Origin of the sequence: [Mycobacterium] stephanolepidis (assembly GCF_002356335.1) — a bacterium.
GTDB lineage: Bacteria > Actinomycetota > Actinomycetes > Mycobacteriales > Mycobacteriaceae > Mycobacterium > Mycobacterium stephanolepidis.
This window is the reverse complement of sequence record NZ_AP018165.1, coordinates 341,906-398,831: the sequence shown is the minus strand read 5'-3', so window position 1 is coordinate 398,831 and position 56,926 is coordinate 341,906. Positions and strand designations below refer to the sequence as shown.

The 56,926-nt window shown below is 63.7% G+C and carries 59 protein-coding genes, 1 tRNA gene and 1 pseudogene (2 of these 61 cut by a window edge); 25 read left to right on the top strand and 36 right to left on the bottom strand.

Annotated features, from left to right (window positions below; genetic code table 11):
- The 3 genes in view from MSTE_RS02070 to MSTE_RS02060 are tightly spaced (each overlapping or abutting the next) and all read right to left on the bottom strand, a layout consistent with a single transcriptional unit that may run on beyond the window.
- Positions 1–2,478 carry the 5' portion of an MMPL family transporter gene (locus MSTE_RS02070; RefSeq protein ID WP_408645842.1) on the bottom strand. Its footprint begins 618 nt before the window's first position, so only the first 2,478 of its 3,096 coding nucleotides appear in the window; its start codon is at positions 2,476–2,478; its stop codon lies off the left edge, out of view.
- A complete protein-coding gene (locus tag MSTE_RS02065) occupies positions 2,442–3,761 on the bottom strand; it encodes a cytochrome P450 (protein WP_096498579.1) in 1,320 nt (439 codons plus the stop codon). Before MSTE_RS02065 ends, MSTE_RS02070 begins: the two co-directional genes overlap by 37 nt.
- Positions 3,758–4,180 carry a hypothetical protein gene (locus MSTE_RS02060; RefSeq protein WP_096498577.1) on the bottom strand — a complete coding sequence of 141 codons (423 nt, stop codon included), beginning with the start codon at positions 4,178–4,180 and terminating at the stop codon, positions 3,758–3,760. Before MSTE_RS02060 ends, MSTE_RS02065 begins: the two co-directional genes overlap by 4 nt.
- Positions 4,181–4,246: 66 nt before the next feature.
- Between MSTE_RS02060 and MSTE_RS02055 the strand changes: the two genes are divergently transcribed.
- Positions 4,247–4,852, top strand: coding sequence for a TetR/AcrR family transcriptional regulator (locus MSTE_RS02055; protein WP_096498575.1), 606 nt, complete (start codon positions 4,247–4,249; stop codon positions 4,850–4,852).
- A 28-nt stretch (positions 4,853–4,880) separates the two neighbouring features.
- Here the strand turns inward: MSTE_RS02055 and mddA are convergent, their stop codons facing one another.
- A complete protein-coding gene (gene mddA / locus MSTE_RS02050) occupies positions 4,881–5,651 on the bottom strand; it encodes a methanethiol S-methyltransferase (protein WP_096498573.1) in 771 nt (256 codons plus the stop codon).
- Between the two features lie 127 nt (positions 5,652–5,778).
- On the opposite strand from mddA, the gene MSTE_RS02045 reads away from it, so the two are divergent.
- Both MSTE_RS02045 and MSTE_RS02040 read left to right on the top strand, forming a co-directional pair.
- A complete protein-coding gene (locus tag MSTE_RS02045) occupies positions 5,779–6,453 on the top strand; it encodes an ArsR/SmtB family transcription factor (protein ID WP_231896970.1) in 675 nt (224 codons plus the stop codon).
- A 45-nt stretch (positions 6,454–6,498) separates the two neighbouring features.
- The gene (locus MSTE_RS02040) at positions 6,499–7,179 is read left to right on the top strand and encodes a class I SAM-dependent methyltransferase (RefSeq protein WP_096498569.1); all 681 of its coding nucleotides are present in this window, start codon (positions 6,499–6,501) and stop codon (positions 7,177–7,179) included.
- A 47-nt stretch (positions 7,180–7,226) separates the two neighbouring features.
- On the opposite strand, the gene MSTE_RS24875 is transcribed toward MSTE_RS02040, so the two are convergent.
- The 3 genes from MSTE_RS24875 to MSTE_RS02030 form a co-directional block, all read right to left on the bottom strand.
- Positions 7,227–7,364, bottom strand: coding sequence for a cupredoxin domain-containing protein (locus tag MSTE_RS24875; RefSeq protein ID WP_157997609.1), 138 nt, complete (start codon positions 7,362–7,364; stop codon positions 7,227–7,229).
- Between the two features lie 114 nt (positions 7,365–7,478).
- The gene (locus MSTE_RS02035) at positions 7,479–8,000 is read right to left on the bottom strand and encodes a DoxX family protein (RefSeq protein WP_096498567.1); all 522 of its coding nucleotides are present in this window, start codon (positions 7,998–8,000) and stop codon (positions 7,479–7,481) included.
- A gap of 19 nt (positions 8,001–8,019) precedes the next feature.
- Entirely contained in the window at positions 8,020–9,303 is a 1,284-nt protein-coding gene (locus tag MSTE_RS02030) for an APC family permease (protein ID WP_096498565.1), read from the bottom strand.
- Positions 9,304–9,377: 74 nt separating this feature from the next.
- Between MSTE_RS02030 and MSTE_RS02025 the strand changes: the two genes are divergently transcribed.
- On the top strand, positions 9,378–10,130 hold the full coding sequence (locus MSTE_RS02025) for an arsenate reductase/protein-tyrosine-phosphatase family protein (RefSeq protein ID WP_096498563.1): 753 nt from the start codon (positions 9,378–9,380) through the stop codon (positions 10,128–10,130).
- Between the two features lie 54 nt (positions 10,131–10,184).
- Here MSTE_RS02025 and MSTE_RS02020 read toward each other — a convergent pair whose 3' ends face one another.
- Entirely contained in the window at positions 10,185–10,664 is a 480-nt protein-coding gene (locus MSTE_RS02020; protein ID WP_162291346.1) for a DUF6119 family protein, read from the bottom strand.
- 48 nt (positions 10,665–10,712) lie between these two features.
- A complete protein-coding gene (locus tag MSTE_RS02015; RefSeq protein ID WP_096498559.1) occupies positions 10,713–10,970 on the bottom strand; it encodes a helix-turn-helix domain-containing protein in 258 nt (85 codons plus the stop codon).
- 62 nt (positions 10,971–11,032) lie between these two features.
- Between MSTE_RS02015 and MSTE_RS02010 the strand changes: the two genes are divergently transcribed.
- Positions 11,033–11,719 (top strand): hypothetical protein, encoded by a 687-nt coding sequence (locus tag MSTE_RS02010; protein ID WP_096498557.1) that lies wholly within the window; start codon positions 11,033–11,035, stop codon positions 11,717–11,719.
- A gap of 337 nt (positions 11,720–12,056) precedes the next feature.
- On the opposite strand, the gene MSTE_RS02005 is transcribed toward MSTE_RS02010, so the two are convergent.
- The 8 genes and pseudogenes from MSTE_RS02005 to ssd form a co-directional block, all read right to left on the bottom strand.
- Positions 12,057–12,608, bottom strand: coding sequence for a DUF6262 family protein (locus MSTE_RS02005; protein ID WP_096498556.1), 552 nt, complete (start codon positions 12,606–12,608; stop codon positions 12,057–12,059).
- Positions 12,601–15,171, bottom strand: a complete 2,571-nt coding sequence (locus MSTE_RS02000) for a tyrosine-type recombinase/integrase (RefSeq protein ID WP_157997608.1) — start codon at positions 15,169–15,171, stop codon at positions 12,601–12,603. The genes MSTE_RS02005 and MSTE_RS02000 overlap by 8 nt, the downstream gene beginning before the upstream one ends.
- Entirely contained in the window at positions 15,164–15,841 is a 678-nt protein-coding gene (locus tag MSTE_RS25395) for a tyrosine-type recombinase/integrase (RefSeq protein ID WP_157997607.1), read from the bottom strand. The genes MSTE_RS02000 and MSTE_RS25395 overlap by 8 nt, the downstream gene beginning before the upstream one ends.
- Positions 15,842–16,685: 844 nt before the next feature.
- Positions 16,686–16,814, bottom strand: a pseudogene (locus MSTE_RS01990) (DUF4244 domain-containing protein); the annotation flags it as partial.
- Positions 16,815–16,865: 51 nt separating this feature from the next.
- Entirely contained in the window at positions 16,866–17,450 is a 585-nt protein-coding gene (locus tag MSTE_RS01985) for a type II secretion system F family protein (RefSeq protein WP_096498552.1), read from the bottom strand.
- A complete protein-coding gene (locus MSTE_RS01980; RefSeq protein WP_096498551.1) occupies positions 17,447–18,220 on the bottom strand; it encodes a type II secretion system F family protein in 774 nt (257 codons plus the stop codon). The genes MSTE_RS01985 and MSTE_RS01980 overlap by 4 nt, the downstream gene beginning before the upstream one ends.
- On the bottom strand, positions 18,217–19,377 hold the full coding sequence (locus MSTE_RS01975; protein ID WP_096498550.1) for a TadA family conjugal transfer-associated ATPase: 1,161 nt from the start codon (positions 19,375–19,377) through the stop codon (positions 18,217–18,219). Before MSTE_RS01975 ends, MSTE_RS01980 begins: the two co-directional genes overlap by 4 nt.
- Complete coding sequence (ssd, locus tag MSTE_RS01970; protein WP_096505321.1) at positions 19,374–20,447, bottom strand: septum site-determining protein Ssd; 1,074 nt, start codon at positions 20,445–20,447, stop codon at positions 19,374–19,376. The genes MSTE_RS01975 and ssd overlap by 4 nt, the downstream gene beginning before the upstream one ends.
- Before the next feature lie 448 nt (positions 20,448–20,895).
- On the opposite strand from ssd, the gene MSTE_RS01965 reads away from it, so the two are divergent.
- Positions 20,896–21,714: an HAD-IB family hydrolase gene (locus MSTE_RS01965; RefSeq protein WP_331712911.1), complete on the top strand. Its 819-nt coding sequence runs from the start codon at positions 20,896–20,898 to the stop codon at positions 21,712–21,714.
- 411 nt (positions 21,715–22,125) lie between these two features.
- Here MSTE_RS01965 and MSTE_RS01960 read toward each other — a convergent pair whose 3' ends face one another.
- The 5 genes from MSTE_RS01960 to MSTE_RS01940 form a co-directional block, all read right to left on the bottom strand.
- Complete coding sequence (locus MSTE_RS01960; RefSeq protein WP_096498548.1) at positions 22,126–22,869, bottom strand: Fic family protein; 744 nt, start codon at positions 22,867–22,869, stop codon at positions 22,126–22,128.
- A gap of 40 nt (positions 22,870–22,909) precedes the next feature.
- Positions 22,910–24,535 carry an ABC transporter ATP-binding protein gene (locus tag MSTE_RS01955; RefSeq protein ID WP_162291534.1) on the bottom strand — a complete coding sequence of 542 codons (1,626 nt, stop codon included), beginning with the start codon at positions 24,533–24,535 and terminating at the stop codon, positions 22,910–22,912.
- An 18-nt stretch (positions 24,536–24,553) separates the two neighbouring features.
- Positions 24,554–25,468, bottom strand: coding sequence for an ABC transporter permease (locus MSTE_RS01950; RefSeq protein WP_096498546.1), 915 nt, complete (start codon positions 25,466–25,468; stop codon positions 24,554–24,556).
- Positions 25,461–26,420, bottom strand: a complete 960-nt coding sequence (locus MSTE_RS01945; protein WP_030095892.1) for an ABC transporter permease — start codon at positions 26,418–26,420, stop codon at positions 25,461–25,463. The genes MSTE_RS01950 and MSTE_RS01945 overlap by 8 nt, the downstream gene beginning before the upstream one ends.
- A gap of 89 nt (positions 26,421–26,509) precedes the next feature.
- Positions 26,510–28,129: a peptide ABC transporter substrate-binding protein gene (locus MSTE_RS01940; protein ID WP_096498544.1), complete on the bottom strand. Its 1,620-nt coding sequence runs from the start codon at positions 28,127–28,129 to the stop codon at positions 26,510–26,512.
- 184 nt (positions 28,130–28,313) lie between these two features.
- Here MSTE_RS01940 and acs point away from each other — a divergent pair, with 184 nt between their 5' ends.
- A complete protein-coding gene (acs, locus tag MSTE_RS01935; protein ID WP_096498543.1) occupies positions 28,314–30,260 on the top strand; it encodes an acetate--CoA ligase in 1,947 nt (648 codons plus the stop codon).
- A gap of 9 nt (positions 30,261–30,269) precedes the next feature.
- Here acs and MSTE_RS01930 read toward each other — a convergent pair whose 3' ends face one another.
- Entirely contained in the window at positions 30,270–30,965 is a 696-nt protein-coding gene (locus tag MSTE_RS01930; RefSeq protein WP_096498542.1) for a chymotrypsin family serine protease, read from the bottom strand.
- 237 nt (positions 30,966–31,202) lie between these two features.
- On the opposite strand from MSTE_RS01930, the gene MSTE_RS01925 reads away from it, so the two are divergent.
- Together MSTE_RS01925 and MSTE_RS01920 are read left to right on the top strand one after the other, a co-directional pair.
- A complete protein-coding gene (locus tag MSTE_RS01925) occupies positions 31,203–31,727 on the top strand; it encodes a phage holin family protein (protein WP_046252330.1) in 525 nt (174 codons plus the stop codon).
- A gap of 32 nt (positions 31,728–31,759) precedes the next feature.
- Positions 31,760–32,722, top strand: a complete 963-nt coding sequence (locus tag MSTE_RS01920; protein WP_096498541.1) for an alpha/beta fold hydrolase — start codon at positions 31,760–31,762, stop codon at positions 32,720–32,722.
- Here the strand turns inward: MSTE_RS01920 and marP are convergent.
- The 4 genes from marP to nth are packed head-to-tail and all read right to left on the bottom strand — an operon-like array spanning position 32,696 to position 36,127.
- Positions 32,696–33,958: an acid resistance serine protease MarP gene (gene marP / locus MSTE_RS01915; protein WP_096498540.1), complete on the bottom strand. Its 1,263-nt coding sequence runs from the start codon at positions 33,956–33,958 to the stop codon at positions 32,696–32,698. The genes MSTE_RS01920 and marP overlap by 27 nt on opposite strands.
- A complete protein-coding gene (locus tag MSTE_RS01910; RefSeq protein WP_096498539.1) occupies positions 33,955–34,719 on the bottom strand; it encodes an NUDIX hydrolase in 765 nt (254 codons plus the stop codon). Before MSTE_RS01910 ends, marP begins: the two co-directional genes overlap by 4 nt.
- Before the next feature lie 3 nt (positions 34,720–34,722).
- Positions 34,723–35,373: a TlpA family protein disulfide reductase gene (locus tag MSTE_RS01905; protein ID WP_096498538.1), complete on the bottom strand. Its 651-nt coding sequence runs from the start codon at positions 35,371–35,373 to the stop codon at positions 34,723–34,725.
- Between the two features lies 1 nt (position 35,374).
- Positions 35,375–36,127 carry an endonuclease III gene (gene nth / locus MSTE_RS01900; protein WP_193442070.1) on the bottom strand — a complete coding sequence of 251 codons (753 nt, stop codon included), beginning with the start codon at positions 36,125–36,127 and terminating at the stop codon, positions 35,375–35,377.
- A 211-nt stretch (positions 36,128–36,338) separates the two neighbouring features.
- Between nth and MSTE_RS01895 the strand changes: the two genes are divergently transcribed.
- The gene (locus tag MSTE_RS01895) at positions 36,339–36,677 is read left to right on the top strand and encodes a hypothetical protein (RefSeq protein ID WP_096505319.1); all 339 of its coding nucleotides are present in this window, start codon (positions 36,339–36,341) and stop codon (positions 36,675–36,677) included.
- Between the two features lie 91 nt (positions 36,678–36,768).
- Entirely contained in the window at positions 36,769–37,443 is a 675-nt protein-coding gene (gene crp / locus MSTE_RS01890; RefSeq protein WP_096498536.1) for a cAMP-activated global transcriptional regulator CRP, read from the top strand.
- A 12-nt stretch (positions 37,444–37,455) separates the two neighbouring features.
- Here crp and MSTE_RS01885 read toward each other — a convergent pair whose 3' ends face one another.
- From MSTE_RS01885 to MSTE_RS01870, 4 genes are read right to left on the bottom strand one after another with little or no spacing between them, the layout of a single operon-like run.
- Positions 37,456–38,301 (bottom strand): DMT family transporter, encoded by an 846-nt coding sequence (locus MSTE_RS01885; protein ID WP_096498535.1) that lies wholly within the window; start codon positions 38,299–38,301, stop codon positions 37,456–37,458.
- A 6-nt stretch (positions 38,302–38,307) separates the two neighbouring features.
- Positions 38,308–39,096, bottom strand: a complete 789-nt coding sequence (locus MSTE_RS01880) for an MBL fold metallo-hydrolase (RefSeq protein WP_096498534.1) — start codon at positions 39,094–39,096, stop codon at positions 38,308–38,310.
- Positions 39,096–39,569, bottom strand: a complete 474-nt coding sequence (locus MSTE_RS01875) for a RidA family protein (RefSeq protein ID WP_096498533.1) — start codon at positions 39,567–39,569, stop codon at positions 39,096–39,098. Before MSTE_RS01875 ends, MSTE_RS01880 begins: the two co-directional genes overlap by 1 nt.
- The gene (locus MSTE_RS01870) at positions 39,566–39,727 is read right to left on the bottom strand and encodes a DUF4177 domain-containing protein (RefSeq protein ID WP_096498532.1); all 162 of its coding nucleotides are present in this window, start codon (positions 39,725–39,727) and stop codon (positions 39,566–39,568) included. The genes MSTE_RS01875 and MSTE_RS01870 overlap by 4 nt, the downstream gene beginning before the upstream one ends.
- Before the next feature lie 133 nt (positions 39,728–39,860).
- On the opposite strand from MSTE_RS01870, the gene MSTE_RS01865 reads away from it, so the two are divergent.
- Positions 39,861–40,817: an ArsA-related P-loop ATPase gene (locus MSTE_RS01865; RefSeq protein WP_408645898.1), complete on the top strand. Its 957-nt coding sequence runs from the start codon at positions 39,861–39,863 to the stop codon at positions 40,815–40,817.
- Positions 40,814–41,935: an ArsA family ATPase gene (locus tag MSTE_RS01860; RefSeq protein ID WP_030095908.1), complete on the top strand. Its 1,122-nt coding sequence runs from the start codon at positions 40,814–40,816 to the stop codon at positions 41,933–41,935. Before MSTE_RS01865 ends, MSTE_RS01860 begins: the two co-directional genes overlap by 4 nt.
- A gap of 85 nt (positions 41,936–42,020) precedes the next feature.
- On the opposite strand, the gene MSTE_RS01855 is transcribed toward MSTE_RS01860, so the two are convergent.
- Entirely contained in the window at positions 42,021–42,338 is a 318-nt protein-coding gene (locus tag MSTE_RS01855) for a WhiB family transcriptional regulator (RefSeq protein WP_030095909.1), read from the bottom strand.
- Positions 42,339–42,596: 258 nt separating this feature from the next.
- Between MSTE_RS01855 and ponA2 the strand changes: the two genes are divergently transcribed.
- The 7 genes from ponA2 to MSTE_RS01825 all read left to right on the top strand — a co-directional run bounded on the left by ponA2 (position 42,597) and on the right by MSTE_RS01825 (position 49,184).
- The gene (gene ponA2 / locus MSTE_RS01850; protein ID WP_096498529.1) at positions 42,597–45,017 is read left to right on the top strand and encodes a transglycosylase/D,D-transpeptidase PonA2; all 2,421 of its coding nucleotides are present in this window, start codon (positions 42,597–42,599) and stop codon (positions 45,015–45,017) included.
- Between the two features lie 101 nt (positions 45,018–45,118).
- Positions 45,119–46,081, top strand: coding sequence for a metallophosphoesterase (locus MSTE_RS01845; RefSeq protein WP_096505317.1), 963 nt, complete (start codon positions 45,119–45,121; stop codon positions 46,079–46,081).
- 1 nt (position 46,082) lies between these two features.
- The gene (cds1, locus tag MSTE_RS01840; protein ID WP_096498528.1) at positions 46,083–47,153 is read left to right on the top strand and encodes an L-cysteine desulfhydrase Cds1; all 1,071 of its coding nucleotides are present in this window, start codon (positions 46,083–46,085) and stop codon (positions 47,151–47,153) included.
- Between the two features lie 102 nt (positions 47,154–47,255).
- A tRNA-Pro gene (locus tag MSTE_RS01835) sits at positions 47,256–47,329 on the top strand.
- A gap of 180 nt (positions 47,330–47,509) precedes the next feature.
- Entirely contained in the window at positions 47,510–47,653 is a 144-nt protein-coding gene (locus tag MSTE_RS25160) for a hypothetical protein (protein ID WP_046252311.1), read from the top strand.
- Between the two features lie 69 nt (positions 47,654–47,722).
- Positions 47,723–48,307, top strand: a complete 585-nt coding sequence (locus MSTE_RS01830) for a hypothetical protein (RefSeq protein ID WP_096498527.1) — start codon at positions 47,723–47,725, stop codon at positions 48,305–48,307.
- A 160-nt stretch (positions 48,308–48,467) separates the two neighbouring features.
- Entirely contained in the window at positions 48,468–49,184 is a 717-nt protein-coding gene (locus MSTE_RS01825) for a GNAT family N-acetyltransferase (RefSeq protein ID WP_096498526.1), read from the top strand.
- A gap of 7 nt (positions 49,185–49,191) precedes the next feature.
- Here MSTE_RS01825 and MSTE_RS01820 read toward each other — a convergent pair whose 3' ends face one another.
- The 3 genes from MSTE_RS01820 to MSTE_RS01810 form a co-directional block, all read right to left on the bottom strand.
- Entirely contained in the window at positions 49,192–49,674 is a 483-nt protein-coding gene (locus MSTE_RS01820) for a hypothetical protein (protein WP_096498525.1), read from the bottom strand.
- 15 nt (positions 49,675–49,689) lie between these two features.
- A complete protein-coding gene (locus MSTE_RS01815) occupies positions 49,690–50,382 on the bottom strand; it encodes an Rv0518 family GDSL lipase (RefSeq protein WP_096498524.1) in 693 nt (230 codons plus the stop codon).
- Between the two features lie 72 nt (positions 50,383–50,454).
- Positions 50,455–51,693: an acyltransferase family protein gene (locus MSTE_RS01810; RefSeq protein ID WP_096498523.1), complete on the bottom strand. Its 1,239-nt coding sequence runs from the start codon at positions 51,691–51,693 to the stop codon at positions 50,455–50,457.
- Positions 51,694–51,966: 273 nt separating this feature from the next.
- Between MSTE_RS01810 and MSTE_RS01805 the strand changes: the two genes are divergently transcribed.
- From MSTE_RS01805 to MSTE_RS01795, 3 genes are all read left to right on the top strand, one after another.
- The gene (locus tag MSTE_RS01805; protein WP_096498522.1) at positions 51,967–52,569 is read left to right on the top strand and encodes a hypothetical protein; all 603 of its coding nucleotides are present in this window, start codon (positions 51,967–51,969) and stop codon (positions 52,567–52,569) included.
- A 38-nt stretch (positions 52,570–52,607) separates the two neighbouring features.
- Positions 52,608–53,432 (top strand): DNA-3-methyladenine glycosylase family protein, encoded by an 825-nt coding sequence (locus tag MSTE_RS01800; protein WP_096498521.1) that lies wholly within the window; start codon positions 52,608–52,610, stop codon positions 53,430–53,432.
- Positions 53,433–53,524: 92 nt separating this feature from the next.
- Complete coding sequence (locus MSTE_RS01795) at positions 53,525–54,853, top strand: HNH endonuclease signature motif containing protein (protein ID WP_096498520.1); 1,329 nt, start codon at positions 53,525–53,527, stop codon at positions 54,851–54,853.
- Here the strand turns inward: MSTE_RS01795 and MSTE_RS01790 are convergent.
- The gene (locus MSTE_RS01790) at positions 54,850–55,548 is read right to left on the bottom strand and encodes a class I SAM-dependent methyltransferase (protein ID WP_096498519.1); all 699 of its coding nucleotides are present in this window, start codon (positions 55,546–55,548) and stop codon (positions 54,850–54,852) included. The two genes, MSTE_RS01795 and MSTE_RS01790, sit on opposite strands and share 4 nt — an antisense overlap.
- 317 nt (positions 55,549–55,865) lie before the next feature.
- Between MSTE_RS01790 and MSTE_RS01785 the strand changes: the two genes are divergently transcribed.
- Positions 55,866–56,894 (top strand): glycerophosphoryl diester phosphodiesterase membrane domain-containing protein, encoded by a 1,029-nt coding sequence (locus MSTE_RS01785; protein WP_162291531.1) that lies wholly within the window; start codon positions 55,866–55,868, stop codon positions 56,892–56,894.
- A protein-coding gene (locus tag MSTE_RS01780) for a DUF4129 domain-containing protein (RefSeq protein WP_096498517.1) crosses the window boundary here: on the top strand, positions 56,894–56,926 show its 5' portion. 615 nt of this gene lie beyond the right edge of the window; only the first 33 of its 648 coding nucleotides appear in the window; its start codon is at positions 56,894–56,896; its stop codon lies off the right edge, out of view. Before MSTE_RS01785 ends, MSTE_RS01780 begins: the two co-directional genes overlap by 1 nt.

Sequence of the window (56,926 nt, the reverse complement as noted above, 5' to 3'; positions counted from 1 at the left end):
GAGTGTGGCGGTTTTGACCAGTTGTACTGCGCCGTCGCGGGCTTGTGCGCTGTACGGGTTGACTTTCCAGACCACGACCATGCGGGCGACTTTCCCGTCGCCGGAGAACATCAGTTTTTGGCCGGCCTGGAAGTTCTTGTCGGAGAATCCTTGCGGCGGTAGGTAGTAGCCTGCTCCGGGTCCGCCGGAGGTGTGGGTGCTGACGGAGTCGAGGTAGTCCGATGCTTCCTTGAGCCCGTCCCCGAGGGTGCCTGTCTGGGTCGCCACTTGTTCGACGCCGGTCTTGACGCGGCCCAGGCCGGTGGCCAGTTGGGACATTCCGGTGGTGAGTTGTTCGGCGCCGTGCACGAGTTGGGTCAGCTGCGCGGAGGCCTGGGCTTGTGAGCGTCCGCCCAGTTGTGCTGACAACGCCTGCAGTTGAGTCAACGTGCTTTTGATCCCGGGCAGTGCGGCGCGCAGATTGTCGATGGCCTCTTGCGGGATCACGGTCAGTGTCTGCAGGTCACGCAGCGCGCGGGTTACTGCTCCGTTGGTGATGGCATCCAGGTCGGCAAGATCCGCGCGGCCCCGGGTGCACAGGGCATTGGAGTTACATTCGGGTGCCGGCTGTGGGGCCAGCATTGGGCCCAGAGCAGAGTTGACTGAATTGGCTGCGGCGGTGACGAGGTCGTTATTACTGAGGGCTTGAAGTGCGAGGTCCAGAAGGTTGACCGATGAGTTGAGGTCAGTGATAGCGCGTGGGGTATCGACACGGTCGTTGGTCGCGGTGGCCAGCGCGGTGCTTGCGGTGTCGTAACTGCTCAATACCCCCTTGGCTAGGGCTACGACCTGTTTGATTCCGGTGAGCAGTTGCGGCAGTTGGGTATTGGCCGAGGTGGCACCGTTGCGGAGCTGATCTAGCCCTGCGGTGAGGCGGTCCAGGTCGGGGTTGGATTGTTGGATCTGCTGCTGTGCCGCGGCGAGGCGATCACCAACGATGCCGACTTGATGGCCGATCGTGGTTTGTAGGAGAGGTTTTCCGTTGGGGCGGGTGATGGAGCGGACCACGGCGACTTCGGGGAGTTTGGCGAGGTTGGTGGCGATCATGTCGAGGGCGGCGAGGTCATTGGTGTTGCGCATGTCGTGGTCGGTTTTGATGATCAGGTATTCGGGGGCGGCTTCGTTGACGCCCCAGTGGGCGTACACCTTTTCGTATCCGCGGGTGCTTTCGGTGTTGCCGAGTTGCATCGAGTTTTCGTCGAAGTTCAGTCGCAGGGTTGCCAGAACGCTGGCTGCGGCGATTAGCAGCACCAGGGATGCTGTGGCTAGCAGCCCGGAGTGGCGGATGACCCGTGCGCCGGTGCGGCGCCAGCGGCGTTCGTTCAGGGCGCGTGGTTCGGCGTATCCGCGTTGCCCGGCAATCGACAGCAGGGCGTACGGCAAGGTGGTGGATACCGCCAGGGTGATGGCGACGCCGATAGTGATGGGCAGGCCGGAGGATTTGAACATGCCGATGCGGGCGAACACCATGGCAGAGGCCGCGGCGCCGATGGTGACCGCTGAGGCGATCAGGATCCCGGAAATCTTCTGCCCCGCACGCTGAAGGGCCGCCGGGACTGCGAGTTTGGCGCGGCGCCCTTCGTGATAGCTGGCCAGGATGAAGATCGCGTAGTCGGTGCCGATACCTAGCACCATCGCAGTCATCAGGGCGATGGTGAAGTTCGAGACCGTCAGTGTCCCGGTGATGCCTAGCAGCGACACAATGGGCCGGGCCACGCCGAGGGACACCCCGATGGTCAGCAGCGGGATGAAGGCCAGCACCAGTGAGCGGTAGACGGCAAGCAGCAGCATCGTGATCAGCAGGACTGAGACGCCGGTGATGATCACCAGCGAGCGGTCCATGGCGGTGAACAGGTCTGCCAGTGTCGGGGCGAACCCGGTGTAATAGATCTGCACCCCTTCGGGTTTGGGCAGGGAGGCGATCGTCTTGCGGATTTCGTTGACGTTGCGGTGAGCCTCGGTGGAGCCGACCTCACCGGTGGCGGTGACGAGCAGGTTGATGGCCTTGCCATCCGGACTGATAGCGATGTCGCGGAGCTGGTCGTTGCTGTAGGTGTCTAGGACGTAGGCGACGTTCTTGTGATCGGCGCGCAAGGCCTCGATGAGCTGGCGGCACAGCTCGTGGTCGGCGGCGCTCAGACCGTGCTCGTCGACCAGGACAATGCTGCCTACTGAGGCTGATTGCGGTACTCCGAAGTCGGTGGACATGTCGCGAAGGGTTTGTGCGGCAGCCAGGTTCGCGGGCATGAAGGGTGCCGAGTATTTCGACACGGTGAGTTCGAGCTGAGGTATGGCTGCGTTGAGCACGCCGAGCAGGATGATCCAGCCGCCGACGACCATCCATGCGCGGCGTGCGCTGAAGCTGCTGACCCGGCCGAAGGTTTTGTTGTCGGCGTGAGCCACTAAACGGACATCCTGTCGTGTAAGGGTGATAGCCACAGGCGTGCACCGTGTTTGGGTACGGTGGTGATGTTGCGGACCCATGGCGTTTCAGCGGTGTGGTGTTTGGCGGGGCTGATGGTGAAGTGCCGGAAGATCTCTTGCAAGATGACGGTGCCTTCGGCGAGGGCGAATCCTGCACCCAGACATCGGCGTACGCCGCCGCCGAACGGCAGCCAGGTGTTCGCGGCGACCGTGCCTTCCAGGAAGCGGGCGGGGCGGAATTCGGCTGGTTTGGGGTGGGATTCCTCGTTGGCGTGCGCCAGGACGATCGAGGTGTTCACCACCGTTCCCGCAGGCAGGCGCCAGCCGCCGATCTCGGTGTCGATGGTCAGTTTGCGTGCCGTGGACGCGATGACCGTGCGGCGGCGCATCCCTTCTTTGAGCACAGCTTCCAGGTAGTGCTCATCGCCGCGTGATGCCGCCGCGACAGCTTCAGCCTGGATCGCCGGGTTCTGGGCCAGCTCCCACAGCGTCCAGGACAGCGCTGCCGCGGTGGTTTCGTGCCCGGCCAATAGCAGGCTGATGAGCTGGTCGCGCAGTTCGGCATCGGTCAAGGGCGCTGCGGCGGGGTCCTTGCCCTGAAGCAGTCGCGAAAGCACGTCGCTGCGGGCGGGCAGGTCCGCAGATAGTCGGCGTGCAGCAATTTCTCGGTACAAGATGGCGTCGATCTTGTGCTGGTTGTCGTAGAAACCTTTCCAGGGCGGGAAACGCTTGAGGAACGGATACGGAAGCCCGGCGAAGATCGCGGGTTGGATGTTGATAATGGCTTGCAGCCGGGTGGATAACTCGGCCTTGGTTTTTGGATCGGCGACCCCAAAAACAACACGCAGGATGATGTCGAGAGTCAGAGCGTTCATGCGCTCTAGGGCGCTGATCTCTGCCCCGGCGGGCCACTGACTGATGTGTTCGGCCGCAACGGAGGCGATCATGGCGCGGTATCCGCGCAGTGCAGCCCCGGTGAAAGCGGGCATGAGCAGGGACCGCATCCGCGCGTGCTCGTCCTCATCAGTGATCAGTACCGAATGCTCGCCCATCGCAAATTTGAGGATCTGGTTGCCCTCACCGGCATGCAGGACCTTCGGGTCGGCGGCGAAGATCTCCCTGATGTGCTCGGGGCGCGTGAACACCACCAGGTTGTCCGCGTAGGGGGGTACCTGCAGCGAGAAGACATCGCCGTACTTGCGGCGCATCGCCGGCAGGAACCGTTCCCGGAACTTCAGGTACAGCACGCTTTGCACATATCGCGGCAGCCGCGGCCCCGCAGGCAATGCCGCACTCACCGCGCCGACTCGCCGAGCTCCGCCACATCAATCCCCGGCCACACCAAGTCCCTGTCCATGCACGCCTGACGCAGCGTTCGCACGAACGCGACCGCATCACCGGATGCCCCGGTGAAGTCTTCGGGCCCCATGACGACGTAGTCACCATCGGTGGTCTGGGCCACCACCGCGGGAGTCAGATCACCAGTGAGTCGCTCAATCTCGATGGACCGCTCATTGCGGTGCACCAGATCGATCGGCACTCCCAGGGTGCAGGCAAGGTCCTTCCATTCCGGGTTGGACCGGATCCCGCGATGGGTGATGTCGCACAGGGCGCACGAGGCGGTCCCGCGCAGCTTGCCCAGCACCCAGGCCAGCTCGCCGCGTACCCCGCCGTCGCCGTTGTACACGCCGACGAAACCCACAATCTCGTTTGCCATAACCGCTCCCAAATTGATGTTCAAACGTTTGTCACAAACGTTTGTTTAGCACGATAGTATGTGGGTATGCAAGATTCGGCCACCGTCCGCGAGAAGCTGGTGCAAGGTGCTCTTGATTGCCTGCAGGAACGGGGCTACGGCAACACCAGCTCACGCGACATCGCACGCGCCTCGGGAGCCAATCTCGCATCGATCAACTACCACTTCGGCAGCAAGGAAGCGCTGCTCAACGCCGCGCTGGGCCAGTGCTTCGCCACCTGGAACCAGCGTGTTCAGCAGGCGTTTGACCAGAGCGCGGCCGCCAGTCCATACGAGCAGATCCGGGCAGTGCTGGCCGCCACGGTCGACTCGTTCGCGCAGATCCGGCCCTCGGTCCACGCCTGCATCGAGTCCTACGCCCCCGCGCTGCGCTCACAGGACCTGCGGGAGCATCTGGCCTCCGGTTACGCCGAGGTTCGCCAGCACTCAGTTGACCTGGCGCGGGCTGCACTGGCCGGGACCGATATCGAGCCACCCGAATCGTTGCCGACGATCGTCACGGTGCTGATGGCGATCATCGATGGCCTGATGATCCAGTGGATTGCAGATCCTACAGCTATCCCCAACTCTGGTGAGGTGCTCCAGGCCATCGCTACGCTCGGCGCGCTCGTGCCGGCCGACGACAACCCCTGATAGCCGCCGCCGGCCCGTTAGAGCCTGCCTATTGACTCGAAGGGTCTGCGCTGAGCGTGACAGGGCGCTTGCGAGGCCGCACGCCGGGTATGAGCATCGGCACCTGGTTGCTGTATTCCACGTAGGGCTGGCCGAGATCCTGGCGCAGATCGCGCTCTTCGAACTGCAGGGCAATCAGGACGTAAGCCGTTGTGGCTATTGCGAATAGCAGATGTCCCGCTGTCATGGTTGGCGCCGCCCAGAACGCGATAATGAAACCGAGCATCAAGGGGTGGCGCACCAGCCGGTAGAACAGGGTGACCCGGAAATCGAGATGGCTGTACGGCTTGCCTCTCCAGGCGAGGTAGACCTGGCGCAGCCCGAACAGGTCGAAATGGTTGATCATGAACGTCGAAGCCAGCACGATGGCCCATCCGAGCCAGAACAGCGCATGTATGCCGATCCGTGCCGGTGCCCAGCTCACATCCCAGATCACGGCGGGCATCGTCCGCCACTGCCAAAACATAAGGATCAGAAGAAGACTCGACGCCAGCACATAGGTGCTGCGCTCAATGGTCGACGGTACGAACCGTGTCCACCAACGCTTGAACCCGGGTCTGGCCATCACGCTGTGGGGTATCGCGAACAGCCCGAGAAGCACCACATTCACGATGAAAGCTTCTGCGGCAGAGGAGTTAAGGCCGTTGTCGACGGTGCGCGGCACCAGAAAGTTCCCTACGAATGCAATCGAGTAGAGAAATGATGCAAGGAAGATCAGGTAGCTGATCGCCCCGTATCCAATGGTCAATACCCGTCTCATCGCGTCCTCCTAGGTTTGTTCAAGAATCGCTTCAAGCAGGTTGTCTGGAGCCAGGAAGGCTTCGCTTACGCACCACTACCCGGTACTCTATACAACCATATTCCAAAGATCTATGGAAAGAGCGATAGTGGGACACGTTAAAAGCCCGGAGAAGGCCGCGCTGTACGAGGCGTTCGCATCCAGCGGCAAGGCGCTGGCCAGCGGCAAACGCCTGGAACTACTAGATCTGCTGGCCCAAGGTGAGCGGACGGTGGAGACGCTGTCGAAAACCGCCGGGCTGAACCTGACCACCACCTCGGCGCATCTACAGACCCTGAAACAAGCAGGCTTTGTGGTGGCGCGCCGCGACGGACCACGGATGTATTACCGGTTAGCCGGTGACGATGTGGCACAACTACTGGCGCTGCTGCGCAAGGTCGCCGAAGCCCATCAGCCCGCGGTCCCGTACGCCCGCGACGCCTATCTGGGTACCCAAGAGTCGGCGGAGATCACGCGTGACGAGCTGGTGCGGCTGGTCGAGTCCGGTGAGGCGGTGGCCCTGGATGTGCGACCGATCGAGGAATACCTCGCCGGCCACATCCCCGGTGCAATCTGCATCCCGGTCAACGAACTCGCCCAACGGATCACCGAACTGCCGACAGATGCACAGATCGTTGTCTACTGCCGCGGCGAGTACTGCGCCATGGCCTACGACGCCGTCGCGATGTTGACCGACCGGGGCCGCCGAGCCATCCGCCTCAGCGACGGCATGCTCGAATGGCGATTGGACGACCTACCCGTCGACGCTGGAACCCCACAGTGACCACGGGCGCAGCCCACCACGCGCCCTACGGAGGTGAGTGATCATATGCGCAATCGACAACCCGATCTTGCCGTGGCGCAACGTGAACACTGGCAAGGCACTTACCAGCAGCACCCGAGTATGTACGGAGCGGACCCATCCGAACCGGCCCGTTACGCTGCGCGAATATTTAAAGCCGCCGGCGCACAGCGTGTCCTGGAACTTGCTGCCGGGCACGGCCGAGACGCCCTCTACTTCGCACGCGAGGGATTCACCGTGATCGCCACAGATTTCAGCCAGGTGGCGCTGGACCAGATCGGGCAGGCCGCCAGAGCGCAGTGTCTTGAGGCCGGTATTTCGGAGATCATGCACGATCTGCGAGAACCTATCCCTCTCGATACCGAATCAGTTGACGCCGTGTATGCGCACATGGCGTTGTGTATGGCGTTATCTACCAAAGAAATTCACGATGCCATCGGCGAAATCTGGCGTGTTCTGAGGCCGGGAGGAAAGCTCGTCTACACAGTCAGAAACACCGGCGACGCCCACTACAAGGCCGGGCGGGACTGCGGCGACGATATCTTCGAACACGGCGGCTTCGCAGTGCACTTCTTTTCACGCCAGCTCGTTAGTACCCTTGCCGAAGGCTGGCTCCTCGACGAGGTTGAACCCTTCGATGAGGGCGATCTGCCTCGCCGGATGTGGCAAGTGACGGCAACCCGGCCAACCATCGGAGTGCCCCGCTGACAGCTCCGCAATGTAATTGCAGACGTCGGCGGGCAGGTCTGGCCGTGCTAGTGCAGCTGTTCCGGGGTTCCGGTGTCGTCGTGCACGTCGATGGTCACCGGTTTGCCTTCGGCGAACCGCAGCGGGCCCGGGAATTGCCCGTTGCACAGGGTGGTCGGTACCACCTTGTCCGGTGCTAAATCCACCAGTCCTGTGCCGATCCGTGGTGTGTAATCGGCTGGGCTAGAGGAATTCTGGCGGCTGCATCCGGTCCGGCACCGCGGCCGGCTGCTGCACTCCAGGTCAGGAATCGGCGCCGATCAACCTTCAGGACCTTGTATCTGCCGTCTTGTCACAGGATCAGGTGAGGTGTGGGTGGTGAGGTAGTGATCCAGCGACCAGGTTCCGGCGCCGACCAGCAGCAGGAAGACAGCGCCGCACAGTTGGGCGATATCTAGGCGGGCCTCGTGCAGGAAATCCCACCAGCCGTGCTCGGTCTTGAACAGTGCCGAACCTGCCCACAAGATCGGCACTTTCGTGATCAGCAGGGCCCCGGCCATGTTGACGATCATCGGAGCCGCCGCCACCCGCGTCGCTAGACCCACCACAAGTAGTACCCCACAGCCGATTTCGACTACGCCATCGAGGGCGGCGAAGAACTCCGGCGCCGGGATACCGGCTTTTGTGAACCGGCCAACCCCGAGGGAATCCGGGCGCAGGAACTTCAAGACTCCCTCACCGGCGAACACCGCACCCACGTAGAAACGAATCAGCACGGTCGCAGCTGGTGCGCTGGTGTGACACCACCGGCCAAGCCACCCCGGGATCACCGAAGCTGTCATGATGCAAACCTCCCGTGGCTCATCGACGTTCCGTCACGCCGGCGCGTGGCCGTCGAATGCCGTAGGCGATCGCGCCTGCGGCCAGAACTGCCGCGCCGGCAAGGATCGAGGCCAGCGGCAATGCGAACGCAATGACCACGCAGCCCACCAGACCGACAGCGGGGATGATGCGTGGCGGACGCCCCTCCGCGGGTGTCAGTGTCCAGGCCGAGGCGTTGGCGACCGCGTAGTAGACCAACACCGCGAACGAGGAGAAACCGATAGCGCCCCGCACGTCGGTGGTGGCCGCCAGCACCGCCACGACCGCACCCACCACCAGCTCGGCACGATAGGGGACCCCGAACCGTGGATGCACCGCCGCCAGCACGGTGGGCAGATGCCGGTCTTTAGCCATCGCGAACGAGGTGCGTGATACCCCCAAAATCAGTGCCAACAGCGACCCTATCGCCGCCACCACCGCTCCGGCCCGCACGACCGGCGCCAGCCAGCTCGCCCCCGCGACCTGAACCACCTGCACCAGCGGGTCCGCTGCCGCGGAAAGCCGCTGCGGACCAAGCACATCCAGCGCCGCCACGGAAACCAGCGCATACACCGCCAACGCTATCCCCAGCGCAATCGGGATCGCCCGCGGAATGGTGCGGGCCGGGTCACGAACCTCTTCACCCAGCGTGGCGATACGCGCGTATCCGGCGAACGCGAAAAACAGCAGCCCAGCGGCCTGCAGCACCCCGAAGACCGAGCCCGCCGACACATCCAGCCCGCTTGCCCCAAAACCGTTGCCACTGAACGCCGTGACGACCACCGCGGCCAGCACCGCCAGCACTATCGCCACGATCACCCGGGTCACCCACGCCGACTTCTGCACCCCCGCATAGTTGACGGCCGTGAGCGCTACCACCGTGGCCACCGCGACTGCGTGCGCGTGCGCCGGCCAGGCGTACAACCCGACGGTCAGCGCCATCGCCGCACACGAGGCGGTCTTGCCGACCACGAACCCCCACCCAGCCGAATACCCCCAAAACGGGCCAAGACGCTCGCGCCCGTACACATAGGTACCCCCGGATGCCGGATACAGCGCCGCCAGCCGCGCCGAGGACGTGGCATTGCAGTATGCGATCACCGCCGCCACCGCCAACCCCACCAGCAGACCCGACCCAGCAGCCTTGGCCGCGGGAGCCAGCGCCACGAAAATCCCCGCCCCGATCATCGAACCCAGCCCGATCATCACCGCATCGAACACACCCAGCTCACGACGCAACCCGGCATCCGCCACAGGTTCGGGCACTGCCGATCTATCGGACATCCCAAATCCTCACTGGCATAACACGCCTGAATATCAATCAATCTGGTTTGATGGATATGCCGTATTCTCTAGTCATGACAGCGCCATGTCAACCAATTCCCGCCTTCATCCACCTCGCGGCCCACCCACTGCGCTGGCAGCTGATCAACGAACTGGCCGTCAGCGACTACCGAGTCCGTGAGCTGGTGGCCCGCACCGGGCACCCCCAAAACCTGATCTCCTATCACCTACGGGCGTTACGCGAAAGTGAGCTCATCACGAGCACACGCAGTAGCCACGACGGCCGCGACAGCTACTACCATCTCGATCTGCAACGCTGCAGCGAACAGCTCGCCGCAGCCGGCTCCGCCATCCATCCGGGGCTACAGATGCAACCACGCGGCGCGGCACCGACACCGCCACCGGGCACCTCAGTGCTGTTCGTCTGCACCGGTAACAGTGCCCGCTCCGCGATCGCCGAAGCACTCCTACGCCACCACACACACGGACGACTTCAGGTCACCAGCGCGGGTACTCGTCCCCGAAACCATATGCACCCCAACACTGCCCGCGTCCTGCAACGCGAATACGGCATCGACATCGCCGGGCAACTACCACGACATCTCGACGACTTCGATACCGCAGAGTTCACGATCGTTATCACCTTGTGCGACAAAGCCCGTGAGACATGCCCACACTTCGACGGACACTCCAGACACATCCACTGGAGCATCCCCGACCCATCCACAGCCGACAGCGCCGAGAGCTATCCAGCATTCAAACGAACGGCTATCAACATCAACACCCGCATCCACTACCTACAAGCAGTCGTGGGAGACCGGTCCTAACCACACGCCGACAGTGATCCGGCCCTGATGGCGTCCTTACTCCCGGCAGATTAATTAACTGTTTGTGGAGCCGTTCTCGATAGGCACGACATAAACCTTGATTCCTCGCGCAGCCAGATCTTCTGCTGTCCGTACCAGGGTGACTCGGCTGAAGCTGTAGAGGTTGTCAGGGCCGAACGGCTTACCGGCATGCCGGGCGATGGCAAATACAACCGCTGAAGGTTTCTTCTCGACCAGTGCCTGATCGCCGCCGACTTTTGCCACGAGCTTGCCGAACTTTTCACGGGCTTGCTGATCGTGGGTCAAGGTGTGCGCCGAGTTGTGCCCCTGCGCGAATAGGTGACTGATGGGGGCGGAAGCGTCGGCGTTTTTCACGTGGATCAGCGCACCGTCAGGCGCCAGAATGTCGCAGGTTTCGAACACTCGCCTGTTCTGGTTGGTGCGGATGAGTTTGCGATCCAGAACCCATCCACCGATCTGCGGTGCCGCCAGTTCGTTGTACTTTTTCTCGCACATTCTGGCGCCATGCCCCACTGCCGCTGCCCGCTCGAGGCAGGCGAAAGAGGCTTGCTAAAGAGCTGGTCAGCGCCCACTGAGTAAGTCGGCGACCGGGATGTCCAGGGCATCGGCAAGGTCGAATAGGCGTTCATACAATAGGCCCCGACGCCCATGCTCCACGTCGATCAGCACGTTGCGGGTGACCCCCGAAGACAAGGCCAGCTGTTCCTGGGTCAATCCCTGCTCGATGCGTACCGCTCGGATCCGGCTTCCCACTGCATGTCGCACTTGCGCCCACGCAGCCGCTCGGTCGGGATCTGTTTGTTCAGGACGCGTGGGCACGCACCCCAGTTATGGCGCGCCAGTACCAAAAGTCTGCCCTACTAGTAGTACATTGCTGCTTCGTGTTCGAAACAGATTCCGACTTTTACCCTGACGAGACGGTGACCTCACTAGCCATCGAGGTCATCGACGAACTGCGCATGAAGATGCTCGAATGCCTTCTCGTCGTGCAAACCTTGCCCGATGGGGCGGACCTCAATTTTGCGGACTTGGCCAATGACATCCTTGCTGCGCACCGCAGCACTCTGGAGGCATATCAGGCGGCCAGCATCGTGCACCAAGGTGCCGAGCTCGATGATCGCTGGGGTAACGGCCTGTCGCGACCCAAGGCCATCTTCGCCCGGCATAATGCCGCAGTGCGCCGCGGCGCCACGAAAGTGACGCCCATGCCAGCTCTGTGCGACCGGCTAGAGCGGCACCTGTATCAGTTGCCGCGACCTGATCGCACCCAGACCGTCGCCGGGCAACGCCCCAAATGCTCCGCCATAGTCAAGACGACCGGTGAAGACTGCACGAACTCAGCGACCTACCTTGGTTCGGGAATGTTTGGCGCCCATTGCTATTCACATGCAACACCTGCCGAACGTGAGCAATACCGAATCCATCATGAAGAAAACGACGCCCGCCAAGCTCGCTCCCACAATGATCTGCGCGATCTGCAGCGTGCCGTAGGTGAAAAGATCGTCGCGCACTGGATATCCACTCGTGAACAACGAACCCAATGGATGCACTCCGTCGTGGCCACCTGACCTCGTCACTCACGGCCCCGAGTTAGCCCACCTAAGCTAAATACGCTGGCGGACAACCGAATTTCCGGCCTATCGCCGGACGGTTTGCCGCTGCCCCTGTCAGGAACAGTCGAACACACACCCAAGGCCCCTACAGATAATCCGGCTTCAGCTTCAGCCAGTAGGAAACAGCAACTCACCGACAGGGGATTTGATCCGAGAAGTACATTCAAGGCGGGAAGTTATCTGTCGAGGACTCCGAGATCCCGGTACCTTTGAAGATCATCGACGAAAAGCTCTGCTCTGTCTGGCATTCGGGCACCGAATGGCATGTCGGGACGCGCGCCAGGCGCTGATCTCAGGGGTTGGTCAGCCCATACTCGCGCACAAGCGACCGGTTGGTTTCGCGCAGGATCTCGACATCATCGACTAGTGCGGCGATGGCGCGGTCCTTATCGCCGCATGCGATCTCCAGTTCGGCGATGCGTTCGCGAAGTTCAACAACCATAGGATGGCGTTCTAGCAGTGCGGTCCCGGGAGTGGGCCCTTGGGCACCAAGACGATGTTCCAGGATCTGCACCTGCAGCACCAGTTCGCGATTATGGTGGCGTGCGGTGGCCAGGTCGGTCATCAGACTTTCGCTGCTGATCCGGTCGGTGCGGCGGCGCGGCGACTGCGAAAAGTATTGCCCGGCAGCGGCATCGATGTCAGCGGCGAGGTCTTTGTGCCGGTACAGGAAGTTACGATGCACGCCGGCGCGGGCGATGACGGCTCGGCGGGTCACCGGCCGGTCTTCGCGTTGCAGGTCCTGCAGCGCTTTGGCGACTGCGACTCTTTTTCGTTCACTGTCACGCCGGCGGGATTCTGCGAGCCTGACAACGCGGCGCTGATACGTTTGCCGCTCATCCATCGGTCAGCTCTCCGAGGGTGTCGATGGCGTGGCGGCGATCATCCGAGTACGACGTCCACGAGTCGTCCCTGTCGTCGCGATGACCAAGTTTGAGGTCGACGGAGGCTGCGGCGCGGGCTTTGCGCAGCGTGCTGGAGGCCTCTTCGATGAGTTCGCGTTGCTCCGGGGTGGCTTTGCTTAGTTTTTCTTCCTCGGTGCGGATGCGTTCCTGTAGCGCTTCTATTTCTTCGTCGCTGGGACGGGCGTCGCGTTTGGCCCATTCTTCTGCGCCGTCAAAGGCATCGATCCGTGCCCGGATGGCTTTCAGGTCAAGTAGCCGCCGGCGCATCTCTGGCAGATAAGACGGGTCGCTGCCGAAGGAGGCGCACCCAAAGCAGCGGTGCCTAATGGGGCAACCGTGGCCCTCGGCGGCCACGTTCTGCGGGTTGGAGCATTTCCCGAAAGGTACAGCGATGCTTGCGTGTTCACTGGCCAGCCGGTGGCTCTTGGACATGGCGCGGATTGTCAGGGTGCCGCCGCCCACGACGAGATTGCCCACCAGTTCAGCGGCCTCGCGGCGCCGCTTCTGGGTGATCTGGTAGTAGCCCATGGTGGTCAGGATCGATTCGTGGCCCATCAACTCCTTGAGAACATCCGGCGGGGTCCCAACGTCGGCGTGCCGCTGGGCGTAGGTGTGCCGGAAGGAGTAAGCGCTGATGCTGGACCTGTCATAGGGCACCGGATCCCCATTCGGGTCGACCTCAGATGAGTCCAAGCTCGGCAAGGCCCGTATCCACTTGCCGAATGCGTGCCCGAACCTGCTGGGGTGCATGGCATGGTATCCGTGGGAGTTCATCGTGAGCCTGGGGAACAGCGCGAGCTCGGCGGGGCCGGTATCCGGGAACCTGGTCAAGACCTGCTCCTGTTGTGCCTTGACAGTCTGGACCACGGCTGCCAGTACGGGAAGCTTGCGCACCTGACCGCCAGTGACCTTGGTCTCGGTGTAACGCAGGAAGGGGCCGCCGGGCCCGGTCTCGATGCACTCGTAACGCAACGAGGTGATTTCGCTTGGCCGGCGCCCTGTCTCGGCCAATATTCGCAGCAGCCGCACATCATCGTCGTTAAGCGTGGCGAGGTTTTCAACGGCGAAAACCTGGCGCACAATGTCTAGCGGCAGCGCCCTACCGGCCTCGACCTCCTGCGTGTACCCACGGCGCGGGAGTAGATCCTCGGTGATCATGAAGGAGCCCGCGAAGTCTTCCATACGGTCGGTTTCGCGCCCGTACCGCAGAATCCGCTGCACCGTCAGCAAGCATCCGATCTGCACATCCTTGTTCCACGTGAACTTCAAATTCTTGCCGCCCCGATCGAACTGGAAACGCGCACGGGGTGCCCGTGTGCGAGCCAGCTCGGCGATATAGGCGGCAAAACCAGAGACAGCAGCGCGGTCCAGGACTGCGATATTGCAGCCGCCCGCCGTCGTGTTGGCACGCAGATACTCCGAGAAATAGTTGACTTCGTTGATCATTTTGGTGAAGGAGCTGAAGTCGCCGAATCTGTGCAGGTTGTCCCAACACCAGGCCTGGGCCATCTCCTGCAGCCAGGGCTGGGTGAGGTTGCGAAAGTCGATCTGGCTGTTCTTGCCGAACACCGCACCGGGCCAAACCTCGGCATGCCGGAAGTCCTCCGGCGTCAAGTCGCCGTATTCGACGGCTGTGAGCACGGTGTTGAGCAGGGGCCGAACCGTACCCGCGGGCCAAATGTCAGGTCGAGGTTTGTCTTTGACCTCGCGCAAGTCGTTGACTTGCATCGCCCGCACATAGTCGACGATTTGTTGCAGCTGCTGGGTGCGAGTAAGCGATCCGCGTCGGGAGCGGGTGTACACGCCATACAGAATCTGGCGTGTGACCCGCGGTTTGAGCCCGGTGAACACCACTACCCGGCTGTCGGTGACTTGACTTGCCGTGCGGCAGAATTCCTCGAACGTGCCCGTGGATCCGTACTTTTGTACCGGTGATCCTCTCTGCGCGCGCTGCCACCGAATCCGGTGTGCCACGCACAGGGAGATATTCACGAAGTCGGCCTGCCGATCGCACGCGATCACACTGCAGTCCGCGGTCCGTTCCAACGGAATCAGTGTCTTGATGACCTCGGCGCGGGTGCGCCCGCGTCCGGTATGATGAAGAACCTTGTCCGCGTGCGATTTACACAAACCTTTCGAGGTAGCCCGCCGCTGGCAGCACACCCCATCGACGCTCACCGAACACAAATCATGAAGCTGATACTCGATGCGTCTGCTCGGGCGCTGAGCGAACACTTCGATATCTGGTTGTCCGTGATCACGCCACACCGCTAGGCATCCGCTGCACAACCCCCTGGTCTTGATTCCCCACGCGGGCCGATTGCAGCCGATGACGACGCATTCTTTCCAACCCAGGGTTTGATGTGTCGAGGGCGGCTGCAGCACCTGCAGCGTGGGGTCCCAGCCCGCGCCTTCAAGCCAGATATCGAAAGGGCTGTCTGCCTCTTTTCCTTCGTCGGCATCTGTCCGCATCAACACCAATGCGCGGCGGTAGTCAGTCATGCTCACGCCTACCCTGAAGAATTTCTGACAATGATCCATGTTCAATCGCCTTGCGCTGCAGCTGCATATCCGGGTGCAGGTACACCTCCGTGGACCGGATGCTGGCGTGCCCAAGCAGCTCAGCGACCACATCCAACGAGGCCTGGCGCGCCGCGCCGGTACCGAAGGTGTGGCGCAGCATGTGAGGTGTGACCGTTTGTCCCACCAGAGCGCTAAGGCGGGCAAAAAGTTCGTTGATAGCGTGCAGCTTCATCGGCTCACCCAACGGGGGCTTATACAAGTTGACGAACACATAGTCGCTGACCCGCGCCGGACGACAGGCATCCCGATCCTGCCTGTACTGGTCATACAGCTGGACCAGTGCCGCGGTCACCGGCACAACCCGCGGTTTCTCGCGCTTGACCCGCGCCCCGTTGCTGTTCTGGCGGGGCACCACATGAAGATGCGCACCCGGCACCGGACATCCCAAACCTTCAGAGGTAGGCAGGAAATGCAGATCGCTCAAACGCAGCCCCAGCGCCTCCCCACGACGCAGACCTGTTGTCGCCAACAGCACCACCAAAAGCACGTCCCGCAGATTCCGGCAGGCTCCCAGGGCTGCCTTCACCACATCAAGGGGTACATCATTGCGGACACCGCGCCGAGGACGTAGTTGATGACGGCGCCGCATCACCACCGTTGTGGACCCGACAGGACGTCTTCTGTCGCGGCCCCCGCGGAAACGCGCGGGCGCAAGCTCGAAAAGCTGGCCCAACTTGGCGGGATCCCAATCCCCCTCAGAAGCAGCATATTTGAACATTTCACATACCGCATACGTAATCAGGTTAATGCGGTTTTCCCCACGCATCGGCTCCCGGCCCGGCCCAGCCCACAGGCGGCGCCGCGGGTCAGGATGCCGAACTGCGGGCGCAACCCGCAGCCACATTTGGAAAGCGGTGATATCCGGGGCCGCCCAGTGTTGCGAGCGCTCTGCGCAGAACCGGAAATAAAGCCCGACGCCCTCGGCATACTTACGAGTCGTAGATTCTGCCAATCCGCGACCGAACCGTAAGTACTGAAGGAACCGATCGGCAATCTCCTGCACGCCGTAGTCACTGTCGTCGACCACAGACCAGTAGGCGCCTGCCTCGGTGCAGAACCAGAAGGCCCTGTACATAAGCGACAGATAGTAGAACCTACCGGCGGTTCAAAATCGTCTACCCCCCCTTGTTATTCATCCCGAATTGCACTGTTACCACAACGTCTAAATCCCGTTCACTACCCATCTCGATGGACGGACCACACACTCATTCCCGTGCTCGACCACCTGCCCAATCAGGCAATGAGCTCACAGGCACCGTACGAACGATGCCAGCCACCATCGGACGTCACGAACCGTTGGCCTGCGTTAGCCACTAATGATCCTGTCGCCGATCCGGCCACAACCAACGTCCGGGGCACCCAATGATCACTATGCACCGCACAGGGCATTCATCCCACAAGATAGTGCGTCAGATGCTGCCGACCCACCCCTACGAAACCACCGTGTAGAGGATCGCCCCGAAGGCCGCCGCGGCGATCGTCCCGATGGCATATTCGACGGTGGACATGCCGTCCTCTGACTCGACGACCACCACCATCCGCCGACGTAGTTTCGTCAAGATGTTGTGTATCAATGGATTCCCTCCCTCTCAACCCCGCGGCCGTTCCGCGGGTCACAGCACGCCACTACTGAACACATCCCGCGCCAATCCCATGACGACAGGCACGATGCCCAGACAGACGAAGGACGGCAGAAAGCACAGTCCCAGCGGCGCACCGATGAGCACTCCGGCCCGTTCCGCAGTGGCCACTGCCGAATCCAGCGCATCCCTGCGACATTGAGTGGCCAAGAAGGCAATGCCATCGGCCATCACCGCACCGGAGTCGGCCGATCGCCGCGCCAGTCTGGTCAGCGCCTGCCGCTGCTCGTATCCCAGATCATCCGAAGGCCCCGGGTCTGCCCAGGCCGCGGAGGCCGGCGCCCCCAAGGCGAGCATCTCCCCTGCGCGGTTCAGGATGCGGGCCAGTTCCGACGGCGCGCAGGACGACACCACTAACGCGGCGGTTGCGACCGGCATCCCTGATCGAAGACACACGCTGAGTACATCGAGACTGAATGCCATTCCCAATAGACCCTTTTCGGTCACGCGATGATCGGCAGAGACAACCACGTCGCCGTGCGGCAGCCTGACCCGAGCACGCAACGCTCCCGGCGCAGTGACGATGGCCGCGGCAAGCATCAGCAAAGCCGCGGTCACCGCAATGCCTTCCCCGTAATGGCGTCGGACCACAACAGACCTGCACATGCCAGCACCACCCCGACGATGAGCAGCATGCCGCCGACCCCACCTGAACACAGCACGGCAAGCGGTTTGGCTCCGATCATCTGTCCCAGCCCGATTCCCGCTACCGGCAGACCGGTGAGCACTGCCGCGGTCGCACGAGGGCCGGCGAGCCCGGCGTTGACACGTGAGGTGAATCGTTGCCGCTCCTGCAGATCCGTCCTGCACGCGTCAAGCAGATCGGCAACCGCGAGGCCGTACCGCTGCGCCAGCGCCCAACCACTGCTGATCCGATCCCACTGAGCCGCCGATGGCCCCAGCCTCGGCACGGCCGGGTCCAGTGTCACCCCGAGGCGTGCGCGTGCGGCCATGGCGGCAAACACTTCCCCGACCGTTCCGCCAAGCTCTGCCGCAGTGGTCTCGAATGCGCGCACCGGATGCGCGCCAACCCTCAGCTCGCCGACGAGCACATCAAGGCCGGACTCCAAAACAGCCAGTTCCTCCGATTGGGCCATCAACCGGCGGCGACGACGCCACCACACGTACAGGGTTCCGCCCACCACACCCACCGCGACCACCACCGACAGAGGTAATAGCCACACGGCCCCCAGTACCAGTCCTCCCACAAGCACCGCCGCCAGTCTCCAGTTCCACCGCCGCGAGGAAGCCCTTCGCCGTAATCGTGAACGCCTTTGCAGTGCAACAAGTAACGCAGCTGAGAGCAGCAGCAGGGCCTGTGTTGTCATGTCTCACACCGCGCGATCAAAGCATCGAACCGCTCCGCGCCGGAACAAGGCCCACTGTCTAGCGTCCATGCGGGTATCACCCGCGCTATCCCGTCTTCGCCCTTGCACACCACCGCGATCTCCGTCAGTTTCCGAATGTTTCCAAATCGTCTGATGTGACATACGCACTGAATGGCCGCGGCGAACTGCGAGTGGAGCGCGGCACGATCGAGCCCACCCAGTGCCCCGAGCGCTTCCAGTCTTGCCGGGACCTCTGCTGGGGCATTCGCGTGGACGGTTCCCGCGCCTCCATCGTGACCGGTATTGAGGGCGGTCAGTAGCTCAACCACCTCGGCGCCCCGCACCTCTCCCACCACGATGCGATCGGGCCGCATACGTAAAGCCTGCCGCACCAGCTGGCGCAGGGTGACCTCTCCCACGCCCTCGACGTTTACGGTGCGCGCCGCCAGCGTGACCACATGCGGGTGACGCGGCGCGAGCTCGGCGGCATCCTCAGCGCAGATGATGCGCTCCGATGGATGGACGGCTCCGAGTAAGGCCGATAGCAGCGTCGTCTTACCCGCGCCAGTGCCCCCTGTCACGAGGAATGCCAACCGGGCCGCCAACATCCCGCGAAGCAGGATTCCAGCATCTTCGGCAACGGTGCCATCAGCGATCAGCTGATCCAAACCCTTAGCGGTCGGCCGTAATACACGCAGCGAGACACATGTTCCGCCCGCCGCGATCGGCGCCAGCACAGCATGAAGGCGTACCACGGAACGCGGCGGGCCGATCTCTGACAGCTGGCCGTCGACAAACGGTTGTGCGTCATCGAGACGTCGCCCCACCGCGAGAGCCAAACGCTGCGCGAGACGCCGCACGGCAGCCTCGTCGACGAATCGCACTGCGGTGAGCCGCAAGCCTTGACCGTCGTCCACCCAGACCCGATCGGGCCCGGTAACCAAGACGTCTGTAACTCCGTCCGCGCATAGCAGTGGCTCGAGGATGCCGGCACCGGACAGCTCACTTTGGAGCTCCTTTATGTTGTGCAGCACATCGCTATCACCCAGTACACCACCAGATTCAGCGCGTATCACCGCCGCTACCGCCGTAGGACGCAGCGTCGCATTCTCGGTGGCCAGCCGTTCCCGAACACGATCGATCAGCGATCCGGTCATGCCGCCGCCCCCTTGCCTTCACGCGAGACCAGTGCCAACACGGCGTGCGCGGCTCCCGCCAATGGTGAACGTCGCGATAGCCGCAGACCGCCGTTGTCCAGCCGATTGCCGAGATTGGGTTCCGGCCGCATAGCTGCGATCATTGGGGCTCCAACGATTTCCGCCACCTCGGCCGCCCGCAACCCGCTCGGCGCCGGACCTCGCACCACAACGCCGATGTTCGGATTGGTGGCCTGTATCGCGCTGGTCACCAGCGCAGCAGCGGCGCAGGCCCGCACCTCTGCAGGTGCCACCACGACCACCAGATCGGTGTGCTCCAGTGCGGCCACACTGGTCGCGCCGAGACGGCGCGGAAGGTCGACGATCACCGGCACTCCGGCTTCGCGTGCGCTATCGATTACCCCGCCAATCGCCTCGGCGTTGCCTCCGCCACCGCTTCTGTCGCCCGATAGGACGACAAGCCCGCGACGATGTGGCAGCGCACGCCGAAGAGCATCGAAACCCACTCGACCACTGCGCATATCGATGTCCGGCCACCTCAGGCCCTCGACGTCCTCCCATCCGAGCAGCAGATCGATTCCGCCACCGTATGGATCGGCGTCCACGATGAGCGCACCGCCCGGCGCGCAGAGACCAATCGCCGCGCACAGCACCGACGCACCGGCACCACCGCGCCCTCCCACCACCGCAATCACCGGGGCGCGCCCCGCCGAGGCGCTGGCCGGTATCGCCGCACAGGCCTCGATGAGCCTGACTTCGTCCTCAGGCAAGGCGAGCACCTGCTCGGCGCCCACCGCGACGGCTCTGCGCCACATCTCACTCGTCGGTTCATGCCGGGAGATGAGTAACACCCGTGCCCGGCGAGGCAGTCTGATCACCGCTTCCAACGACGGGTCAGCTCCATCGAGCAGCACCGCGCTTGCGCGGGTCCAGGCCTGTCTGCTGATCGAACCGGCATCGGTAGCGAGGATCAGTGGCCTGCCAGTCGCGGCGACGATCCGCTCGATGTCGTTGCCAAGCCGTCCATCGCCGATGGCAACGACGATCGGCTCCCCCGCATTTGCCTCCACGCTCTCCACCATCAAGGTTGCGCGACGAGGACGCCAGAGGCCTCATCGAGATTGGGGATGGACGCGAATCTGTGGATAGGTCCGAGGCGAGCCGCAAAAATCGGTGATAAACGTCCCCAGAAAAGAGGACGACCCTCGCCAGGGGGGGAGGAGGCGAGGGTCGTCGTGCTTCAGCCCCGGGGGGTCGGGCTGAGACACACTCGGCATAGCCGAGTAACCCCACTATACACACGAACCAGGTGAGGGTGGCAAGACCAATCGGCTGAAAAAAGCCAAAGAAAGGCAACCCTTCTTCTGACGTAGCCGCGTTACCAGACTACCCCGGCTGAACTGGGACTTTACTGATGGACCCGACGATGTAGTCCGTGAGATCTATCCTCGACCTGTGACCGACCACGCAACGGCATCCGGATCCTTTCCGTCTGTTGAAGACCGGGATGCCGCGGCCATAAGTGAGCCAGCGGACACCGGCCCAGCCCCCAGAACGGCGGCCTTCTTCGATCTGGATAAGACCGTGATCGCAAAGTCGAGCACCCTCGCCTTCAGCAAGCCGTTCTTCGACCAGGGCCTAATAAATAGACGCGCCGTCTTAAAATCGAGTTACGCGCAGTTCTTCTTCTTGCTGTCGGGTGCCGATCACGACCAGATGGATCGCATGCGCACGCACATCACCAACATGTGTACGGGCTGGGATGTCGAGCAGGTGAAGGCGATCGTGGCCGAGACATTGCATGACATCGTCGATCCATTGGTGTTCGCCGAGGCGGCCGATCTGATCGCCGACCACAAACTCTGCGGCCGTGATGTCGTGGTGGTCTCCGCATCGGGCGAAGAGATCGTCGCCCCCATCGCGCGCGCCCTCGGCGCCACCCACGCGATGGCCACTCGCATGGTGGTGGAAGACGGTAAGTACACCGGGGATGTCGCCTTCTACTGCTACGGCGAAGGCAAGGTGGCCGCGATCCAGGAACTCGCCAAGCGCGAGGGCTATCCGCTGGAGCACTGCTACGCCTACTCCGATTCGATCACCGACCTGCCGATGCTGGAATCTGTCGGTCACCCGACAGCCGTCAACCCGGATCGGGCGCTGCGCAAGGAATCCATGGCGCGGGGGTGGCCGGTGCTGACGTTCTCACGGCCCGTGTCGCTGGGCGACCGGATACCCGTTCCTTCCGGCGCGGCGGCCGCCACCACGGCAGCCGTGGGGCTGAGCGCGATCGCCGCTGGGGCACTTACCTATTCGCTGATTCGCAAGCTGCGGCCGTAGTACTGGACACATGTCACTTTGGGTACGCGCGTAACAATGTAGTGACCAAACGAATTACCCCTTGATGTGACCGTCGTCTCAGTGTAGAAAGTAGGTACGGAAGCCTGGCAAGGCCAAGGTCGACTCGGAAGAGAAGGATCGATCTCCCGACCTAGGATTCCCAGCACGGACCACGGCACCCACGCGGAGCACGCCGCGACAAGGGCAGAAGCGTTGTGGGCCTGCGTAATCGCGAACAGAGACAATTCATCAGACTTCTTGGGTGAAGTCCGAGTTGGAAGCGTCGTGAAAGCGCCGAGGCCACCCACACAACCCACATTGCACGCTTGGTAACCGGAGGATCCGTGCTAACGGGCGGCGGGCCGATTCATTCGGACCGTCGCCCGTTTTTAATGTTCAGCCCAGCCTCGGTCAGCGCTTCGCGCTATCGGCGATCGACGTTGCCTCTGCCGCACCCGCCGCTAATGCCTGACAGCAGAAGATGATCCACGCCGCGATCGCTTCGGGTGTGCCCGCGGCGAACGCGGAGGAAAGCTCACGGTATCTACCGGACTGCCGCATCCACATCACCTCGGGAACACCGAGCGCGTGCGGATCCAGACCACGTGAGACCGTCACCAATCGCGACGCCGCGCGGGCGACCACACCATCGGCAGAACCAAAGGGATTCAGCGCCAACAATTCCCCGTGCGCGATCGCCGCGAGAATCGGTGCGGACACCGTTGTTCCACCCGATGCCAGCTGCGCCAACAGCTCCAGTCGATCGGTGTCGACGCCGGGGCGCGGGCGTCCCAGGGTGTCCTCGTCTGCCATGCCAGTGGCTGCCAACACATGAAGACGTGCCAACGCCTGCAGTGGGGCGCGCGACCACACCGCGGTCAACTGGGTGAGCGCGTCCCCGTCGAGCGCCTGTCCAACCCGCAACGCGCCGGCCAGTATCGGGTCCTCCACCGCACCATCGGCGCTCAGTTTCATCGTGCCGCCATCCAGCGCCGACGAGGACCTGGCCGCCCGCACTGCCGCCTCGGCCGCCGTCACCGGCCATCCCCGCAGATTGGCGCGGTGACGGTGCACCTTGCTCAGCGCATCGCGGGCGGATTCGGCGGCTTCGGATACTCCCGGCAGGGCGGCCAGCGGCGCGAGTGGATCAGTCATGGTCCACTAACGGTACTGAATGACTCGTCGCATAAGAGACTCACCGCAGAGCCTTGCGCTCCTCGCGCCGGATTCGCTGCTGCTCAGGATCGGGTACCGGAACCGCCGCCAGCAGACGCTTGGTGTAGTCATCGGTAGGTGCGGTCAATACCTGTTTGTCAGAACCGAACTCAGCAAGGCGACCGTGGTTGAGTACCGCGATGCGGCTCGCCACCAATTCGACAACCGCCAGGTCGTGGCTGATGAACAGGCAAGCGAACCCGTGCTCACGTTGCAGTTCGGCGAAGAGTTCGAGCACGCGTGCCTGCACCGAGACATCCAGCGCCGAGGTCGGCTCGTCGGCGATCAGCAGCGTCGGCTCCAGCGCCAGCGCCCGCGCGATACCCACTCGCTGTCGCTGTCCTCCGGAGAGCTGGTGGGGGAACCGGTTTCGCATGTTCGCAGGCAGCTGCACCTGCTCCAACAACGTCTTGACCCTATTTTCCCGTTGGGAGCGATCCATATCGGTGTGCAGGGTCAACGGTTCGGCGATCGACTGGCCGATCGGCCATCGCGGATTCAGCGAGGATCCCGGATCCTGGAACACCACCCCCACCTTGCTCCGGATATCCCGCAGCTGCTTGCGATTGGCAGCCGAAATATCCTGTCCGGCAACACAGATAGTGCCCGAAGTCACTTTGAGTAGGCCCACCGCAGCGCGCCCGATGGTCGACTTCCCGGAACCGGACTCGCCGACGAGGCCCACCACCTCGCCTCTGCCGATGGAGAAGGACACATCGTCGATGGCTCGGAAATTGCCGCCCTTTCCCGGATACTCGATGACGGCATGTTCCACGCTCAGGGCCAGATCGGTTACCGGAACTGAAGATTCGTCGGCATCGCCCAATGTCGCACCCAGATGCGGCACCGATGCCAGCAGCTGCTGCGTGTACGGCTGCTGTGCCCGGTGGAAGATGCCGTCAGCATCACCCTCCTCAACAACCTCACCGTCCTTCATCACCATGATGCGATCGGCCATATCGGCGACAACACCCATGTCGTGGGTGATCAGGATGATGCCGGCCTCGATGCGATGCCGCAGATCACGCATGAGATCAAGAATTTCGGCCTGCACGGTCACATCCAGCGCAGTGGTGGGCTCATCGGCAATGAGCAGCCCGGGGTCCAGGGCCAGTGCCTGCGCGATCATTGCGCGCTGACGCTGACCACCGGAAAGCTGGTGGGGGTAATGCTTGACCCGCTTCTCGGGCTCCGGCATGTCCACCAGCTCCAGCAGTTCGATGGCGCGCTCACGTGCCTGCCTGCGCGTCATCTTCTTGTGCGCACACACGGCCTCGGCTATCTGCCAACCGATGGTGTAGACCGGGTTCAGCGCCGTCATCGGCTCCTGGAAGATAACGGCAACATCCTTGCCGCGGACCTCGCGCAGCTCGTCGTTGGTGGCGCCGAGCAGCTCGGCACCGTTGAGCTTGATGCTTCCCGCCACCCGTGCGCTGGATGGCAACAGCGCAGGAATGGCCATCGCCGTGGTCGATTTCCCCGAGCCGGATTCGCCGACAATGGCGAGCACCTCGCCCTTGGCGACGGTCAGCGAGACACCCTTGACCGCCGGCACCCATTGTTTGTCGACCTCGAAATCGACTGCGAGGTCCTTGATCTCAACCACGGAATCTGCGGACACCGCCTACCTCCTCCGCGGATCGAGAGCATCGCGGAGGGCGTCTCCAACCATGATGAAGCCGAGCACGGCGGCCGAGAGGAACAGGGCGGGAACGATGACCAGTCTCGGCGTGGTGGCGAAACGGGACTGCCCATCGTTGATCTGCAGTCCCCACGAAATCTCGGGCAACTCCAGCCCGATGCCCATATAGGTCAGCGTGGCCTCCGCCGCGATGAAGCTGCCCACCGCGATGGTGGCGTATACGAGCACGGGCGCCAGCGCATTGGGAAGTATGTGCCGCAGCAGGATTCGCCATGTCGGTGCTCCCAGCGCGATGGCGGCCTGGACGTAGTCGCTCTGTTTGATGGTCATCACACTGGATCGCACCAGCCGCATCGAGGTCATCCAGCCGAACACGATCAGCGCGCCCGCCACGCTCCACACCGTCCGATGACCGACGACGGACAGCAGGATCATGCCACCTAAAATCGTTGGAATACCGTAGAAAACATCGGTCAACCGAGACAGCATGGAGTCGGCGAAACCTCCGAAGTACCCCGCCAGCGCCCCGACGAGGACACCGATGATCAACACGCCCACCATCGCGATCAGGCCGATCGTCAGCGACACCCGCGCCCCATAGACCACGTTGGCGTAGTAGTCACATCCTTGTAGGTCTGTACCGAGCCAATGCGCCGCGCTGATCCCCTTGCGCGCCTGATAGAGGTCGCAGTCGCGAGGGTCCTTCCCGAAGGTGAACAACTGCGGGGCCAACGCCATCAGGACCAGAATCGTCAGCAGGATCGACCCGGTGATGAAGAATCCACTGCGCCGCAGGTACTTCCAGGCGTTCCCCCAGAGATCCGCCTGCTCCACCAACGATTCTGCGGTGGCATCGGGGCCCGAGACCGGGCCGGGGGCATGTATGGGGTCACTCATAGCGAATCCTCGGATCCAGCAGCGCATACAAGATGTCAACGACGAGATTGAAGAAGATGTAGAAGAAGACGATCAGCGTCAGGATGCTCACCACGACGGCGCCCTCCTGGTTGCGCACCGCATCGAATGTAGCCCTCCCCAGTCCAGGGATGTTGAACACCGACTCGGTGACGACAGCACCCGCCAACAGCGCACCCACGTCGGCACCGATGAACGTGACGACGGGAATCAGGCTGTTACGCAGCGTGTGCCGCAAAAGAATGCGCGATTCGGAGATGCCCTTGGCGCGGGCGGTCCGAACAAAGTCGGCATCCATGGTCTCTAACATCGAGGTTCGGGTGAGCCGAGCCACATAGGCCATGGACAATGAGGCCAGCACCAGCCCCGGCAACAGGAAGCTGTACCAGCCGTCGCGGATTCCGGCGATCGGGAACCAGCCGAGCTTGAAGCCGAACAGATACTGCGCCAGGAAGCCCAGCACGAACACGGGCATCGATACCAGCAGCGTCGTCGTGACCAGAACCAGATTGTCGTAGAACGATCCACGGCGCACCGCACACAGCACTCCGGCGGTGATGCCGATGATCGTCTCGAATACCACGGCCACCACTGTGAGCCTCAACGTCACCGGCAGGCGCTGTGAAACAGTTTGCGCAACAGGGCGTTCCTGAAAATCCGTACCGAAGTCACCGTGCAGGAAGCCCACGATGTACTTGCCGTAGCGCACCAGGAACGGATCATTGAGGTGAAAGCGCTCCCTCAGTTGAGCCATGACCTCGGGGGTGAACGGGCGGTCGCCCGCCAGCGCCCGAATGGGGTCACCCGGCAGCGCGTACACCAGGGAGTAGATGAGCAGGGAGGTGCCGATGAGGACCGGTATGGCCAGCAGCAGCCGCTTCACGACGTACCGGAACAGGCCCGCGTTTTGCCAAAGCCGCCGAACGTCCAGCACATCATCGAGCCACGGAACCGGGAGTGCACGCTCCACTCCCCGACTATCAACCCTTTCGTTGATCAGCGATCGTGGCCACTTGCGTCCCGTCACTGCACGACCTCCACATCGGCGTACTCGATGCAGTCCTGGATACTGATCTTGACGTTGCTCACCCGCTTGGAATGCACCGCCTGATTGACCTCATAGAACAACGGCGCGGCCGGAAGGTCCTTGAACAACAGGTCTTCTGCCTTCTGATACGCCTTGGTGGCCAGTTCCACAGTCGGTTGGTTGTTCCCCTGCCGCAACAGCTCGTCGAATGCCGGATTGCTATAGAACACGTAATTGGAGCCCGCCGGTGGCAGCGCCACCGTGCCGTACAACGACTCCAGGAAGTTGTAGATCGATGGGTAGTCCATCACCCAACCGGAGCGGAACGGTCCCGTCATCCCCTTGCTGTCCTGCAACGGCAGGAACTGCGACCACGGCAGACTCTTGAGGATGTAGGGCACTTTCAGGTTCGACTGCAGCTGGTTTCCGATGGCCTGCACCCACGACAGTGCGCCGGTGCTCGATGAGCTGTACCACAGCTCAATGGGCTTGCTCCGGTCGAAGTGGGCGTCATCGAGCAGTTTGTTGGCCTCATCGACGTGCAGCTCGCACAGCTTTCCGCACGCCCCCTTGCGGTACCCGTAGACCACCGCCGACGCGTACGACGTGGCAGGAGTGCGGGTGCCGGAGAAGATTACCTGGGTGATCGCCTCACGGTCGATGGCCATCGAAATCGCCTGACGCACACGTACATCCTTGTAACGCGGGTCGTACATCGGGAAGCCCAGCGAGGTGATATCCGGGCGGGGCCGCTCCAGGAAGGCCGATCCGAATTCGGCCCTGGCGTTCTCGTAGGCGGAGTCGGGCAGATCGAGTTGAATGTCGAGGGCACCGGCCTGCATATCGGTGTACGCGGTCAGGCCCTCGGTGTACACCCGCCAGATCAAACCCTTGGATTTGGCCTTCTTCGGGCCGGCGTACTGGTCGTAACGGCTCAGCGTGAACCCGATACCGCGCACCCAGTCGCCGTCGGCCTTGAAGGGGCCGTTGCCGATGGGGTGCACACCGAACTTGGCCGGATCCCGATAAAAGGCCTTGGGCAGCGGCAGGAACGCGGTGTATCCCAAGGTCATCGGGTAGATGGCGAACGGGGTGTTGAGCCGGACGGTGAATGTCACGTCATCCACGACGTGCAGTCCGCGCATCTGGGTGGCACGCGGTGGGATCTTGTTCTTCGGATCTCCCTGGAGATCACCGAACCCGTCGACATTGGCAAGGAAACTCGAGGAGCCCTGGGCATTGGTGCTCAAGGCGGTGTAGTTCCAGGCATCCACGTAGGACTGGGCGGTCACCGGCTCGCCGTTATGGAACGTCCATCCCGGCTTGAGCTTGATCGTCCAATTGACGTTGTCGTGGCTGGTGATCGATTCGGCCACGCCGGTGTATTCCACTTCCGCGGTGTCGTTGTTGAACTCGACCAGCGCGGTAAATAGCGAGCGCAAGATCCGACCACCTTGATTCTCGGTGGTGTTTCCCGGGACCAACGTGTGCTCGGGTTCGGTGATGTACATGCTGAAGTACCCCGGGGGTGCCGGAGTCACCAGGTCACCACACCCGGCGGGCAGGAGCGCGGCAATGCCGACGAGCAACGCGACGGCCAGTCGGCGAAACCGCATCCTCACCCTGCCCTTCGGTAGCTGAAATAGGTAGGACGAACCATAGGCGGGTAACACGCCGATGTCTCTCCATCGACACACCGCCACGCCCGGATCTGAACGACGACCTCAATTACTTCTCGGTAACCCAGGCCGCCCACTAGGCTTTCGGGCGGACCTGTCTAGGGCAGAAAGGCCAGATCAGATGACCGAAATCAGCACCGAACCGGATCGCTACCCGCCGTCGCCGGAGTTCGTGGCGACAGCGAACGCGACCGCCGACCTCTATCAGGCGGCCGAGGAAGATCGGCTCGGGTTCTGGGCACAGCAGGCCGGCCGTCTGCACTGGAGCGAGCCATTCGGCGACGTACTCGACTGGTCCGATGCGCCATTCGCGAAGTGGTTCGTCGGCGGGAAGCTCAATGTCGCCTACAACTGCGTCGATCGGCATGTGGAGGCCGGCAATGGTGATCGCGTCGCCATCCACTGGGAGGGCGAGCCCGGCGATACCCGCACCATCACTTACGCCGAGCTGCTTGCTCAGGTCAGCCAGGCGGCCAACTATCTGACCGAGCTCGGCCTGGTTTCCGGCGACCGGGTTGCTATCTACATGCCCATGCTGCCCGAGGCGATCGTGGCGATGCTGGCATGTGCGCGGCTGGGGCTGATGCATTCGGTGGTGTTCGCGGGATTCTCCGCCGCGGCGCTGCGGGCGCGCATCGACGACGCCGAGGCCAAGCTGGTCATCACCTCCGACGGCCAATGGCGCCGCGGCACCGCAGCCCCACTGAAGGCCGCCGTGGACGAAGCGCTGGGCGGCGAGCCGAGTTCCGTCGAACATGTTCTGGTGGTGCGCCGCACCGAGATTCCAGTCGACTGGACGCAGGAACGCGACCTGTGGTGGCACGAGACGGTCGCTCACGCCGACACTACCCACACGCCCGAATCCTTTGATTCCGAGCATCCGCTGTTCCTGCTGTACACCTCGGGAACGACCGGAAAACCCAAGGGCATCGTGCACACCTCCGGTGGCTTCCTGACGCAGACGTCGTACACGCACTTCAACATCTTCGACCTCAAGCCCGACACCGACGTGTATTGGTGCACAGCCGATATCGGCTGGGTCACCGGTCACACCTACATCGTCTACGGCCCACTGTCCAACGGCGCCACCCAGGTGCTCTACGAGGGCACACCCACCTCGCCGAACGAGCACCGGCATTTCGAGATCATCGAAAAGTACGGTGTCACAATCTATTACATCGCTCCCACGCTGGTGCGTACGTTCATGAAGTGGGGACGCGAGATCCCGTTCGCACACGATCTATCCAGCCTGCGACTACTCGGCAGCGTCGGCGAGCCGATCAACCCGGAAGCATGGCGCTGGTACCGCGAGGTCATCGGCGGCAACCGCACCCCCATCGTCGACACCTGGTGGCAGACCGAAACCGGCTCGGCGATGATCTCCCCGCTGCCCGGCGTCACCGACACCAAGCCGGGCTCGGCGATGCGCGCACTACCCGGTATCTCCGCGAAAATCGTTGATGACGACGGGAATCGGTTGGAGCCGGCCAGCGGCGATGAACCGGTCACCGGATACCTGGTGCTCGATCAACCGTGGCCGTCCATGCTGCGCGGTATCTGGGGCGACCCCGAGCGGTTCAAGGAGACCTACTGGTCCCGTTATGCCGAGAAGGGCTGGTACTTCGCCGGAGACGGCGCACGCTATGACAGCGACGGCGCCATCTGGGTGTTGGGTCGCATCGACGACGTCATGAACATCTCCGGCCACCGAATCTCCACCGCCGAGGTGGAATCCGCGCTCGTCGGACATGATGGTGTCGCCGAGGCCGCCGTCGTCGGCGCCTCCGACGAGACGACGGGGCAGGCCATCGTGGCGTTCGTGATTCTCAAGGCTAGCCACACCGTCGAGGGCGACGAGCTCGTCTCACACCTGAAAGCTCAGGTGTCCAAGGAGATCTCGCCCATCGCCAAGCCGCGCGAGATTCACGTGGTGCCCGAGCTGCCCAAGACCCGCAGCGGCAAGATCATGCGGCGGCTGCTGCGTGATGTGGCCGAGGGACGCGAGTTGGGCGACACCTCGACACTGGTCGACCCGAGCGTCTTCGAGGCGATCAGAGCCAGTAAGTAGGACCGCGAGCTAGCCGACCGGGGTGAAACCGACTCCGGCGGTGCGGTTCTTGGCGTTGATATCGGCCAGCACGGTGTTGATCGAGTATGTGGTGGTCGGCGTGTGCAACGGGATGTATTTGATGACGCACACCGGCAGCTTGGTGGCGGCGCCGTGGATCATCCCCACCAGCTGTCCGTTTACGGTGACCGGCGCACCCGAGTCCCCGGGTTGTCCGCAGACCTGGTTGATGAAGGTGCCGGGCTCGGCTCCGGCACCAAAGGTCACGCCGCACGAGTTACCGGTGGTGCGGCCCAGCTTGCACGCGATGTCGCCGGGCTGCGGATCCGGTCCGATTCCGGTGATGGCGAACCCCTTGTAGGTGGATACCGGCTGCACCTTTTCGGGATCGAACTGGATGGTGGCGTAGTCGTATTGCTCGTTACCGTTGACGAACTTTCCGACCACACCCTTCTTGGGAAAGTCCTCGGAGGCCACCTGAGAACCCGCACCACCACAGTGAGCAGAGGTGAAGCCCACCAGATTGCCCTTGTTGTCGTGGCCGATCGTCGTCAGCGTGCAGAGGGTGTCACCGTTGATGATGAGCCCAGATCCGCCGCCCATGGGCACCTTGTCATCGGCTCCGGCGGCAGGAGCCGCACCAGCCGGAATCGTGCCCACGACGAGGCCAAACAGTGCGATCAGGACCGGCGATCCGTACCGCATATGCCGTCCAAGTGACCTCATGTCGTGCAGCCTCTCTCATTCCGGCCGCATCTCTCCCCCGTCGGCCATGCCTGACACCATTCTAAACAAGATTCACACTGGTCACTTCTGTCACAGTGCTATCGATTGGGTAACGACGCCCCGGGGTCAGACGCGCCGCAGCCCTGGCATCACCGACGTGGCAACATAGGCCGCACGACATCACACCGGACCCGCAAGGGACACGGAGGGAGCACAGTGAGCAGCCCTGGAAGCCGCAACTACCGCACGGACAGCAATGGTGTTCCGATCACCGTCGCCGCCATTCCGCTGTCCGATCCGAACGCGACCGGCACCGGAGAACCCACCATCGGCAATCTCGTCCGTGACGCCACCACCCAGGTTTCCGCTCTGGTGCGTGCCGAGGTGGAGCTGGCCCGCGCCGAGGTCGTCCGGGACGTCAAGAAGGGCGTCGCGGGCAGCATCTTCTTCATCGCGGCTCTCGTCGTCCTGTTCTACTCGACGTTCTTCTTCTTCTTCTTCGCCGCGGAGATCCTCAAGATCTGGCTGCCCGCATGGGCTGCGTACCTGATCATCTTCGCCGCCATGGTGTTCGTCGCGATCCTTGCCGTGCTGATCGGTTTCCTCCAGGTCAGACGAATCCGAGGACCACGCGACACCATCGCCTCCGTCAAGGAAACACGGACCGTGTTCACCTCGCGAGACGACGAGACTCCCGCACTGACCAAGTCGGCCAAACCCACAGACCCGTCGGGCTGGTAGCCCACTGAAGTCGGCTCGACACCGACGCATCCATGCTGTTCGACCAGACGGCACGCCACCCCGACCCATCCGTGGTCCGCATCGTCGGCCCGTGGCGCCATTTTGACGTACACGCCAACGGCATTCGCTTCCATGTCGTGGAAGCCGAGACTCCCCACACACCAACCGTGGCCGTCACCAGCAGGCCCCTTGTGTTGCTGCTGCATGGGTTCGGGTCCTTCTGGTGGTCGTGGCGGCATCAGCTTCGCGAGCTGACGGATGCCCGCGTGGTGGCCGTCGATCTCCGCGGCTACGGGGGCAGCGACAAACCGCCACGCGGATACGACGGATGGACGCTGGCCGGAGACACCGCCGGCTTGATCCGCGCCCTGGGACACACGTCGGCCACGCTGGTCGGGCATGCCGAGGGCGGACTGGTCTGCTGGGCCACCGCGAACCTGCATCCGCGCCTCGTCGATGCCATCGCGGTGGTGAGTTCGCCGCACCCGATCGCCCTGCGCACCGCCACATTCCGCAGAACCGGGCAGGGCGGCGCGCTACTGCCCTCGCTGATGCGTTACCAGCTGCCCATCCTCCCCGAGCGCACCCTGACACGTCATCGCGGCGCCGAGCTGGAACGTCTGGTGCGCTCGCGGGCGGGCGAACAGTGGACCACCACCGACGATTTCGCCGAGACCATCCAGCAACTGCGCACCGCGATCGCCATCCCCGGCGTGGCCCATTGCGCGCTGGAGTATCAACGATGGGCGGTGCGCAGCCAGTTACGCAGCGAGGGTTGGCGTTTCATGCGATCAATGAACCGTGAACTATCCGTCCCGGTACTCCACATGCGCGGCGACAGCGATCCGTACGTGCTCGCCGACCCGGTGCATCGATCACTGTCCTTCGCACCCCACGGCCAGTTCGTCGCGCTGCGCGGGGTGGGCCATTACGGCCACGAGGAAGACCCCGGCACCGTCAACGAGCACCTACGGAGCTTTATTGGGCGCCGGTGATTGCGGACCGCTGACGGGCTGGGGCGATTTGTTGGCCTCCGGCGCGGAGATGCAACTGCCGGTGCCGACAGGCTCGGAGAGCTCGGCCTTGGCGAGCTGATCCTTGACCTGCTTGGCGGTCAGCGCGAAGCCGGTGTCGTCATCGTCGATCGCCGCCCCGAAGACCACACCGAGCACGCGCCCCTCCGTATCGATCAACGGACCGCCCGAATTGCCCTGTAGCACCGAGCCTCTGACGGTGTATACCTCGCGCGTCACCGTGGTGGACCGGTAGATGTCCGGGCCGTTCAATTCGATGATCTCCCGAACCCGCGCCGGTGTCGCCTTGTAGTTCCCGCCGCCCGGGTAGCCCAGCACGATGGCGTCGTCCCCGGTCTTGGCGGGTTTGGGTGCGAACACCAGCGGAGTGGCCGGCATATCCGGAACCGCAAGAATCGAGATATCGGCATTGGGGTCGTAGGCCACCACCGTGGCATCGAAGGTCTGCCCGGCCGACTCGACGGTGACGCTGTTCGTACCGGCCACCACGTGCGCATTCGACATCACTCGATGCGGTGCGATGACGAATCCGGTTCCCTCAAGCGACTTCTGGCAGCTGCGGGCAATGCCCTTGATCTTGACGACGCTCGGCTCGGCTCCCCGCACCACAGGACCGTCAACCAATGTCGAATCCGGCGCGTCGACGGCCGCGATCGGGGTCTTACCGAACGGCTGCAACACACCGGTCACACCCGAGGTGTCCAGCAGCTTCGACAGGTCGTTGGGCACCTTGCGGAGTTGGTCCGGCGCGTACTTGTCGACCTGGCTGAGAACCCTCGACTCACGTGCTGCCGCAGAGATGTTCGGCTGATTGGAACTCTGCATCGGAATGGACAGCAGCCACGCGGCCACCAGCACGGCGGCCACCTGCAGTACCACTCCCACCACCGAATCACCGGCGCGCAGCGCACGATTCTTGATGGCGCCACGCATGGCCCGGCCCAGCACCACGCCCGCAACCTCGCCGATGACCACCAACACGAGGATGAGCAGCAGCGAGGCGAACAACCGGGTGCGCGCCCCATCCAGGTTGCCCACCACATGAGGGGCCAGCATGACGCCGGCCACCGCGCCCAGGATCACCCCGACGAAGGACATCAAGGAACCCAGTGCGCCGGAACGCCACCCAGACACCGCGGCAATGAACGCGACGGCGATGACGCCGATATCGAGCCACTGTGATGGATTCAGATTCATACCGACCCTCCCAGGTGCTCGGCCAGCAGCTCATCAAGATCACGAAGGTTACGAGTGTCCCATGGCTGCGCCCAGCCGGACACCTCCAACATCGCGGAGATGATCTGGCCGGTGAAGCCCCACACCAACATCCCCGGCAACAAGAAGGCCGGGCCGCTGTAACGAATACCAAATGTCTTCTTAGTCACCATGATCCGATTCGCCGGGTCCACCAGGTCACCGATCTTCACCCGTGACACCTCGGCGGTCTCGCCCGGATCGACGGCAAGAACCTGTCCCGGGTCGGGCGAGTAGGCAAGCACCGGAGAGACGTGGAAACCGGACGGTGGAATGAACAGCGGCTCCATGACCGTCAGCGGCTGCACGCGAACGGGGTCCAGCCCCGTCTCCTCCTGTGCCTCACGCAATGCGGTCCCCACCGGCCCTCCGTCACCGGGATCGGTGGCACCGCCGGGAAAGGACACCTGGCCGCTGTGCTGACGCAAGGTCGAGGCGCGCACCGTCAACAACAGATCCGCCTCGGTGGGGTCGGTCACCGCTTGGTCGGCGGACACCAGCACCAGCACCGCGGCAGGGCGCCCGGAAGAGGGCCGATTGCGTGCCCGCAGCACCGCCTTGATCGCGGGGTGCACGCCTCGGCCGTAGATGTCCTTGACACCCGCGGCGTTATCCACCAGCGGTCGCATCCAGTCTGGAGCGGCACCGGGCGTCAGCGGCGCGGTCGCCAACCCTCTTCGCGTAAGCGGCTCATCGGCAGTCACGACCTAGAACCTCACTCCCAACGCTTGTTCCACCTCGGCACCGATCTCATCCGCCGAAGTGAACGAACGCGGTAGCACTCGGGCAACGCTACCGTCCGCTCGAATCAAAATGGTCGTGGGCATGACATTCGGTGACTTCAGCGCGGCGGCGATGCGCCGGGCCCCGTCCTGGATCATCGGCAGCCTGACGTGAAGCTCGGCGAGCTTGGCCAGCCCGGCCGCCTCGTTCTCGTCTTGGTGCACAGTGACAACAGTGAGTTTGTCGCCCGCGCGGCGCTGCAGCTCGGCCATCGCCGGCAGCTCGTCGGCACAGGGACCGCACCAATAGGCCCACAGGTTCAGCACCACCTGGCGCCCGGCGAGGACGGGACCGACCGGCACCCTGACCCCACTGCATTCCAGCGTTATCCCGGCTAGTTCGCGCATGCTCGGGGCGCTGCCGGCGTTGGGACACGGCGGCAGTTGCGCCTGGCGGAACAGTTCCGCGAGGGCGTCGGGGGTGTCGGCGTCTCGGCGTTCGCGAGCGACGACAGGATCCTGCCCCCGCGGCGTGCGCCGCTGATCGTGTTGTTGCGACAACATGACGGTGATCAGCGCGGCGACCAGCACCATCCCCACGATCGTCCACCGTGCCCCGGTGTTGAGCCGAGGCACGTCACAACCCGGCCAGGGCCAGCAGGTGCTCGGTTTCCGGCCCCTTCACCAGCGGCGCGGCCAGCTCGGGATCTGTTGGGCCCAGCCCATATGACGGGCAGTCCTTGGCCAGTACACAGACACCGCACGCGGGCTTGCGGGCATGACATACCCGCCGACCGTGGAAGATCACCCGATGACTGAGCAGGGTCCATTCCTTGCGCTCGATCAGCTCTCCGACGATGTGCTCGACCTTGACCGGGTCTTCTTCTTCGGTCCACCGCCAACGTCGCACCAGCCGTCCGAAATGTGTGTCGACGGTGATGCCCGGGATGTCAAAGGCATTGCCCAGGACGACATTCGCCGTCTTGCGACCAATGCCGGGGAGGGTGACCAGGTCCTTCAGCCGCGGTGGCACCTCACCGCCGTATCGCTCCACCAGCTGGGTACCCAGCCCGATGATCGAGTTCGCCTTGTTCCGGTAGAAGCCGGTGGTGCGGACCATCTCCTCGAGTTCGGTCCGGTTGGCCCCTGCGTAGTCCTCCGCGGTGCGGTACTTGGCGAACAACGCGGGCGTCACCATGTTGACTCGGACGTCGGTGCATTGCGCCGACAAGATGGTGGCGACCGCCAATTCCAGCGGGTTGGTGAAGTCGAGCTCGCAGTAGACGTGTGGAAATGCTTGCGCCAGAGTGCGATTCATTCGTCGCGCCCGACGGACCAGCCCCGTGTGCGTCTCGGGCTTCCAGGTTCGGGCCGGGGCCGGCGTCTTCACCGTCGATTTCGCTCTGGGCTTAGAGGCCGATCCGGTCACTGACACAAGCCCAGGGTAGCGGGAGCCGATGACACGGGAGGGGCGAGCGTGCCCACCGATTGCACCCCTGCGCAGGACAAACCGGTTGTTTTTCGTGACCTCGTCGAGATCTTGGGCGTGTTTACTTCAACCCGTGTCGGGCCTATTCGGTTTGTTGGTACCCGGACTTCTCATGCTTGCCAGCCTTGGGCTCGGGAAGCTGGAAGCCGGGTTGATGCGGCATACCTTGCAACCGAGCGAGGTCGCCGATTTCCTGGACCAAGCCAGTCCTTCGGATATGAATCGCCTCGCGCGCGACGGCATGCCGTCAGCAATCGAGGACTTGCACCGGCGTCAATTGCAACGCATCGAACCGTCCTTGGAGGCGGTGTATGAGGCCACCACAAACGGCTACAACCAGCCACGAATCAACGGTTCATCGATGAATCGCCTGCGTGAAGAGGGTGTGTCCTCGATGCGCTCTCGGCATTCGGTGGTGGATTCACTGCGTGCCGGTGGCGCAGCGGTGTAGCTTGGATCACGTTCTTTAGCGACTTGGCCTCTAGACTCATGTCGAGTAGGCCAGCGCAAGCATGACTAACGAATTTGGGTAAGGGGCAAACGTGGACGAGATCCTGGCCAGGGCCGGAATCTTCCAGGGTGTCGAACCGAGTGCCATCTCGGCGCTGACCAAGCAGCTGCAGCCGGTTGACTTTCCGCGCGGACACACGGTGTTCGCCGAGGGCGAGCCTGGCGACCGTCTGTACATCATCACCACCGGCAAGGTGAAGATCGGACGCCGGTCACCCGACGGCCGTGAGAACCTGCTGACGATCATGGGTCCGTCGGACATGTTCGGTGAGCTGTCGATCTTCGACCCGGGACCCCGGACGTCGAGCGCCACCACCATCACCGAGGTGCGCGCCGTGTCGATGGACCGGGACGCGTTGCGCGCCTGGATCGCCGACCGTCCGGAGATCGCCGAGCAGCTACTGCGCGTGTTGGCTCGCCGCCTGCGTCGCACCAACAACAATCTGGCCGATTTGATCTTCACGGATGTGCCCGGTCGCGTGGCCAAGCAGCTGCTGCAGCTGGCCCAGCGGTTCGGCACTCAGGAGGGCGGCGCGCTGCGCGTGACGCACGACCTGACACAGGAAGAGATCGCTCAGCTGGTGGGTGCGTCCCGCGAGACCGTGAACAAGGCGCTGGCCGACTTCGCGCACCGCGGATGGATCCGACTGGAGGGCAAGAGCGTCTTGATCTCCGACTCGGAGCGACTGGCTCGCCGCGCGCGCTAGCTTCTGCGCGCGTCAGCGTGATGCGCTCAAAGCGACCACCGCGACGCACACCAGAGTCAGCACCGCACCGCCTTGTTGAATCCGGCTGAGCCGCTCATGAAGCACCACACGGGCGATCAGTACCGTCACCACCGGGTACAGCGAGGACAGCACCGCCGCGATGCCGAGGCTTCCGTGCGCTGAGGCGTACGTGAACAACAGAATCGCCGAGGTGTCGAGCACCCCGGCGAAGGGCACCACCCCGAACGGCGGGCGCAGATTGGCCCGCAGGTTCTTCCAGCTGAATGCCCCGAGCACCGCGATCAGCATCACCTCGGTCGCGCGAGAGACCACCACCGCCTCAACCGGGTGGTACCTGCCGGCCTCGGCCAGCAGGATCATGCAGACACCGAACATCACCATGCAGAAGAACGACCAGATGAGCACCTGTCTACCCGGGCGTTGTCCGTCCAGCCCCTGTGAGGCCGAGGCCGCCATGACGCCGACAAGGGTGCCGGCCAGCCCCAGATAGATCAGCCCCGACAGTGATTGCCCGATCACGGCGCCCCAGAGGACCGGCACCACCGCACCCACCGCTGCGATCGGCGAGACGACGCCCATCGGTCCGATGGCAAGCGCGCGATACAACGCGTAAAGCGCCGTGAAAGCCGCAGGGCCGGAAAGCATTCCCAGTAGCGTGCGGCCGTCGAAATGCGATGAGGACGTGGCCAGCGCAACCAGGCTCACCACTGCGAGCCCGACGGGCCGGCTCAGCGCCAGTACGGCGAGGGTCGAACGTCGCTTACTCGCGTGCCCGCCGATGAAGTCACTGATGCCCCAGCTGAGCGAGCCCGCGAGGGCCAATGGGATGGGGTTCACCGCTGGCTAGACAGCGCGCAGGTAGTCCAGCTGCGCCTGCACCGACCATTCCGCAGCGCCCCACAGCGACGGGTCCACATCCGTGTAGACGAATTCGACGACCTGGCGCGCCGAGGCATCCTCGCCCAATGCGGCCAGTGCCCCGCGCACCTGGTCAAGGCGCTGCTCGCGGTGTGCCAGATACTCGGCCGATATCGCCGACAAGTCACCCAACTCGGGACCATGTCCGGGCAGCACGGTGCGCTTGCCCAGGCCCTCAAGACGTTTCAGCGACTCCAGGTAGTCACCGAGGCCTCCGCCGTCCTGCGCGATGACGGTCGTACCCCGCCCGAGGATGGTGTCCGCGGTCAGTACTGCGTCGTCCAGAACGAAGGCCACCGAGTCGTCGCTATGCCCGGGTGTTGCGAGCACCGAGATGGACAAGCCCGCGACGTCGATGTGTTCGCCGTCGGTCAGGGCCACCGAGTCGCCCCGCAGCCATGCCGGGTCCGCCGCACGCACCGGCGCACCGGTCAGTTCGACCATCCTGTCGACGCCGCCGGTGTGATCGAAGTGCCGATGGCTCACCAGAATCAGTGCCACCTTGCCGATCTTCGCCAGCTCCTCGACGTGCACATCGGGGTCACCGGTGGCGACACCCGGGCCGGGGTCGACGATGACGATCTCATCGCTGCCAGGGGCGCGGAGCACCCAGGTGTTGGTGCCTTCCAGCGTCATCATCCCCGGATTGTTGGCCAGCAGCACCGAAGCGGTTTCGGTGACCGGACGCAGCTGCCCGTAGGCGGGGTGGGTCATCAGGCGGATGCTTCCGCTGTGACCTCCACGATGATCTCCACCTCCACCGGGGCGTTGATCGGCAGCTCCGCAACGCCCACGGCCGAGCGCGCGTGCACACCGGCGTCCCCGAACACCTCACCCAGCAGTTCCGATGCCCCGTTCACCACGCCGGGCTGACCGGTGAAACCCGATGCCGATGCGACGAAGCCGACGACCTTGACCACCTTCACGACGTTGTCGATCCCCACGAGTGCGTCCACTGCGGCGACCGCGTTGAGGGCAGAGATGCGGGCCAAGGCCTTGGCGTCCTCCGGGGATACCTCGGCGCCGACCTTTCCGGCGGTGACCAGGGTGCCGTCCACGATGGGCAGCTGCCCGGAGGTGTAGACATGGTTGCCGCTGCGCACCGCGGGCTGGTACGCCGCCAGGGGTGCGGCGACAGCGGGCAGTTCGATTCCCAACTCGGCCAGCCGGGCGCTATGCGTGCTCACTTCGACCTCTTCAGGTAGGCCACATGCTGTTCACCAGTGGGCCCCGGCAGCACGCTCACCAGTTCCCAACCATCGCTTCCCCACTGGTCCAGGATCTGTTTGGTGGCGTGTGTCAACAGCGGGACGGTGGCGTACTCCCATACGATGTGTTCGGTCATACACGCACCCTAGGGCGTTCGTCGTTGGCAGTCGATCGTGGACAGTTAGCATGCGTGCGTGGTGAACACTTCCCCTGACGACGACGCAGGGACCCCAGCCAACGCCTGGCCCGCGCGAGTCGCGAATGCGCGACTGCACTTTGTGACCGGCAAGGGTGGGACTGGAAAGTCCACCATCGCCGCGGCCCTGGCCCTGGCGCTCGCCGCAGGTGGCCGCAAGGTGCTGCTGGTCGAGGTCGAAAACCGGCAGGGCATCGCCCAGCTTTTCGACGTACCCCCGCTGGCGCCCAAGGAACTCAAGATCGCCACCGCCGAGGGCGGAGGGGCGGTGAACGCGCTTGCCGTCGAGATCGAGACGGCGTTCATGGAGTACCTCGAGATGTTCTACAACCTCGGTCTGGCCGGGCGTGCGATGAAGCGCATCGGCGCCATCGAGTTCGCGACCACGATTGCGCCGGGTCTGCGCGATGTCATCCTCACCGGAAAGATCAAGGAGTGCATCGTCCGCGTCGACAAGTCCGGACGGCATGTCTACGACGCCGTCGTGGTCGATGCCCCGCCCACCGGCCGGATCGCCCGCTTCCTCGATGTGACGTCGGCGCTGTCCGATATCGCCAAGGGCGGACCCATTCACTCGCAGTCCGAGGGGGTGCGCAAGCTGTTGCACTCCGACCAGACGGCCATTCACCTGGTGACCCTGCTTGAGGCGCTGCCCATGCAGGAGACTGCCGAGGCCATCGCCGAACTGAGCGCGATGGGACTGCCGATCGGCAGCGTCATCGTCAACCGAACCGTGGTGCCACATCTGTCTCCCGCGGATCTGGACAAGGCCGCCGAGGGCGTCATTGACGCCGATGCGGTCCGTAAGGCGTTGACCGACAACAACGTAACCATCTCCGACGCCGACTTCGCCGGTCTGCTCACCGAGACGATCGAGCACGCGACGCGGATGCGGGCGCGCGCCGAGAGCGAGGAACTGCTCGGTGAGCTGCAGATACCTCGACTGGAATTGCCCTCCCTGGCCGACGGTGTCGACCTGGGCAGCCTCTACGAACTGGCCGAGAGCCTGGCCGAGCAGGGAGTCCGATGAGCAACACACCTGCCGTCTTGGACATGGCGGCCATCCTCGAAGACCGCAAGAACCGCGTCGTGGTCTGCTGTGGGGCCGGTGGTGTCGGCAAGACCACCACGGCCGCCTCGGTCGCGCTGCGGGCCGCGGAGTACGGCCGCACCGTCGTGGTGCTGACCATCGACCCGGCCCGCCGACTGGCCCAGTCGCTGGGCATCGAGGCGCTGGGCAACACCCCACAACAGGTGCATATCGAGGGCATCAAGGGCGAGCTGTACGCGATGATGCTGGACATGCGTCGCACCTTCGACGAGCTGGTGGTCCAGCACGCGGGATCCGATCGCGCACAATCGATTCTGGACAACAAGTTCTATCAGACGGTCGCCACCTCCATGTCGGGCACACAGGAGTACATGGCCATGGAAAAGCTGGGACAGCTTCTCCATGAAGACAAATGGGATCTGATCGTGGTGGATACGCCGCCGTCGCGTAACGCACTGGACTTCCTGGACGCGCCAAAACGGTTGGGCAGCTTCATGGATGGACGCCTCTGGAAGATGCTGCTGGGCTCCAGTCGCGGCTTGGGCCGGATCGTCACCGGAGCCGTCGGGCTGGCGATGAAAGCGCTGTCGACGGTCCTCGGATCGCAATTGCTTTCCGACGCTTCAATGTTCGTACAATCTCTGGACTCCACGTTCGGGGGATTCCGCGAGAAGGCCGACCGCACCTATGAGCTGCTGCGCCGACGCAGCACGCAGTTCGTCGTGGTGTCGGCCGCCGAACCCGATGCGTTGCGTGAGGCCACCTTCTTCGTCGAGCGGCTGACCCAGGAGGGCATGCCGCTGGCCGGCCTCATCCTCAACCGCACTCATCCCACGCTGTCGACCCTGACCGTCGAGCGCGCCGTCGATGTCGCGGACAACCTCGAAGAGTCTGGCGAATACAGCCTGCCGGCGGCGGTGCTGCGGGTTCATGCCGAGCGCGCGGCCACGGCAAAGCGGGAAATCCGGCTGCTGTCGCGGTTTACGAGCGCCAATCCCACGGTTCCGATCGTCGGGGTGCCGTCACTCCCGTTCGATGTCTCTGACGTGGATGCGCTGCGCGCGATCGCCGATCAGATCACCGGCGTCGCCTCTTAACCCTAGATACACGTCGAGTGTCGACTTCTCGGGTGGAAGTTCAGGAGAACAATCCGAGAAGTCGACACTCGACGAAAAGACTTAGTTAGACCGCGCTCTTGTGCTTGCGCTGCGCGGCGAAGAAGTCGGCCCAGGAATCCACCTCGGGGTGAGCCTTGAGCATCGCGCGACGCTGCCGCTCGGTCAGTCCGCCCCACACGCCGAACTCCACGCGGTTGTCCAGCGCGTCGGCACCGCATTCCATCATGACCGGGCAGTGCCGGCAGATCACAGCGGCCTTGCGCTGCGCCGCGCCGCGAACGAACAACTCGTCAGGGTCGCCTTGTCTGCATCTGGCCTGTGAAACCCAGGCAATGCGCGCTTCTCCACCATCGATCGATACCGCCGTATGCAACGCACTCATGGCTGGCCGTGAAGCTGACACTGGCAATCCCTTCTGTCACTAGCGGCCCATAAGAGGCGTGGGCCACACTCCGCTTGGTGTGTAACTTGAATCACACCGTGAGATCAAGTTAGTGGTCAGAGATCTTCAACGCAACACCTGATCCGAATTTTTTGGGACGGTTGTGCCGACAACGTCTTTTTCATCGCCTCGCCGGGGGCCGGCGTTACCGATCAACTACCGGCAGACACCTCTGGGGAGGCCACGTACCCTGTGCCTATGCCAGAACGCCCGCCCGAGTCGGTGACCCTCGCGAAGCTCGCGGGCTGTGGGCTTATCGCGGCGGTCATCCTGGCCGGATTGATGTTCCCCTTCGCGGGCGGCTTCGGGTTGGCGTCCAATCGCGCATCCGATGTGGTGGCCAATGGCTCCACCCAGCTGCTCGAGGGCGAGGTGCCTGCGGTCACCACCGTGGAAGACGCCAAGGGCAACAAGATCGCCTACCTCTATACGCAGCGGCGATTCGAGGTGCCCGCCGATCAGATCGCCGACACCATCAAGCTGGCCCTGTTGTCCATCGAAGACAAGAGGTTCACCTCGCATAACGGTGTCGACTGGAAGGGCACGCTCGGCGGCCTGGCCGGTTACGCCTCCGGCGACGAGGACACCCGCGGTGGTTCCACCATCGAGCAGCAGTACGTGAAGAACTACCAGCTGCTGGTGGTGGCCAAGACCGACGCCGAACGCAAGGCCGCCATCGAGACCACCCCCGCGCGCAAGCTGCGCGAAATCCGGATGGCACTGCGGCTGGACCGCACCTTTACCAAGCAGGAGATCCTGACCCGGTACCTGAACCTGGTGTCCTTCGGGAACAACTCGTTCGGTGTGCAGGATGCCGCACAGACCTACTTCGGAGTCGACGCCAAGGACCTGAACTGGCAGCAGGCGGCACTGTTGGCGGGCATGGTGCAGTCCACCTCCGGACTCAATCCCTATGTCAATCCCGAACGTGCGCTGGCCCGCCGCAATCTGGTGCTCGACACCATGATCGCCAACGCCCCGGAAAAGAAGGCCGAACTGGTGGCCGCCCGGGCGCAGCCCCTCGGTGTGCTGCCCCAGCCCAATGAGTTGCCGCGCGGGTGCATCGCCGCCGGAGACCGCGCGTTCTTCTGTGATTACGTGCTCGACTACCTGGCCAAGTCGGGTATCAGCAAGGACCAGGTGATGAAGGGCGGATACCTCATCCGCACCACCCTGGATCCCGAGGTGCAGAACTCGGTGAAACAGGCGGTATCCCACGTCGCCGATCCGGGTCTCAACGGTGTCGCCGACGTCATGAGCGTCATCAAGCCGGGACAGACCAGCCACCCGATCATGGCCATGGCATCCAGTCGCACCTATGGCCTGGATGGCGCGGCCAACGAGACGATGCAGCCCCAGCCCTTCTCCCTCGTCGGCGACGGCGCCGGATCGATCTTCAAGATCTTCACGGTGGCCGCGGCCATGGATATGGGCATGGGCATCAACACCGTGCTCGACGTGCCGCCCACCTTCTCCGCCAAGGGACTCGGCAGTAGCGACGGCACCAAGGGCTGCCCCAAGGACACCTGGTGCGTCAAGAACGTCGGTAACTACCGCTCTCCGATGAGCGTCACAGACGCCCTGGCCACCTCGCCGAACACCGCGTTCGCCAGGTTGATTCAGTCGATCGGCGTGTCCAAAGCCGTCGACATGGCCGTCAAGTTGGGGATGCGTTCGTACGCACAGGCGGGCACCGCCAAGCCCTATGACCCCGAGGGCGACGAGAGCCTGGCCGACTACATCAAGAAGTACAACCTGGGCTCGTTCACATTGGGCCCCATCCAGGTGAACGCCCTCGAACTATCCAATGTGGCAGCCACTTTGGCCTCTGGCGGCAAGTGGTGCCCGCCCAATCCCATCGACAAGGTCTTCGACCGCCACGGCAAAGAGGTTCCGACCACCACCGAGGCCTGCGAGCAGGCGGTACCCACCGGACTCGCCAACACCCTCGCAAACGCGCTGAGTAAGGACGATCAGCCCGGGGGCACCGCCGCGGGTTCGGCGGGCTCGGTCGGCTGGAGTCTGCCGTTATCCAGTAAGACGGGAACCACTGAGGCGCACCGGTCTTCGGCCTTCCTGGGATTTACCAACAACTTGGCCGCGGCGAGCTACATCTTCGACGACTCGACGTCCCCCGGCGATCTGTGTTCTTTCCCGCTACGCAAGTGTGGCGACGGAAATCTGTACGGCGGCAATGAGCCCGCACGGGCCTGGTTCGAGGCTATGAAACCGATTGCCGAGAACTACGGCCCTACCGCCCTGCCGCCCACCGAACCGCGGTACGTGGACGGAGGTCCGGGCTCCAAGGTGCCCAGCATCAACGGGCTGCGCGAATCCGAGGCACGTGATGTTCTCAAGAAGGCCGGATTCAAGGTGGCCGACCAGGCCAGCGTGGTGAACAGCACCGCGCCGTTCAACGAGGTCGTCGGCACCAGCCCATCCGGAACCACCATCCCCGGCTCGGTCGTCACCATCTTGCTGAGTAACGGCATCCCGCCGGCGCCGCCGCCTATCGTCATTCCGGGCCTGGGCGGCCCACCGGGCGAGATGACGACGACGGTCGTCAACATCCCCGGCCTGCCGCCGATCACCGTGCCGGTGCTGGCGCCGCCCCCGTGAGCTAGCTGCCCGTCTACACCCACGCCGTTCACGACGAGAAATTCGCCACGTTTTGCGCTGGTGATCAAGGGTCACTCAGCTTTCGGAGTTACTCTCGGATGATGAACACGTCGTTCAACACGGTTATCAAGCGAGCGGCCGCTTACTCGGCGGGTTCGGCCGCGCTTGGCATCGGGTACGCGTCGATCATCGAACGCAACGCGTTCACCGTCCGCGAGGCAACGATGGATGTACTCGACCCAGGCGCCTCGCCGCTGCGGGTACTGCACATCAGCGATATCCACATGCGTCCCGGCCAGCACCTCAAGCAGGCCTGGTTGCGCGAGCTGGCGCAGTGGCAGCCTGACTTGGTGATCAACACCGGCGATAACCTGGCTCACCCCAAGGCGGTGTCCTCGGTGGTTCAGGCTCTGGGTGATTTGCTCTCGGTCCCAGGACTTTTCGTCTTCGGAAGCAACGACTACTTCGGCCCGCGGCTGAAGAACCCCGCCAAATATCTGTACAAGAGCGATGAACGCAAGCACGGAGAACCGTTGCCGTGGCAGGATCTGCGCGCCGCGTTCACCGAGCGCGGTTGGCACGATATGACCCACACTCGGCACGAGCTGGAGGTCGGCGGGGTGCGAATCGCGGCCGCCGGGGTGGATGACCCGCATCTGCACCGGGACCGCTACGACACCATCGCCGGGATGCCGAATCCACTGGCCACACTGCGCCTGGGGCTGACCCATTCCCCCGAGCCGCGGGTGCTGGACCGCTTCGCCGAGGACGGCTACCAGCTGGTGATGGCCGGTCACACCCATGGTGGGCAGTTGTGCTTGCCGTTCTACGGGGCGATCGTCACCAACTGCGAGCTGGACCGTTCCCGGGTGAAGGGTCCGTCACGCTGGGGTTCGCACATGCAGCTGCACGTGTCGGCGGGTATCGGAACATCGCCGTTCGCGCCGATGCGGTTCTTCTGCCGTCCGGAGGCGACGCTGCTGACCCTGGTGCCTGCGCGCATCGACGGTCAAGGTACCGCCGCCGAGTCCGGCGACCGGCTGCCCAGCGCCACCGCGCAGTGACGTGAGCCGCGCGTGGGCCGATAACGCGGTCCGGCTGATCGAGGCCGATGCTCGTCGTAGCGCTGACACTCACCTGCTGCGGTACCCGTTGCCTGCGGCCTGGGCCGACACCGTGGATGTGCAGCTGTATCTCAAGGACGAGTCCACCCACATCACCGGCAGCCTGAAACATCGTTTGGCGCGTTCGCTTTTCCTGTATGCGCTGTGTAACGGGTTCATCCGGGAAGGCACCACGGTCGTGGAGGCCTCGTCCGGTTCGACCGCGGTGTCCGAGGCCTACTTCGCGCAGTTGCTGGGGTTGCCGTTCATCGCGGTGATGACGGCCTCCACCAGTCCCAGCAAGATCGCCCTGATCGAGTCTCAAGGCGGTAGTTGCCATTTCGTCGATCAGGCACAGCAGGTCTACGCCGAGGCGCAGCGGCTCGCCGACGAGTCCGGCGGACACTATCTGGACCAGTTCACCAACGCCGAGCGTGCGACCGACTGGCGCGGTAACAACAACATCGCCGAATCGATCTTTACCCAGATGCACTACGAAAAGCACCCGCTGCCAACGTGGATCGTGGTCGGGGCAGGCACCGGCGGTACCAGCGCAACCATCGGGCGCTACATCCGCTATCGCCGCTACCCCACCAAACTGTGTGTGGTGGATCCCGACAACTCGGCGTTCTACCCGTCCTACATCGCCGGACATGACGTGGTGACCGGAATTTCGTCGCGTATCGAGGGCATCGGACGTCCTCGTGTCGAGCCATCGTTCCTGCCGACCGTGGTGGATCGTATGGAGCAGATACCCGATGCGGAGTCGGTGGCGCTCACGCGGCATGCCAGCGCCGTGCTGGGTCGTCGGGTGGGTGCGTCGACGGGAACCAACCTGTCCGGCGCGTTCCGGGTGATCTCGGAAATGGTGCGGGACGGTGTCCCGGGGTCGGTGGTGACGCTGTTGGCCGACACCGGCGATCGGTATGTCGACACCTACTTCGACGACGCCTGGGTCGCCGAGCAGGGATTCGATCTGCTGGCCCCTACGGAGCGTCTTGCCGAGTTCGAGAACACCGGCCGGTGGGGTTAGGCCTCGAGACAATAAGGGCACGTCATATCCGGTTTGTGTGCACGCGAGTCAACGCATTCGCGACCGAAGCCCTCGATGCGATACCCTTGCCTGGCTTCAAAGCGGGGTGTGGCGCAGCTTGGTAGCGCGCTTCGTTCGGGACGAAGAGGTCGTGGGTTCGAATCCCGCCACCCCGACTGAGCTGAGAGATGAGCGAGCGTGCTCGTTCATCCGAGGCGAGGAAAGGGGTAGGAGGCGCATAGCGCCGAATACCCCGACGCTGGAAGTAAGGCCTGACCAGGTATCCCCCGGTCGGGCCTTTTTTCATCAGCATGGCGGAACGGCCGGCACTCCGGGCGCCGTGACATGGTGGATGCATGGCCGTCTCTGAACTCGCGTCGAATCCTGTCGCCCTGGCGGCCATCGCTATCGGTTTGCTTATCGTCTGGAAGCTGCGCAAGGCCGTGATGCTGATCGGCCTGCTGGCAGCGGTGGTGCTCCTGGTCGCTATGTACCGGTAACAGCTAAGCGGAAGCACGCGACATTTCTTTCGGTAAGGTTTGACAAAACCCCACGAATGGGAGCTTTACATGAAGAATCGCCTTGTGGGCGCCGGTGTGATCGCGCTGGCGGCCGCCCTCAGCGGACCGGCGATGGCCGCCGCCGCACCCGCCGATGACCAGCAGATTCGGCAGATCATCTCGGGCGAGGCTTCGGCCATCAAGTCGCTCGACAACGCCACCCTCTCGACATTCTTCTGCGACAAGTACCGGGGCACGATCGCCTCGAAGTCTGCTGATGACCAGATCCCCCCGATCGGTCAGGTCGCTGGGTACGGGCCGAGCATGATCAGCGCCGTTGCGTCGGCAGCCGGGGTCTCCGGGCCGACCACCCAGGCGCTGACCACCGCGATCCAGAACAATGACGACAAGGCCTACCGTTCGTCGTTCCGCGCAGCAGCCAAGGAGGTGCTGTCCGGCGTCACCTACGACGTCCACGACATCAACGTCACCGGACCGACGGCGACCGCCGGGGTCACCGCTCAGGGCCACGACGTGACCGCCAATCAGCAGCGTGAATTCGTGCAGGAGAACGGCAAGTGGAAGGACTGCACCGACCCCGAGAAGCGGGCCGAGACTTCCGGCAACCCGCTGCTCACGTCGTTGATGGGCTGACGCCCTAGAACTCCAAAAAGATCAGGCCGTCTGTGTCCTTCGGGACGCAGGCGGCCTGATTCTTTGAACGCACCGCGATGTTCGGTGGCACCGCCCCAGAACAGCCTCTGCTCTGGATTCGTTTGTGCCATAAGCGATTACCTTCAAGAAGATAGAGCCGATGCCTGACTTCTCCCCCACTATCACCGATTTCTGGCAGGGCTACCTTGGCCGCGGTACCGTCCTGCACACCGATGACGATTTCCAACTCGCGGTCTACGCCGGCCTCGACGAGGACAGTCGGCTCATGGCGCTCAAGACAGTCGACGGTAAGACCAGCATCACCCTCGCACCCGAACTCTCCGAGCGCACGGGAATCGATGGTGCACAGCCCCTTTCGGAGTCCCGATTCTGGACGAGCCTGGATGAGGCCGGCATCGCGATGCACGGGGCGGACAACCTCTTCTATTTCACCAACGATGCGCGCGACGCGCTCGTGGCCGAAGTACCCACGGGCGATGTCCGCCAGCTCACCGCCGACGACAAGGCGATCTTCTCGGCATTCGAATCGGTTGCCTCGGCAGAAGATTTGGACAACGCCCAAGTGGAGCTGGGTCATTGGGCGGTGTTCGGCTCCTTCGACAACGGCCGCCTCGTCGCCGTCTCCAGCATCTATCAGTGGGAGGACGCGGCGATCATGGACCTCGGAGTGCTGATGCTGCCGATATTCCGCGGCAGAGGCCACGCCCGGCAGCTGGTGCGTGCCGTGTTCCGGTACGCGTGTGCGCGGGGTTACGAGCCGCAGTACCGATGCCAGGTGGACAACGCAGCGTCCAGCGCGCTGGCTCGTGCTGCGGGGCTCACGCTGTTCGGCACCTTGGACGTGATCGCTGACTGACGCGCTCCTACTGCGCTGTCATGGGCATATCGATGGTTTCGGACTTGCCGTCGCTGCCCGTGATCACCAGTTTGGTGAACTGCCACCAGCCGGCGTCATCGGGAAGCGCCTTCGAGTCCTGGAAGACCAGCGTGACGTCTCGGCGGGTTGTCCCGCCCGTCGCGCAGTCGGGGACACAGTCCTTCGTCGCGCGGACTGCCTTCCCGGTCGCCTGCTGCTGCGTCCAGCTGTCCCAGGTGATGTCGACAAGCATGTCCCCGGCGTCGGCGGGAGTCAGCACGATCTCGGTGGGCTTCTCTGCAGGCTGCTGGGTCACCGGGTTCCAGTAGACACCGCCCGGCGGCACCACCTTGTGCGAAGGCTCGGGGAGCAATGTCGAGGATGGCGCGGCCGACGTGGACACGGGCTTTTGCTCCGTCGATGGTGAACCACAGCCCGTAAAAGCGAACGCTGCCAAGGCAATTCCGGTTACCCACACGATCCGCGTCATGCCTGGACTCTACTCTCAGAGCCGACGGGTCAGCCGGGTACGGATGAGCGGGGCGATCTTGTCGGCCATGTAGGCGTGCCCGGCATCGTTGGGATGCACGCCGTCGGAGCCGATCAGCTCCGGGTGCCCCACGAACCAGCGTTCGGCCAGCGGATCCACCCACGACGCACCGATCGCATGGGCCTCGCCGTACAGAATGTCGCGCAGCTGCAGCACCACGTCGGGCACGTCGGCCGTCGGCCAGGGGGGGCCGATCACGAGCAGCTTGGCCGCCGGCGCCGTGCGCCGTGCCGACGCCAGTGTGCGGCGGGTCGCCTCCGCATATGCGTCCGGATCGACATCCTGGTCGTTGCGCGAACCGAAGAACACCACCAGCTCGTCGTCGGGACGCACTACCCGGTCGGTGAGGTCGGCGAAGACGCTGCCGTGGTCACCGCGCACGCCGTAACCGGCGCGCCCTTCGGCCGCGACATCGGCGTTGATGCGGACACCTTCGCGCCCCAGGATCCGCCACGCCAGCGATGTCCACGATTTGGCGCCCAGGCCGCCTTCCTTGGTGCCGGTCGTGTACGAATCGCTGACCACCGCGACATGGTTCAGTCCGGAACCTAAGTAGGCGAGTCGGTAGGGGCGCACAGGTGCGGGCTGCGGGGCAGCCACCCCGAAGAGAAACGCGAATGCGATGCCGACCGCCGCCAGACGAACCACTGCTACCTCCCACTGTCCCCAGCATTTTAGGGGCCTCAAACCCAGCTGCGGCACAGCGTTATTCGTTTGAAACTATCGACTCGTTACACCGGTCGGCACCGGCTCCCGATCGGAATCGGTCACGTCCGCCGGCACCTGGTGTTTGTGACCATTGTGCGGAACATGGTGATCGGTGATCGCTGGTTTGGTGACGCCGATCATGCGGCGCATCCAGCACCGTCCAGGTTCCTCCACGCCGTGATACAGCGCCATGGACAGCACCACAGCGAGCGCAATCAGACCGACAACGATCCAACCGCCGCCGGGGTCGGTCAGTGAGAGCTCGAACTGCTTGGTGGCCCATGTCCAGGAGACGTGCACGAGCTCATGCACCATGTAGAGCCCAAAGGAGATCTGACCGCCGTAGACCATGATGCGCGTGGAGAGCAGTGTGGGCAGCGGGCCGATGCCCACCGCCAGCGCCATCACCAGCGGCACGAACAGCACATCCACCACTCCGCTGCTATCGGTGACTCCGGAGATCGGGTGGGCGTCCAAGAAGTACAGCGAGCCCACGATCGCCGCGATGATCGCGATCGCCACGTAGCCGGCGATATGGCGGGAACGGTGCGTCAGCCGCAGTCTGCTCACCGCAGCGCACGCGAGGGCGCCCGCGGTGAACTGCATAACAATGCGCGGCAACCAGCTCCACGGTGTGTAGAACTGCCCCGTCAGCAGCAGCAAGATGACCGGTGGCAGCGAAGCCACCACGGCCAGAACCATCAGGCTGCGGGCGCGGGTCGCGCGCGCCATCCGGAAGATGACAAGGACCAGGCCGCCGAAGAGCAGGTAAGCCAGCCATTCAGCGCTGATCGACCACGCCGGACCGTTCCAGCTGGACAGGTCGAAGTACGGACGGAACCACAACTGCACCATGAACAGCTGGCGCACGTAGCTCATGGCGTCGTATCCGTTGACGTCCTTGGGCGGTATGTGTCCGACGTGCATGGTGAAGATGACCCACAGCGCGGCCAGATGCATGGTGACCAGGTACACGGGCCACACCCGGGCCAGGCGCAGCCACAGGAAGTGCAGCGTCTCGCGGGTTGACCAGCGATCGCCCATTTTGTCGAGATAGTTCCAGGTCAGCACGAACCCACTGAGAATGAAGAAGAGATCGACGCCCTGGGCGCCACAGTCGAGAACGGGGGTCAGCGCGGACCGGAATCCGGGGACCGCGTCCTCGAGCAGGGGCCGGAAGTGGAAGAGCACAACCCAGAGCGCGGCGATGATGCGAAGCCCCGTGAGGGCCTTGATCTCTCCGCCGCGCACTAATCTCTCCGTCAGCCTCGCTACCAGCTCTTTCGCGCTTCCTTGCGATCAACCGGTCGAGCACGCCTCCCCGCGTCCCCATTCCGGCGTTCTTCGGAGACTAACAGCGCAGCCCGCTGAAGCCTGAATCTCGGACATGCCCAGAAGGCGTGTGGAGAAACTGGACATCACGTCGGCAGACACGGAAACCGCGTGACAACCACCACCAGCGCGCCCATCCGGCACACTGGCATGGAACGCCATGACCGCAGCCGCGCTAGGACAGATACGCAGATGACGCAACCGCAGTACCCCCACGGCCAGTACCAGCAGCCCCAACAGCAGTTCCCCGGATACCCGCAGCCCGGCCCTTATGGGCAGCCTCCCAGCGGCTACGCGCCCGTCCCCAAACCTCCCCGGCCGCCACTGACCCCACAGCAGAAGGCTCTGGCCGTCGTCGGTGGCTCGCTCGGCATCTTCCTGATCGCCCTGCTGGTGCTCGGCCTCACCACCACCAACTCCAGCACCGAGCGCACAACAACCGCCAACGACCAGATCGTCGACTCACCCCGCTCCTCCGGCTCCAACAAGGACGAGGACATCAAGGCGATCAAGCAGACCATCTCCGGGATGGCCGATGCCGCCAAGGCCAACGACTTCAAGAAGATGCTCACCTTCTTCTGCGCCAAGTACCGCGAGGCGTTCAAGGACATCGCCGGAAGCGGCCAGGCTCCCGATCTCAACGCCTTGACCAAGGCCGACAACGGCCCCTCGAAGATCACTGGCCTCGAGATCGACGGCGACGTCGCCGTCATTCACATCACCGACGCCAAGGGCAAGCACGACATCGAGTTCAAGAAGGAGACCGGCGGCTGGAAGTTCTGCCCGGGGGCCTAGCAGCTCCGCTCGTCCGTGAGTGGACTCCACCGTGGCCGTTGGATATACGCCGAACCCTCGGCATCCACCGGCGCGGTTCGACTGATCCCACGTATCGGGTATCCCCCGGCGGATCCATCACCCGGGGCTCCTATACCCCGGATGGCCCTGGGGTACTGACGATCTCACGCGAAGACAAAACTGTCGTCGGCCGGGCCTACGGTGACGGTGCCGCGTGGCTGCTCGATCGCCTGCCACGCCTGTTGGGCGCCGACGACGAACCCGAAGCGCTCACACCCAAACACGAGGTTGTCACCCGGCTGATCCAGGGCGCGAAAGGCATCCGTCTTGGCGCCACCGATCGCGTGTGGGAGGCCCTCGTTCCCGCCGTGCTGGAACAGAAGGTGCCCGGCGCAGAGGCCTGGCGCGCCTGGCGGTATCTCATCAACTGTGTCGGCACCGACATGGGTGCCGCCAAGATTCCACCACCCCAACGAGAATGGCTCGATATCCCGTCGTGGGAATGGCACAAGTCCGGTGCCGAACCGGTCCGCATGCGCACGGTCCGCATCGCTGCCAACGTCGACGTGGAAACCAAGCCAGAGCACCTGACCTCGATCCACGGCATCGGACCGTGGACCGAGGCCGAGGTCCGCAGTCGCGCGCTCGGCGATCCCGACGCCGTGCCCGTCGGGGACTACCACATCGCCGGGCAGGTGGGATTCGCGTTCACCGGCAATAAGACCGACGATGCCGGCATGCTGCAACTCCTGGAACCCTATGCCGGACAACGCTATCGAGTCATTCGACTCATCGAGCTCATGGCACCTAAGCCGGAAAGGCGCGGATCACGGATGCCGGTTCGCGACTACCGCAACTTCTGACATTCGACAAGCGGTTCATCCCGCTTGTGGATGGCCATCGTGGTTGTGGATAACCTCGCCCAGCTGTCGGTCGTCGTCCATAGCCTTCAGCCATGAGTCCAATCGACGATCTACTGGCGACAGGTACGGCTGTCGTCGAGTCGTCGTGTGATGAGCTCAACAATCCCGAGTTACTCTCCGCGCTAAGGCAACTGGAAATCGCACAGCGCAAGATCACCGCAGCCTCACACGCGCTCACCGCCCGGCTGGTGGAACGCGGGTCACCGGTCGCGTTGGGCGGTACGTCATTCGCGGAAGTACTGGCACGGCACCTCTCGATAAGTACCGCAACCGCTCGGCGTCGCCTCGCTGACGCCGCACATCTCGGCCCCCGGCGTGCGTTCACCGGCGAGCCCCTAGAACCCCTACTTCCGCGTACCGCCCACGCATTGCGGCAGGGCCGCCTCGGCGACGAGCACGTGCGAATCATCCGCAGGTTCTTCGACGCCTTACCCGACGCGATCGACGGCGATACCCGCGAGTCTGCCGAGGAGCGACTCGCATCCATGGGAACCGAATTCGGCCCGGAACAACTCCGCGCCGGCGCCAACCGGATCGCGGCTCTGATCAATCCCGACGGCCGATTCTCTGACGTCGACCGCGCCCGTTTGCGGGGCATATCGATCGGGCGCCAGGGAACCGACGGAATGAGCGCCATCAGCGGCCTGCTGGATCCGGAGACTCGTGCCTACCTCGACGCAGTGCTGAGCAAGCTCGCTGCGCCAGGCATGTGCGATCCTCGCGACGAATCTCCCATGACCGAAGGTGAACCCGACTGCGCAGCCGCCGAGCGCGACACGCGAACCACCGCCCAGCGAAACCACGACGGACTACGAGCGTGCCTGCGCAGCACCTTGGCTTCGGGCAAGCTGGGCTCACATCATGGATTACCCGTCACCGTCGTCGTCTCAACGACCCTGAGCGAGATGCAGAGCGCGGCCGGGCAGGCAGTATCGGGTAGCGGCAACCTGGTGCCTATCCGCGATCTGATCCGGATGGCTGCCCACGCCCTGCATTACCTCGCGATATTCGACGACGACGGCCGCCCTCTCTACCTGGGGCGGGCCAAAAGGATCGCCACAGCCGATCAGCGAATTGTCTTACACGCCAAAGATCGTGGCTGCTCGGCACCGGGATGTACGGTGCCCGGTTACCTCTGCCAGGTGCATCACGTCGATGATTGGCGCGACGACGGACCCACTCACATCGACAATCTGACCTTCGCCTGCGGCCCACATCATCGGCTGCTCCAACAGGGCTGGACCACCCGAAAACGCAGTAGTAACGGGATCACCGAATGGATTCCGCCGCCGCATCTCGATACCGGCCAGTCCCGCACCAACGACTACCACCACCCCGAGCGGTTCATCCTGGACTTCTAGCCCGCCAGGTGCGCCGAAAGTAGCCACGCCGACACCGATGACCGGCCATCGGGCTCGACCTGGTGCCGGGCGAACCCCTGGGCCACACCCGGTTCGAATCCGTTGAAGTTCGCGTAGATCTTGGCCGGGCGGATCTCATCAATGGCCCAATACTTCGAAACCGCATCCCGCAGTTCGTTTTCGGTGACGGCATTGACGGGTGATTCCGCCGGGAACGCGGCACGATCGAAGACCAATACGTAGTAGCGTGCGCCCGGCGCCGCGGCCCGGACGATCGAACGCTGATAGCCATCGCGCAGTTCGACGGGCATCGAGTGGAACAGCGTCGAATCGATAATGGTGTCGAACCGCCCGTCGTAGCCCGTAAAGGCCGAAATGTCGGCGACCGCGAAACTGGCATTCGTCAGACCGCGTTCGGCCGCATAGCCTTTCGCCAGTTCGATGGCCTTGGGCGCGGAGTCCAGACCTACGGTGGTATGCCCCACCTCGGCGAGATACAGCGCGGTCGCCGCCTCGCCGCAACCGGCGTCAAGCACCTCCCCACGCACCTTGCCCTCGGCGATCAGTGTCGCGATCTCGGGCTGTGGTTCACCAATGCTCCACGGCGGACGAACACCCAAACCGTCGGGACGCTCGCCGCGGTACGCGGCCTCAAACGCGAGATCGAATTCCTGTGTGGCGCTCTTCTCAGTCATACCTCCAGAATGTCAATCCACCTGACATATGTCAATGGCATTGACATATGAATTAGGAGGCAATTGCCAGGAACGCCCTTAGCCGCCAAAATGGAGCAATGAGCAACGACGAGGGGGGCGTCACTCCGTCTCCGCTACCCCCGGGACCCCCACCCGCCTACCCTCCTGCTGCGCCTGGCTATCCACCCGCCCCGGCCTATGGATATCCGCCCCCGGGATTCGGATACCAGCCGCCACCCCCCGGATACCAACCGCCACCCCCTGGGTATCAACCACCACCGCCTGGATATCAGGGGCCGCCGCACGTTCCCTACTGGGTGACACCGGCGCCACCGGCACTGAAACCCGGCATCATCCCGCTGCGCCCGCTGGATCTGTCCGCGCTGTACGACGGGGCCGTCGCCGCCATTCGCGCCAACCCGAAGGCAACGATCGGTCTCACTGCCGTCGTCGTGGTCATCAGCCAACTGCTCACCTTCGCGTTGCAAGCAGGCCCCATCATTGGCCTGCTCAGCGGTGTCAGCGGCTTCGACGCGAACAGCGACGACGCATTCGCCGCCGCATTCGGGATCGGATACTTCGGCGGTGCTGCCATCGGCTACGTCATCACCATGCTGGTCACCATCGTCCTGAGCGGCATGCTTACGGTCACCGTCGGACGCTCGGTGTTCGGTGAACACACCACTCCTTCCGCGGCATGGCAGCGCGCCAAGCCCCGCATCTGGGCGCTCATCGGATTGGCCTTCCTCTCCGCTCTACTGCTGACCCTGCCCCTCGCGATCGGTATCGCCGGAGTGGTTGGGCTTGCCCTCACCGTCGGCCCATGGGGCGCAGTACCGGCGGGCTTCGCGCTCGGATTCGGCTTCCTGGCGCTGTACTTCTATCTCATTCCCGTCTTCGCCCTGGCCTCACCGGTACTCATCCTGGAGCGCCAGAGTGTCTTCGGCGCAATCGGCCGATCAATATCCTTGGTACGCAAGGGCTATTGGCGCCTCCTGGGCATCCTGCTACTCACATCCATCATCGTCGGCATCGTTGCCGGCATCCTGGGAATGCCCTTCAGCCTCGGCGGACAGATCGGCATGGGCCTGGGCTCATCGAATACCAGCAGCACGACAATGCTCCTGGGTCTGGCGCTCACCAGTGTCGGTGTCATCGTCGCCCAGATCATCACGCTGCCGTTCAACGCCGCGGTGAACGTGCTGCTCTACACCGATCAGCGAATGCGCACCGAGGCATTCGATCTCGTGTTGCAAACCGAAACCAGAACGCGCGAGCGCCTCGGACAACCCGGCATCGACCCTGATGCGTTGTGGCTGCCCGCGTATCCCCCGGTTCAGGTGTAATGCCGACCGTCGACATCGACCGCGAATCAGCG

Excerpts from the sequence above, each read along its gene's own strand:
- MSTE_RS02030 (WP_096498565.1), bottom strand. The coding sequence starts at position 9,303 with ATGTCCGATAGATCGGCAGTGCCCGAACCTGTGGCGGATGCCGGGTTG.
- MSTE_RS02005 (WP_096498556.1), bottom strand. The coding sequence starts at position 12,608 with ATGGATGAGCGGCAAACGTATCAGCGCCGCGTTGTCAGGCTCGCAGAA.
- MSTE_RS01960 (WP_096498548.1), bottom strand. The coding sequence starts at position 22,869 with ATGACTGATCCACTCGCGCCGCTGGCCGCCCTGCCGGGAGTATCCGAA.
- MSTE_RS02025 (WP_096498563.1), top strand. The coding sequence starts at position 9,378 with ATGACAGCGCCATGTCAACCAATTCCCGCCTTCATCCACCTCGCGGCC.
- MSTE_RS01795 (WP_096498520.1), top strand. The coding sequence starts at position 53,525 with ATGAGTCCAATCGACGATCTACTGGCGACAGGTACGGCTGTCGTCGAG.
- MSTE_RS01805 (WP_096498522.1), top strand. The coding sequence starts at position 51,967 with ATGACGCAACCGCAGTACCCCCACGGCCAGTACCAGCAGCCCCAACAG.
- MSTE_RS02055 (WP_096498575.1), top strand. The coding sequence starts at position 4,247 with ATGCAAGATTCGGCCACCGTCCGCGAGAAGCTGGTGCAAGGTGCTCTT.
- MSTE_RS01790 (WP_096498519.1), bottom strand. The coding sequence starts at position 55,548 with ATGACTGAGAAGAGCGCCACACAGGAATTCGATCTCGCGTTTGAGGCC.
- MSTE_RS01950 (WP_096498546.1), bottom strand. The coding sequence starts at position 25,468 with ATGAGTGACCCCATACATGCCCCCGGCCCGGTCTCGGGCCCCGATGCC.
- MSTE_RS01940 (WP_096498544.1), bottom strand. The coding sequence starts at position 28,129 with ATGCGGTTTCGCCGACTGGCCGTCGCGTTGCTCGTCGGCATTGCCGCG.
- MSTE_RS01975 (WP_096498550.1), bottom strand. The coding sequence starts at position 19,377 with ATGACCGGATCGCTGATCGATCGTGTTCGGGAACGGCTGGCCACCGAG.
- MSTE_RS01830 (WP_096498527.1), top strand. The coding sequence starts at position 47,723 with ATGAAGAATCGCCTTGTGGGCGCCGGTGTGATCGCGCTGGCGGCCGCC.
- MSTE_RS02035 (WP_096498567.1), bottom strand. The coding sequence starts at position 8,000 with ATGACAGCTTCGGTGATCCCGGGGTGGCTTGGCCGGTGGTGTCACACC.
- MSTE_RS01895 (WP_096505319.1), top strand. The coding sequence starts at position 36,339 with ATGCTTGCCAGCCTTGGGCTCGGGAAGCTGGAAGCCGGGTTGATGCGG.
- acs (WP_096498543.1), top strand. The coding sequence starts at position 28,314 with ATGACCGAAATCAGCACCGAACCGGATCGCTACCCGCCGTCGCCGGAG.
- marP (WP_096498540.1), bottom strand. The coding sequence starts at position 33,958 with ATGAATCTGAATCCATCACAGTGGCTCGATATCGGCGTCATCGCCGTC.
- ponA2 (WP_096498529.1), top strand. The coding sequence starts at position 42,597 with ATGCCAGAACGCCCGCCCGAGTCGGTGACCCTCGCGAAGCTCGCGGGC.
- MSTE_RS25160 (WP_046252311.1), top strand. The coding sequence starts at position 47,510 with ATGGCCGTCTCTGAACTCGCGTCGAATCCTGTCGCCCTGGCGGCCATC.
- MSTE_RS01870 (WP_096498532.1), bottom strand. The coding sequence starts at position 39,727 with ATGACCGAACACATCGTATGGGAGTACGCCACCGTCCCGCTGTTGACA.
- MSTE_RS01845 (WP_096505317.1), top strand. The coding sequence starts at position 45,119 with ATGAACACGTCGTTCAACACGGTTATCAAGCGAGCGGCCGCTTACTCG.
- MSTE_RS01820 (WP_096498525.1), bottom strand. The coding sequence starts at position 49,674 with ATGACGCGGATCGTGTGGGTAACCGGAATTGCCTTGGCAGCGTTCGCT.
- MSTE_RS01920 (WP_096498541.1), top strand. The coding sequence starts at position 31,760 with ATGCTGTTCGACCAGACGGCACGCCACCCCGACCCATCCGTGGTCCGC.
- MSTE_RS01930 (WP_096498542.1), bottom strand. The coding sequence starts at position 30,965 with ATGCGGTACGGATCGCCGGTCCTGATCGCACTGTTTGGCCTCGTCGTG.
- MSTE_RS02060 (WP_096498577.1), bottom strand. The coding sequence starts at position 4,180 with ATGGCAAACGAGATTGTGGGTTTCGTCGGCGTGTACAACGGCGACGGC.
- MSTE_RS01860 (WP_030095908.1), top strand. The coding sequence starts at position 40,814 with ATGAGCAACACACCTGCCGTCTTGGACATGGCGGCCATCCTCGAAGAC.
- mddA (WP_096498573.1), bottom strand. The coding sequence starts at position 5,651 with ATGAGACGGGTATTGACCATTGGATACGGGGCGATCAGCTACCTGATC.
- MSTE_RS01980 (WP_096498551.1), bottom strand. The coding sequence starts at position 18,220 with ATGACAACACAGGCCCTGCTGCTGCTCTCAGCTGCGTTACTTGTTGCA.
- MSTE_RS01880 (WP_096498534.1), bottom strand. The coding sequence starts at position 39,096 with ATGACCCACCCCGCCTACGGGCAGCTGCGTCCGGTCACCGAAACCGCT.
- MSTE_RS01855 (WP_030095909.1), bottom strand. The coding sequence starts at position 42,338 with ATGAGTGCGTTGCATACGGCGGTATCGATCGATGGTGGAGAAGCGCGC.
- MSTE_RS25395 (WP_157997607.1), bottom strand. The coding sequence starts at position 15,841 with ATGCGGCGCCGTCATCAACTACGTCCTCGGCGCGGTGTCCGCAATGAT.
- MSTE_RS02040 (WP_096498569.1), top strand. The coding sequence starts at position 6,499 with ATGCGCAATCGACAACCCGATCTTGCCGTGGCGCAACGTGAACACTGG.
- MSTE_RS02000 (WP_157997608.1), bottom strand. The coding sequence starts at position 15,171 with ATGACTGACTACCGCCGCGCATTGGTGTTGATGCGGACAGATGCCGAC.
- MSTE_RS01825 (WP_096498526.1), top strand. The coding sequence starts at position 48,468 with ATGCCTGACTTCTCCCCCACTATCACCGATTTCTGGCAGGGCTACCTT.